The sequence below is a fragment of the Actinokineospora inagensis DSM 44258 genome (assembly GCF_000482865.1).
In the GTDB taxonomy this organism is placed as follows: Bacteria; Actinomycetota; Actinomycetes; order Mycobacteriales; family Pseudonocardiaceae; genus Actinokineospora; species Actinokineospora inagensis.
The window spans coordinates 17,746-73,353 of the sequence record NZ_AXWW01000018.1 but is presented as its reverse complement, the minus strand read 5'-3'; the positions used below and the strand labels follow the sequence as shown (position 1 = coordinate 73,353).

Here is a 55,608-nt window from a genome sequence, read left to right as displayed (position 1 = left end):
CTGGGCCTTGCGGGCCCGCTCGCGTTCCACCAGGCGACCGGCGACGAACACGACGGGCACCGGGACATCGGCCGTGAAGTCGGCGAGCAGGCCGCGGATGGTGTCCTCGGCGATGACGGCGTCCTGGTGGTCGCCGAGGATGTCCTGGAACTCCTTGGTGACCGCGACCAGGGCACGGATCCGTTTGCGGGCAACGGGCTCGGCCATCTCGGCGGCGTAGCGCAGGCGTTTGCCGTGGATGCGCAGGGCGTGCAGGTCGTCGTCCGGCGGGTCCTCGCCCAGGGCCGCCGCGGCGGCCATCAGCTTCCGGTGCGGCTTGCGGATCACGCTGACCAGGGCCGGTGGTTCTTCGTCCGGCTCGACCACGACGGTCGACTCGGCGGCGGCGCCGAGCGCGTCCAGCAGCCGGTTGTACCGGCGGCCGCGTAAAGCCTTCCGCATCGTCCGCCGGGCCGCCCACCGGCGGACCACCAGGCCCTGCAGGAGCTGTTCGACGGCTTCCCGCTCCTCCGCGGAGAACCCGACGGCTTGGGCGCGCAGGCTGTCCAACTGCACGTCCAGGTCCCGGACCGCGCCCAGGGAGGCCCCGAGCCACTTCAGTTCCGCGTCCAGGTCGGGCAGCGGCAGCCCGGCCTTCAACGCCGCCCGCGCCCGTCGCACGGCCACCCGCATCTGGTGGACGTGTTCGGGGTCGGTGCCTTCGCGGGCCCCTTCGGTGCGGGCGGTCAACTCCGCCGACTGGGCCCGCAGGCGGGTTCTGATCTGCTCGCCGAGTGCTGTCACACGGGACATGGTATTCGCCCGGTGTTCAGCCCCAGTTCACCGAAGTCAGTCGTTGGCGTGCAACGCCGAGTTCAACTCGATACCGCGACCGTCCCGCGACACGACCTCCACGGCCCCGGTCGTCGAGTTGCGCCGGAACAGCAGACCCGACTCGCCGGACAGTTCGCGCGCCTTCACCAGTGTCCCGTCCGAGAGCCGCACCTTCGTCCCCGCGGTCACGTACAGGCCGGCCTCGACGACGCAGTCGTCACCCAGCGAGATCCCGATGCCCGCGTTCGCGCCCAGCAGGCACCGCTCGCCGATGCCGATGACCTCCTTGCCGCCACCGGACAGCGTCCCCATGATCGACGCGCCGCCGCCGACGTCCGAACCGTCGCCGACCACGACCCCGGCCGAGATGCGACCCTCCACCATGGACGCGCCGAGCGTGCCCGCGTTGAAGTTGACGAAACCCTCGTGCATCACCGTGGTCCCGGTCGCCAGGTGCGCGCCCAGCCGCACCCGGTCCGCCTCGGCGACCCGCACCCCGGCGGGCACCACGTAGTCGACCATCCGCGGGAACTTGTCCACCCCGTAGACGGTCACCTGACCGCGACCGCGCAGCCGCAACCGGGTCGCCTCGAACCCCTCCACCGGGCACGGGCCGAAGTTCGTCCACACCACGTTGGCCAGCAGGCCGAAGATCCCGTCCAGGTTCTGCCCGTGCGGGCGGACCAGCCTGCTCGACAGCAGGTGCAGCCGCAGGTACACATCGTGCGCGTCGGCGGGCGGGCGCTCCAGGTCGTCGACCGCGGTGCGCACCGCGACCACCTCGACGCCGCGCAGCGAGTCCGGTCCGAGCAGCGCTGCGACCCCCGCGCCCAACTCGGCGGTGGCCTCCTCGGTGCTGAGCCGGACGGTGCCCGGCTCGCCGGTCGACCCCAGCCTCGGGCTGGGGAACCAGGTGTCCAGGACCGTGCCGTCACCGGTCACCGTGGCCAGGCCGACGCCGTGGGCGCCCTTGGTCTCAGTCGCTTCCGCACTGCTCACACCGGACACGGTAGCCAATCCCGCGCCGGGTAGCGTGCTGGGCCGTGACCGTTGAGTTGGATCTCACCGCCGACCCCGTCGACCTGACCTTCGCCGTCGTCGAGGCCCCCAGCGTGTCCGGTGACGAGGCCGCGCTCGCCGACGCCGTCGAACGCGCCCTGCGTGCCCAGGCCCTGCACCTGGAGGTCGTCCGCACCGGGAACACCGTGCTGGCCCGCACCAACCTGGGCCGCCCGTCGCGCGTGGTCTTCGCCGGTCATATCGACACGGTGCCGGTGAACAACAATCTGCCGCCCCGTCTGGTCGACGGCGTGCTACACGGCCTGGGCAGCGTCGACATGAAGGGCGGCGTCGCGGTGATGCTGCACCTCGCCGCCGCCGTCACCGACCCCAAGCACGACCTGACCTTCTTGTTCTACGACTGCGAAGAGGTCGAGGCCGAGCGCAACGGGCTCAACCGGGTCGAACGCGAGTACCGCGACTGGATGGACGGCGACCTTGCCGTCGTCTGCGAGCCGTCCAACGGGGGCATCGAGGCGGGCTGCCAGGGCACAATGCGCATCCGCCTGCGCACCAAGGGCACCCGCGCGCACGTCGCCCGCGGCTGGATGGGCGTCAACGCGATCCACGCCATCGGCGCCGCCCTGGCCACCCTCGCCGCGTACGAGACCCGCGTCGTCGAGATCGACGGCTGCACCTACCGCGAAGGGCTGCAGGCCGTCCACATCGAGGGCGGCGTCGCGGGCAACGTCGTCCCGGACGCGGCCGAACTGCGGATCAACCACCGGTTCGCGCCCGACCGCGGCCCCGAACAGGCCGAGGCCCACCTGCGGGAGGTGTTCGCCGGGTACGACATCGACGTCGTCGACTCCGCCCCCGGCGCGCTGCCCGGCCTCACCGCCCCCGCCGCCCGGGAACTCGTCGCCGCCACCGGCGCCACGCCGATCGCCAAGCTCGGCTGGACCGACGTCGCCCGGTTCGCCGCGCTCGGCATCCCCGCCGTCAACTTCGGCCCCGGCGACCCGACGCTCGCGCACACCCAGCAGGAGAACGTCCCGGTCGAACAGATCACCCACTGCGCCCGCGTCCTCCGCCAGTTCGTCAGCCGTTAGCGCCCATCCCCAACGGGCGCAACGAGATCGCCCTAGACTCGCCCGCGTGACCATCGACGGACCCCAGGACCTGGGCAGCGACTCGCGCGGCGACCTGCACCCCCGGGAACGGCAGCGCGGCCCGGTAACCCTGCGCCGCGGCCGCAGCGACGAGCCCACCACCACCGATCAGCGGCTGCTCGACTCGCGCGGCCCCTCGGACTGGGTGCACACCGACCCGTGGCGGGTCCTGCGCATCCAGGCCGAGTTCGTCGAGGGTTTCGGCGCCCTCGCCGAGGTCCCGCGCGCCGTCACCGTCTTCGGCTCCGCCCGCACCAAGCAGGACGACCCCGAGTACCAGCTCGGCCGCGACATCGGCGCCGCCCTGGCCGCGGCGGGTTTCGCCGCCATCACCGGCGGTGGCCCCGGCGCGATGGAAGCCGTCAACCGCGGCGCGTCCGAGGCGGGCGGGTTCTCGATCGGACTCGGCATCGAGCTCCCCTTCGAACAGGGCCTCAACCCGTGGGTCGACCTGGGCGTCAACTTCCGGTACTTCTTCGCCCGCAAGACCATGTTCATCAAGTACTCCCAGGCCTTCATCTGCCTCCCCGGTGGCTTCGGCACCCTCGACGAGCTGTTCGAGGCGCTCACCCTGGTGCAGACCAAGAAGGTCACCAAGTTCCCGGTGGTCCTGTTCGGCAAGTCCTACTGGGGCGGCCTCTACGACTGGCTCCGCGCCGCCGTCCTCGACGGCGGCAAGATCAGCGAGAAGGACATGGCCCTCCTCCACCTCACCGACGACGTCGACGAGGCCGTCGAGGTCGTCGAAAAGGCCTACCAGGCCTGGAGCGACGCGCATTGACCCACGCAGTGGCCGTCTACTGCGGCTCCCACCCCACCGTCCCCCAGTCCTACCTCGACCTCGCCACCGAGGTCGGCACCGGCCTGGCCACCCGCGGCTGGACCCTCGTCTGGGGCGGCTCCACCGCCGCCATGATGGGCGCCGTCGCCGACGCCGCCCGCCAGGCGGGCGCCCCCACCATCGGCGTGATCCCACGCCCCCTCATCAACCTCGAACGAGCCGACCCAACCGCCACCGAGTTGATAGTCGTCGACACCATGCGCGAACGAAAACGCGAAATGGACGAGAGAGCAGACGCCTTCCTGGCCCTACCGGGCGGCTTGGGAACGTGCGAGGAACTGTTCGAAGTATGGACCTCCCGATACCTCGGAATGCACAACAAACCAGTAGTCCTCCTAGACCCGGACGACCACTGGTCCGGCATGCTCACCTGGGTAAAAGACCTCCACACCCGCGGATTCGTCTCCCAAACAGCCCTGGACGCCCTCGTAATAACCCACACCCCCCACGACGCCCTCACCGCCTGCGCCCCGTAACCCCCACCAACTTGAACCCCGCCCCACGACCCCCACCCCATAGCGGCGAAGCGCCACCCTTACACCGCGCGCTTCGAACCCCACGCCCCTTCGACGAAGCGCCACTCCCGCGCCGCGCGCCTCGAAACCCGCCGATCCCAACCGCCCGCTGGGGTGAAGTTGTTTTGTTTGGGGGACGGCAGCCTTAAGCTGACTGGCGGGTAAGGCCACGCTTTCCAGTGGCCCCGCCTTTAGCCTTGCCCCAGGCTGCTGTCAGGGGCCCCAAACAAAACAACTTCACCCCAGCGGGCACTCACGTTTTATCTGGCGCAACCCAGCGGCGTCGCCGAAGGCGACAAGCACACACCTGCAAGCGAGGTTGCCGCCAGGCAACCAGCCACCCACGGCACCGCTACGCCTCTCACACAACGCCGCCCCGCCCGCCTGTTCTGGCACCTCAACCGGCTACCCCAACAAGCCCTCAGCCCCTCCCGACCAAGTACCGCCCCGCACCCCAGTTATCCACAACCCACCCAGCTATCCACAGCCCTTGACCAGCCCCCTTTTCCCTCCCCCACCCCCGGTAGACTGGCATCGAGGGCTGCCCCCGGGAGGGTGGGGGCCGCCCGTGTGTGCTGGGGGGTGGCGGTGTCAAGCGGTTGGGGGAGGGTTCACTCGGGTGGGGGAGGGTCGGGTCAGGCGGCTTCGCTGGGGCGTTTGTGGTAGGAGTCGACGTATTCTTGGCCGCTGAGTTCCAGGATGGCGTACATGATCTCGTCGGTGACCGCGCGGCGGATGGGGAGGGAGTTGGCCATTCCGTCGTAGCGGGAGAAGTCCAGGGGGGTGCCGAACCGGACGGTGATCCGGTGCGGTCGGGGCCACTTCTTGCCCGCTGGTTGCACCTTGTCCGTCCCGATCAGCGCCACCGGTACCACCGGCGCGTTGTGTTCCAGCGCGAGTTGGGCGACTCCCGTGCGTCCGCGGTGGAGGCGGCCGTCGAGTGAGCGGGTGCCTTCGGGGTGGATGGCGAAGGCCTCGCCCGCGTCCAGGACGGCGCCCGCGACTTCCAAGGACGCCAGTGCGGCGCGGCTGTTGTCGCGTTCGACGGGGATGGCGCCGAGGGCGCGGAAGAGGACGCCGACCAGGCGTTCGCGGGGGGTGCCGCCCGCGAAGTACTCGGCTTTCGCCAGGAAGGAGACGCGGCGGGGGACCATCATCGGGACCACGAAGCTGTCGATGACGGCGAGGTGGTTGATGGCCAGGATCACCGGGCCCTTGGCGGGCACCAGGTTGGCGCCCTCGACGACGGGGCGCAGGAACATCCTGGCCAGGAACGAGAGCACGACGCGCAGCGTGCGATAGAACACGGATGGGCCTCCTCGGTCGTTCCCACTGTAGTCGGCCGCCGTGGGGGCTACCGCGCGGTGGAGACGCCGCTCACGCATGGCACCATCGGGAACCATGACCGTGATCCGGTTCGGCGCGCGCGACGTCCCGCAGGACCGCGCCCTGGTGATGGCGATCGTCAACCGGACCAGGGACTCGTTTTACGACCGGGGGGCCACGTTCGCCGAGCCCGCGGCGTTGGCGGCGGTGGACCGGGCGGTGGCGGCGGGCGCGGACATCGTCGACATCGGCGGGGTGCGGGCCGGGTCGCACGGGGAGACGGTCGACGCGGCGGAGGAGGCGCGGCGGGTCGTGCCGTTCGTCGCCGCCGTGCGCGAGCGCCACCCCGGCCTGGTGATCAGCGTCGACACGTGGCGGCACGAGGTCGGGCGGGCGGTGTGCGCGGAGGGCGCCGACCTGATCAACGACACGTGGGCGGGCGCCGATCCCCGGTTGGCCGAGGTGGCCGCCGAGTTCGGCGTCGGCATCGTTTGCTCGCACACCGGTGGCGCCGCGCCGCGCACGGATCCGCACCGCGTGCGCTATCTCGACGTGGTGCACGAAGTCGTCGACGAGCTCGTGGCCCGTGCCGAGCGGATGGTCTCGTTGGGCGTACCGCGTGAGGGTGTGCTCATCGACCCGACGCACGACTTCGGTAAGAACACCTGGCACGGCCTCGAGTTGTTGCGCCGGTTGGACGAACTGGTCGCCACGGGTTGGCCCGTGCTGATGGCCTTGTCCAACAAGGACTTCGTCGGCGAGAGCCTGGACGCCACCTTGGACGAACGGGTCGACGGCACCCTCGCCGCGACGGCCGTATCGGCGTGGGCTGGGGCGAAAGTGTTCCGCGCCCACCAGGTCGCGCAGACGCGGCACGTGGTCGACATGGTCGCCAGCATCGCCGGGACGCGGCCACCCGCGCGCGTGACCAGGGCGCTCGCGTGAGCGGACTCGACCGGACCACCTGGCAAAGTCCGGAGTGGACGGTGTCGCAACTGGTGCGCGCCAAGGGCGACCGCACGGTCAGCGTCGTCCTGCCCGCGTTGGACGAGGAGTCCACGGTCGGCGCCGTCGTCGCGTCGGTCCGGCCGCTGCTCGGGTCCCTGGTCGACGAGTTGCTGGTCGTCGACTCGGGGTCGACCGACCGGACCCGCGCCGTCGCCGAGGCGGCGGGCGCCCGCGTGGCCCACCGCGACGCCATCCTCCCCGACGTCGCCCCCCGCCCAGGGAAGGGCGAGGTCCTGTGGCGCTCACTCGCCGCCACGACCGGCGACCTGGTCGTCTTCCTGGACTCCGACCTCGTCGACCCCGACCCGGCGTTCGTGCCGCACCTGCTCGGACCGCTGCTGACCGCGCACGGTGTGCACCTGGTCAAGGGCTTCTACCGACGTCCGCTGCGGCTCGAAACCGAGGAAGCGGGCACCGGCGGCGGCCGCGTGACAGAACTGCTGGCGCGCCCCCTGCTGTCCGCTCTGCGACCAGACCTGTCCGACATCATCCAGCCCCTGGGGGGCGAGTACGCCGCGACCAGGGAATTCCTCACCGCCGTCCCCTTCGCCGCGGGCTACGGCGTCGAGATCGGCCTCCTCCTTGACGCGCACAGCCGGTACGGCCTCAGCGGACTCGCCCAGGTCAACCTCGGCGTCCGCAAGCACCGCAACCGCTCCCTGCTGCAACTCGGCGTCATGGCCCGCCAAATCCTCGGCACCGCCCTCACCCGCTGCGGCATCCCCGCCGCCGCCAGCCCGTTCACCCAGTTCGTCCAGGTCAGCGGCGAATGGCTACCCGACCGCACCGACGTCCTGGTCGCCGACCGCCCACCCATGGCCGCGATCCTCGACTGAGTGTCACCCACCTCCGCTACCTTGGGTGCTCGGGCGGGCACGGGTCGTCAAGGGGTCGGAATGGGCTGCGTACGCCAAGGCGCAGGCGGTGGGAGGCGCAGCAGTTCCAGCACGCGCTGGACGGAGGCGGAGATCCGCCAGAAAGGGGCGAGGCCGCCGTGCGGACCGCTGCCGTGGCCGCCCGGATGTCTGAACTCGGCGGCATACCGCGCACCACCCTCGACCGCGACGTGCGACCGAGCCTCGACAGCCCGGGGACATCCGCAGGCTGCTCGGTGCACGGCCGGACGAGAAGATCGCGGCCGCGCATGCCGAACCTGTTCGAGTGCCTCGGTCTCGACACCGAGCTTGTGCGGGGCGACCATGGGAATCCTGGTCACCACCAGCGGTTTTGGCCCCGGCACCTACGAGTTCGCCAACGGCAAACCCATCCAGCTCTACGACGGCACCCAACTGCTCGGCCTCTGCAGGCAGAACGGCATCGACGCGCGGATCGTGATGCCGCCGAGGAAGCCTAGAGCGGGCGGGACAGGTGGTACTCGGTGATCGACGGGTCGTTGGGCCACGGCATCTCCTTGCCGGTCAAGGTGAAGCCGAGACGGGCGTAGAAGCGGCGGGCGCGTGGGTTGTCGCCGACGACCCAGGCGGTGACGGCGGTGGCGGAGCGCGACCCGGCCCAGGTCACCAGGGTCTCGACGAGGTCGGTGGCCAGGCCGGTGCCGCGGAACCCGGGGTCCGTCCACACCGAGATCATGTCGACCTCGTCGCCGGGGATGCCGACGGTGATCCCGACCGGGCGATCACCGGACCAGGCCAGGAACACGGCGTGCTCGGCGGGCCACGCGCGCCAGCGCGACTCGGGGTGCGGCTGCTCCGCGGCGAGGTTGGACGCGAACGCGTACGGGGCGTCGGCCAGGGCCGTCAGGCGGATCGAGCGGATGGCGGACCAGTCGTCCGGGGTGGCTCGGCGGATCGCGTACTCGACCATGCTCACGCAGTGTTTACACCCCGCCTGCGGTGAGCAAGTGAATTCCTCCGCGCGCTGTGCTGACCGGCCGCGGCGTGACACCATCTGCCGGGTGACCACCGTGCTCATCTACCTCGTCGTCATGGCGCTCGTCGCGGCCGTGGTGTTCCTGCTCGCGTCCGTGGTCTTCGGCCGGGGCGAGGAGCTGCCGCCGCTGCCGCCGGGCGCGTCGCCGACCCGGTTGCCCACCGCCGACGTCACCGGCGACGACGTGCGGTCGGTCCGCTTCCAGTTGGTCTTCCGCGGCTACCGGATGGCCGAGGTCGACTGGGTGCTCAAGCGGCTCGGCGACGAGGTCGACGAGCTGCGCGGCCGGGTCGCCGAACTGGAGAACCCCAAGGTCGATGATCGAACTGGCTGAGCGGGTCGACATCGCCGCGCCCGCCGAACGCACCTGGGCCGCGGTGACCGACTGGGCCGCGCAGGGCGACTGGATGCTCGGCACCCGCGTCCGGGTCACCGGCGGCGACGGGCGCTCGGTGGGGTCGACGCTGGCCGCGTTCAGCGGTGTCGGTGGCATCGGGTTCACTGACCACATGGAGATCACCGAATGGCGGCCGCCGACCGTGTGCGCGGTCCGGCACACCGGTCGCGTCGTGCGCGGCACCGGCGTCTTCGAGGTCGTCGACCGCGGCGCCGAATCCACCTTCGTGTGGCACGAGCGGCTGCACCTGCCTGCCCTCCTGTGGGTCGTCGTCGGCCCCGCTTTCCGCGCTGGCCTGCGCCACTCCCTCCGCCGCCTCGCCGCCACGGTCGCCGCATGACGGACCCGACCCTGACCCGCTGCGCCTGGGGCGACTCCACCCCCGACTACGCCGACTACCACGACAACGAGTGGGGCGTCCCGCTCCGCGGCGCCAACGCCATGTACGAACGGGTCAGCCTGGAAGCCTTCCAGAGCGGGCTGTCCTGGATCACGATCCTCCGCAAACGCGAAGCCTTCCGCTCGGCCTTCCTCGGTTTCATCCCCGAGAAGGTCGCCGCCTTCGACCAGTCGGACGTCGAACGCCTCATGGGCGACGCGGGCATCGTCCGCAACCGAGCCAAGATCGAAGCCACCATCCGCAACGCCCGCGCCATCGCCGACCTCGACCAACCCCTCGACGACCTCCTCTGGTCGTTCGCCCCCGACGCCCCTCGCGTCCGCCCCGCCACCATGGCCGACGTCCCCGCCGTCACCCCGGAGTCCAAGGCCATGGCCAAAACCCTCAAACGCCTCGGCTTCGCCTTCGTCGGCCCCACCACCTGCTACGCCCTCATGCAGGCCACCGGCATGGTCGACGACCACGTCCAATCCTGCTGGCGCGCCACCACCCCACCCCCGGCCCGCTAGCCCTTCCCACGTCGCCACCCCGGCGCCCCCTGCCGAGCCCGCCAACCGCAGGCCCCCGCACCAGCAGCTCAGGACAACGCCCACCCCTTGGCGATCACCCAATTCCCCTTGGCGATCACACAGTTTCGCCCAGACACTTTTCGCCCGGCTCCGTCCTTTCACCCGGTCCAGCCCTTCGGCCTGTCCGCCCTTTCACCCGGTCCAGCCCTTCGGCCAGCCCGCCTTTCACCCGGTCCAGCCCTTGACTTGATCTCCGCCAGGCCCCAAGCCGGACCCCACCCACCCGGGGGCCGGGGGCCCATTCCTGACGGTAGCGCGAACGGCGACCTGTCAAGGGGGGAGACCGTTGACCTGTGGAGAACTCGGTGCGTTGTGGACAACTGGCTAGCGGTAAGTGAAGGCACCAGCGGTGCCGTTCCACGAGATCCCGGCGGGGTCAGGCTGGTGGGCGTGCGTCAGCGGCCCGCGGGTGATACCGACAGCATCCGGCCGGAGAGCCCGCGCGCGCGGATCGACAGCTTGGTGGCGATGTCCGTGAGGACCTTGGCCGCCGTCGACTCCGGGTTGCCGAGGACGACCGGGCGGCCGGCGTCCCCGCCTTCGCGGACGGTGGGGTCGAGGGGGACCTGACCGAGCAGCGGCACGGCGGAACCGACGGCGCGGGACAGCGAGTCGGCGACGGACTGGCCGCCGCCGGTGCCGAACAGGTCGGTGCGGGAGCCGTCGGGAAGCTCGTACCAGGACATGTTCTCGATGACGCCCGCGACGCGCTGCCGGGTCTGCAGGGCGATCGCCCCCGCGCGTTCGGCGACCTCGGCCGCCGCCTGCTGGGGCGTGGTGACGACCAGGATCTCCGCGTTGGGGATGAGTTGGGCCACGGAGATGGCGATGTCGCCGGTGCCGGGCGGCAGGTCGAGCAGCAGCACGTCCAGGTCGCCCCAGAACACGTCGGCGAGGAACTGCTGGAGGGCCCGGTGCAGCATCGGTCCGCGCCACACGACGGGGGTGTTGCCGGGGGTGAACATGCCGATGGAGATGACCTTCACCCCGTTGGCCTGCGGGGGCAGGATCATCTTCTCGACCTTGGTCGGCTTGTCCGTCGCGCCGACCATGCGGGGGATCGAGTGGCCGTAGATGTCGGCGTCGACGATGCCGACCTTCACGCCGCGCGCCGCCATCGCGACGGCCAGGTTGACCGTGACGCTGGATTTGCCGACACCGCCCTTGCCCGACGCGACGCAGTACACGCGGGTCAGCGAACCGGGTTCGGCGAAGGGGATGCGGGGTTCCTCTGTGTCGCCGCGCAGGGACTTGCGGAGGGCGGTGCGCTGCTCGTCGTTCATCACGTCGAGTTCGACGGTGACCCGTTCGACCCCTGGCAGTGCGGATACGGCTGCTGTCACGTCACGGGTGATCTTGTCGCGGAGGGGGCAGCCTGCGACGGTCAGGTACACGGCGACGTGGACGCGACCGTCCGGGTGGACGACGACGTCCTTGACCATGCCGAGGTCGGTGATCGGTCGGTGGATCTCCGGGTCCTGCACCCCGGCCAACGCCTTGCGGACGGCCTCGACGTCGGGAACCTCTGCGCTGGTGCTCACCACTCCATGCTACGGGCGGGTAGACCCGGTCCCGGGAACCGGACCCGAGACCACCGAGCGCGCGACCCGGCGGGGTTCCGTACCATTGCCACCCTGTTTCGCCGCGAGGAGGAATCTTGACCGTGCCGGAGGCATCCGCCCGGCCCAGCCGAGAAGAGTTGTACGCGTGGCGGGCCTTCCTGCGTGCCCACGCGCACATCACCCGGGTGCTCGAAGCCGAGCTGGTCGCCGAGCAACGGCTCTCCCTCGGCGGTTACGACGTCCTCGTCCAACTCGCCGAGGCCCCCGAACGCCGCCTCCGGATGGCCGAACTCGCCGACGCCGTCCTGCTGTCCCGCTCCGGCGTGACCCGCCTGGTCGACCGGCTCGAACGCGCCGGGATGGTCGCCAGGGAACGCGTCGCAGGCGACGGCCGCGGGGTGGTCGCCACCCTCACCGACCGGGGCCTGGACGTCCTGCGCACCGCCGCCCGCACCCACCTGGCGGGCGTGTCCCGGCACTTCGTCGCCCTGCTCACCCCCGAACAACTCCGCCACTTCGGCGAACTCTGCGAAAAACTCATCGACTGACCCCAACGCCACACCTGTCCCACCAACCACGGGACAGCAGCGACTAACTTGCGCCGACCCCAGCCGCAACGAAGCCGCCGACTTCCACCAGACCGCGACAGCGACTCCGGCCAGTCTGGTGCCACTGGGCCGAAATCACGCCACACCCAGTATCAATTTCCCCACCACGAACCCCAAAACCAGCCGCCGCCCGCAGCCCGGCCCCCACCCTTCCCGGGGGGCGTCCCCGATGCCAGTCTACCGGTCGGGGAAGATCGACAGGGGGCGGCGTTGTGGGCTGTGGGTAGCCGGGGGGAGTGTGGATAACTCGACGGTCGGTGGGCGGGGGGCTGGAACGCACTGCGGCGCCCCACTCATCGTCGAACGCACCGCGTGCGTCCCGCCCACTGTGGAACGCGCGGTGGTCCCACCCCCCGTGGAAGGCACCGCGGCCGTCCCGCCGCCGAAGGCACCGCGGCCGTCCCGCCGCCGAACGCACCGCGGCCGTCCCGCCGCCGAACGCACCGCGGCCGTCCCGCCCACCGTGGAACTCGCCGCAGCCGTCCTGCCCACTATCGAACACACTGCTGCCAGTCTCGCCCACCGTGGAACACGCCGCGCCGTCCCGTCGCCGCCGAACGCACTGCGGCCATCCCGCCCACTATCGAACTCGCCGCGGCCGTCTCGTCCACTATCGAACACATCGCGGCCGGCTACCCACGTGAAACGCACCGCGGCCGTCCCACGGTGGGTGGGACGGCCGCGGTGACAACGTCAGGATCAGGTCGCGTCCGGGTCGATCGGGGGGCGCTCGCCGGGGTTGAGCTTGGGCGGGTCGGGTTTCGGCGCGGGGGCCGGGGGGATGGCGGGTTGGGTGGCGGCGAAACCGTTGGGTTTGGTGCTGCCGTTCGTGTCGTCACCGCCGAACAGTTGCTTGGCGACGATCTGGCGCGGGTCGAAGTTGCGCAGTTGCTGCAGGTCCTGCAGCGGTTTGCGCAGCTCGTCGAAGTCCGTGCCGAGTTCGCCCTTGAGCTGCTCGCGGGCCCCCGTGGCGAACTCCCGCACCTTGCGGATGCTGCGCCCCAACCAGGCCGCGGCGGCGGGCAGCCGCTCCGGGCCCAGGATGAACAGACCGGCGACGCCGAGCACGAGGATCTCGGACCAGCCGACGCTTTCGAACACCCTCGATACCTCCGAACTACGCCTCTGTCACCAGAGTAGCCGCTCAATCCGACTGCAGGGTCACCTGAATCGTCAGCTCACGTCCCTGCCTGGCCAGCACCACCGGGACCGACTGCCCCGGCTGGTACTGGCGCACCGCCACCGTCAGCTCCGCGGCGTTGCGGACCTGCCGGTCCCCGACCTTGCGGATGACGTCGCCCTCGACGATGCCCGCCTTCTTCGCCGCGCCGCCGTCGGTCACGTTCACGACCTGGGCGCCCTCGGCGGTGTCCGCGGACACGGACTTGACGTTCGCGCCCAGGTCGGCGTGCTTGACCGACCCGTTCTTGATGATCGTCTCGGCGATCCGCTTGGCGTCGTTGGACGGGATGGCGAACCCGAGGCCGACGCTGCCGGTGTTGCCCGCGCTGCTGCGGATCGCGGAGTTGATGCCGACCAGCGCGCCCGTCGAGTCGACCAGCGGTCCACCCGAGTTGCCCTGGTTGACCGCCGCGTCGGTCTGGATCGCGTCGTAGGTGATCGGCGACTCGCCGTTGTCGCCACCGGCCACCACCGGCCGGTGCAGCGCGCTGACGATGCCCTCGGTGACCGTGTCGGCCAGGCCCAGCGGCGACCCCACGGCCAGCACGGTGTCGCCGACCTGCAAGTTGTCCGAATTGCCGAACTGCATGACGGTCGGGTGGTCCACCTGCACCTTGATCACCGCCAGGTCCGTTTTCGGGTCGGTCCCGACCAGCTTCGCCTCGACCCGCGCCCCGTTGGTGAACACCGCCGTGATCTTCGCCGACTGGTCCGCGCGCCCCTCCAGGGTCACCACGTGCCAGTTCGTCACGATGTAGCCGCCGCCGTCGATCACCACGCCGGACCCGGTGCCGCCACCCTGGTCGATCTTCACCTCGATCGACACGACGGCGGGCCGCACCCGCTTCGCGATGTCCGCCACCGACCCAGCCGGGCGCTCCTTGCCCGGGTCGACCTGGGCAAGGCTGACGTCGGTCGTCAACGCGTCACCCCCGCGCGCGATCACCCACCCCACAACCCCGCCGACAGCACCGACGAGCAGCGCGACCACACCCAGGACCGCGAGCGCCAACGGCTTGACCCGACGCCCGAACAGGACATCGGTGAGACTCAACATCGGCCCGGACCGCGTGGGGGCTTCGTCGTCGGCAGGCGCATCCCGCTCGACCGCGGGAGGACCGATCACCGCGCCCGCCGCCGGATCACGCCACGGGTCGCCGTCCGCCGACCAGAGCGGGTCGTCCCCCTCGTCGACCCGCTGCTGCCCCGGCGGCCGCTGCAGCAACGCCGTCTCACCCCGCGGTCGCCCGAACGCGCTGGTCAACGCCTCCGGCGTCGGCGGAGCCACCGCGGACACCAACGCGGGCCGCGCCGCGCCCACCGGCTCGAAGGCCCCATCGACCCCCGCTGGACGCTTGAACACAGCCGCCGCCGCGGCATCCACCGGCGGGCGCTCCAACGGCCGCGGGCGCAGCCGGTGCTCCTCAGAGTTCTGGTTCATCACCGTTCACAGTGCCAAACCACCGGTGAAGTGGGCGTGCGGGGTGTCTCGCCGGTCACCCGAACGGTTCGCGTTCCTCCGCGCCCGTTCCCTGGTCTTGCTCGATGGCGACCTCTGGGTTGTGCTCAATGCCTGGAGTTGTCCACAGGCGGTCGGACTTTTTCTTCGGTCACCCGTTGAGGCGGTAGACTGGTGCCGGGGTCGCCCCCCGGGAGGGTGGGGGCTGCCCGGATTTTGTGGGCGGGTGTGGCTGGTGTCAATCGCTGGATTGGGTGGTTCTGGGCGGCAGTCCGGATGTCGGTGCTGGGAGCGATGTCCGACCTGATCCCGCACATCTTTCCCGCTGACGTGTGTACTTCTTTCTGGCGGCTTGCCCGAGCCGTCGGCGACCTGGGGTTCTGTCTTCTGTCGCCGTCCACACTCGGCTGAGTTGTCCACAGGTGGCCGCGCTGTCCGTTGCGGCGGCCGGGTAGCCGGTAGACTGGCATCGGGGACGCCCCCCGGGAAGGGTGGGGGCCGCCCGGGAGGGTGTGGGGTGGGTGCGGTCGGGGGCAATCGCTGGATTGGGTGGCTGTGGGGAGAGAGCGGGGAGGGGAGTCTGGGGAAGCAGTGGGGGAAAGCATGAAGGCCACCGCCGCGGGGGCAAGTGGCCTTCACGTGTGGGGGTGGTCTGGGTTAGCGGGCGGCGACCATGCCGAAGTTGGGGGACAGGGTCGCGGGGGTGAGGTGCAGGTCCACGGGGTGGACTTCGCCGCGGGGTGGGGTGGTGGGGTGGTCGTCGGCGGTTGTGGTGGGGGCCGTGGTGTTGACCAGGGCCAGGGCGCCGAGGACGAGGCCGGAGACGACGACGCCTGCGCCTTGGGCGGCGCGGCGGTTGCGTTTGCCGAGGACTACGCGGCCTTCGCCGAGTTTGGGGCCCGCGCCGAGGGGGGTTCCGGCGCCGAAGCGGTCGGGGCGTTGGACGGCTACCAGTTGGCCGTCGGCGGTGACCGCGAGGCCGTCGGGGGCGGCGGGGAGCTCGGTTTCCTGGGGGATGGCGAGCAGGCCCGCCAGCAGGCCCGCGGACATGCTGGGGGTGGTGGCGGCGCGGACGGCGGCGCTGGCCTGGCGCTGGGCGGTGATCTCGGCGGCGCAGCAGTGGCAGGCGGCGAGGTGCGCGGTGACCCGGTCGTGCGCGGAGCTGCTCAGCTCACCGTCGACGAAGGCGACCACGGCGTCGGGCAGCAGGTGCTGCGCGGGCAGCCCGAGGGCACGTTCGAGCGTCATGAGTCGACCTCCGTCATGCCTTCGCCTCCGCCCGTCGGCGTTCCAGGGCGGCGCGCAGGGCCTGGCGGCCCCGGTGGATCCTGCTGCGCACAGTACCCAGCTTCACCCCGAGGGTGGCGCCGATCTCCTCGTACGACAGGCCTTCCACATCGCACAGGACGACGGCGGCGCGGAACTCGGGTGGGAGCTCGTCGAGGGCGGCCTGCAGGTCCGGGTCGAGGTGGGTCTCGTCGTAGACCTCTTCCGGGCTGGGCTCGTCGCCCTCGATGCGGTCGGTGTCCTCGGGCAGGCCCTCCATCCGCAGCCGGGACCGGCGGCGGACCATGTCCAGGAACAGGTTGGTGGTGATGCGGTGCAGCCAGCCCTCGAAGGTGCCCGGCTTGTAGGACGCCAGCGACCGGAAGACCCGGATGAAGGTCTCCTGCGTCAGGTCCTCGGCGTCGTGCGCGTTGCCCGCCAGCCGGTAGGCGAGCCGGTACACCCGGTCGCCGTGCTCGCGGACGACCTCGTCCCAGCTCGGGACCGTCCACTCAGCGGCGGTGATCTCCACCGGCTTGACCTCGGCCGTGTCCTGCATCGTGGGGATGCGCACCTCCTGAAGGCTGTCCTGCCCACTCTCCCGCTCAACGCGCGTCTGGCCCACTGTGTTCCCCGTTTCCAGCGACTCCCCTGTTGAGTACCACCTTGGCGGCCGCCCTTATGGCGACCGTGAGAAGCGCCTGAGACGAGCCTGAGAAAACGTCGCCGGGTGACCTTCCGGTCAGGTTCACCCGTTTTGGCCACCACCGCCGCTAATCTGCGTTCCCGTGGCACCGGAACCGCCCAGCTCGGTCAGCGAGTACGTCGAGGGGTACCTCGCCGAGGACGACACGCTCGTCTCGGCGCGGGCACTCGGCGACCAGCTCGGCTGCCCGCCGGTGGGGCTCGCCGAGGGCGCCGCGCTGCGGTTCCTGGCGGCGGCGCTGCGGGCGAAGGCGGTCGTGGAGATCGGCACCGGGGTCGGCGTGAGCGGCCTGCACCTGCTCCGCGGGATGGCCGCGGACGGGGTGCTGACCTCGATCGACGTCGAGCCGGAGGTGCAGGCGGTCGCGAAGCGGGTGTTCCGGCAGGCGGGGGTGGCGCCCGGCCGCACCCGGCTGATCATGGGGCGGGCGCTGGACGTGCTGCCCCGGCTCAGCGACGGCGGGTACGACCTGCTGTACGTGGACGCCGCGAAGACCGAGTACCCGGAGTACCACGAGCACGGCGTGCGGCTGCTGCGCCCAGGCGGTGTGCTGGCCCTCGACCACGTCCTGTTCCAGGGCAACATCGCGAACCCGGCCCGGCGGGACGCGGAGACGCTGGCGCTGCGCGAGGTCGTCCGCAAGGTTCGCGAGGACGACCGTCTGGTGCCGCTGCTGCTGCCGATCGGCGACGGCCTGCTGCTCGCCGCGAAAATCACCTAGCGGGCCTCTTACTCGGCGCGGGTGCCCTTACCGAGTACGACCACGCCCCCGGCACTAACCGTGTACTGCTCCCGGTCGGCCTCGAGTTCCACGCCCAGTCGCACTCCGTCGGACACCACGACGTTCTTGTCCAGGATCGCCCGACGCACAACGGCGCCCTTACCGACACGGGCACCCGGGAGCAGGACGCTGCCCTCCACTATGGCCCCGTCCTCAATGACCACATCGGCGCTGATGACCGAGTCGGTGACGGTGGCGCCGGAGATGATGGATCCCGGCCCGACGATCGACTCGGTGGCCGTACCGGAGTTGACGAACTTGGCGGGCGCCAGCGGTGGGGTGGCCGTACGGATCGGCCACTTCTGGTTGTAGAGGTTGAAGACGGGGTGCACGGACACGAGGTCCATGTGCGCGTCGTAGTAAGCGTCGAGGGTTCCTACGTCGCGCCAATAGCCTCGGTCGCGTTCGGTCTCACCCGGGACGATGTTGTCGGCGAAGTCGTAGACGTGGGCGTTGCCGAGGTCCACCTGCGTGGGGATGATGTCGCCGCCCATGTCGTGCATGGAGTCGCGGTCGGCGGCGTCCGCGCGCAGCGCCTCGACGAGGGTGTCGGTCGAGAACAGGTAGTTGCCCATGGACGCGAACGTGACGTCCGGGTCGTCCGGCACCGACGGCGGGTTGTCCGGCTTCTCCAGGAACCGGGTGATCCGCCCGGTCGGGTCGGAGTCGATGCAGCCGAAGGCGCGCGCCTCCACCCGGGGCACCCGGATTCCGGCGACGGTCACCCCCGCGCCGGAGTCGATGTGCTGCTCCAGCATCTGGCCCGGGTCCATCCGGTAGACGTGGTCGGCGCCGAACACCGCGATGTAGTCCGGCTGCTCGTCGTAGACCAGGTTCAGCGACTGGTAGATGGCGTCGGCGCTGCCGGTGTACCAGCGCGGGCCGAGCCGCTGCTGCGCGGGCACCGGGGTGACGTACTGGCCGAGCACGTTCGACAGCCGCCACGTCGTGGAGATGTGCCGGTCCAACGAGTGCGACTTGTACTGGGTCAGCACGCACAACTGGTGGAAGCCCGCGTTGACGAGGTTCGACAGCACGAAGTCGACCAGCCGGTAGTTGCCCGCGAACGGGACGGCGGGCTTGGCCCGGTCGGCGGTGAGGGGCCAGAGGCGCTTGCCCTCGCCACCAGCCAACACGATCCCGAGTACGCGCGGCTTGCCCTTCACACGATGAATCTAACCGTCCGCGTGGTGGGTCTGCCATACGTGCTACTCCGTGTGGGCGCTCGTTGCTCTCGGCTTGGCCCCACGTTCACCCGCCCGCCGCATCCCGGTCCGACCGGGGCGCAGCGACTACGGTGTGGGGGTGCGCATCGGATTGCTGACCAGGGAGTACCCACCGGAGGTCTACGGCGGGGCGGGGGTGCACGTCGGGTACCTGGTGCCGCGGTTGCGCGAGCTGGTGGACGTGGACGTGCACTGCTTCGGTGGTCCGCGCGAGGACGCGACCGCGCACAACCCCGCGGCGGGTCTGGAGCAGGCGAACCCAGCGCTGCGAACGCTGTCGGCCGATCTGTCGATGACGGCGGCTCTTACCGGTGTCGACATCGCGCATTCGCACACCTGGTACGCGAACCACGCCGGGCAGCTCGCACAGGTCTTGCACGGTATCCCGCACGTGATCACGGCGCACTCGTTGGAGCCGCGCAGGCCGTGGAAGGCCGAGCAGTTGGGCGGCGGGTACCGGTTGTCCAGTTGGGTGGAGCGCACCGCGTACCTGGCGGCGGACGCGATCATCGCGGTCAGCGAGGGCATGCGCGCGGACGTGCTGGACTGCTACCCCGAGTTGGCCCCCGACCGGGTGCACGTGGTGCGCAACGGCATTGACGCGACCTCGTACCACCCGGTGTCCGAGGTGGACACCCTCGTCGAGCACGGCATCGACCCGGCGAAGCCGACGGTCGTGTTCGTCGGCCGGATCACCCGGCAAAAGGGCGTCGGGCACCTCGTCGCGGCCGCGCACCGGATAGACCCCACTGCGCAGGTAGTGCTGTGCGCGGGAGCGCCGGACACACCTGAGATCGCCGAGGAGACCCGCGCGGCCGTGGCCGAACTGGCCGAGCGGCGCGGCGGTGTGTTCTGGATCCAGCGGATGCTGCGGCAGACCGAGGTGCGGCAACTGCTCAGCCACGCCACAGTGTTCGTGTGCCCGTCGGTCTACGAGCCGTTGGGTATCGTCAACCTGGAGGCCATGGCGTGCGGTACCGCCGTCGTGGCCTCGGACGTCGGCGGGATCCCCGAGGTGGTCGCCGACGGGGAAACCGGACTGCTGGTGCCCTACGACGCCGACGACGAGCCCGCCTTCCGCGCTGGTCTCGCCGACGCGGTCAACACCCTGCTGTCCGATCCGGACCGCGCGGCGGCGATGGGCGCCGCCGGGCGCGCTAGAGCGGAACGGGAGTTCTCGTGGGCGTCGGTGGCGGAGCAGACCGTGCGGGTCTACCGGACGGCACTGGCGGGCTGAGCGGACCGTGTCTCGTACGGTGAACAGGGTGCGGGCCGTGCGGGTCAGGTTCACCCGCTACTCGGTGGCCTCGCTGATCGCCACCGGCATCAGCCAGCTCGTCCTGTTCGGCCTCTACGGTTGGGGCTGGCTGGGCGCGTTCTGGGCCAGCGCGGTCGCGTTCGCCGTGGGCGCGGTGCCGCACTTCGTGATGATCCGCTGGTGGGCGTGGGGGCAGCGCGGGGTGCCCCGGCTGACCCGGCAGGTCGTGGGTTACCTCGTGGTGACCGTGCTGGGCGGTCTCGTGTCGGTGCTGCTCACCACGGCCGCCGAGTGGCTGGTGACGCCGTTGGTGACCGACCGGGCCGCGCGGACGCTGGTGCTGAACGTGACCTACGTGCTGAGCGGCCTGCCGGTGTTCGTCGCCAAGTACGCCTTCCTGGACCGCGTGTTCGCTCAGGACACGTACGAGGCGACGAACTCGACCAAGGTGCGGGCCGCGAAACCGGTGGCGCCGGGCACGACGTCGTCGTAGACGCGGTCCGCGCGCGCGGGGCCCGCGATGTCCAGGTGGGCCCAGGGGAGTCCACCGGTGAACTCGCGGAGGAAGAGGGCGGCGGTGATGGAGCCGGGGCCGGGCGGGCATTGCCGGACGTCCGCGATGTCGCTGGGGACCTCGGCGGCGGAGTGGGCCAGCAGCGGCATCCGCCAGAGCGGTTCACCCGCCTGGGCGCCGGCGGCGGTGAGGCGGATGGCGAGGGCGTCGTCGTTGCTGAAGAGGCCGCCGACGCGGGTGCCGAGGGCGATCTTCATGGCACCGGTCAAGGTGGCCGTGTCGACAAGAACGTCTACACCGAGGTCTTGGTGGGCGTATGTCAGCGCGTCGGCCAGGACGATGCGGCCCTCGGCGTCGGTATTGGTGATCTCGGTGGTTTTACCGCCGTAGTGGCGCACCACGTCACCGGGGCGGTAAGAGGAGCCGGACACGTGGTTCTCCGCGCACGGCACAAGACCGGTAACCCGCACGGGTAGTCCAAGCCGCGCGATCGCGACGACGGCGGCGATCACGGCCGCGCCGCCCGCCATGTCCGTGCGCATGAGGTGCATGCCGTCGGCGGGTTTAATGGAGATGCCGCCGGTGTCGAAGGTGATGCCCTTGCCGACCAGGCCGATGTGCGGGCCGGTCGCGGCCGCGGGCTCATAGCTCAGGTGCACCAGGCGGGGCGGCCGGGAGGAGCCGCCGCCAACCGCGATGATGCCGCCGAAACCCTGCGCGGCCAGCCACTTCTCGTCGTGGACCTGCGCGGACAGGTCCTTGATCCGGGCGGCGGCCTTCGTCGCGGCGCGTGCCAGCCAGGCCGGGTCCTTGACGTTGGACGGGGTGTTGGCCAGGTCGCGGGTGAGCGCGGTCGCCGAGGAGAGCACGGCGGCCCGGCGCAGCGCCCCGGCGGTCCGCTCGCGACGGTCGCGTTCGGACACCACCAGCCGCACGGACCGCAGCCGGGGGGCCTGCTCGGCGGCGGTGACGGTGTACCGGTAGCCGCCGAGGCGCAGGCCGGTGGCGAACCAGCCGAGCGCGTCGGCGTCGACGTCGGCCGGGACCTCGACCTGCAGCGCGTCGCCTGCGGCCGGGTCGTTCTCCAGGTGGGAGTTGGCGGCGCGGGCCAGGGCCGCGCCCGCGCCGCGCCAGTTCCCCGGTTCGCCCGCGCCGACCCCGAGCGCCCAGCGCACGGTCGAGCCCACCGGGCCGCGGTGGGTCTCGCCTGCCTTGCCGGTCAGCCCGACGGCGGCCGCCCACTCGGGGGCCAGGTCGGCCCCGCCTGGGCCGATCTGGGCGGTCCCGTCGGCGGATGTCCTGGTGAGCACGACGACCGGCACCGCGGCGGCGGGCCCGGCCGACACCTCCACGTCGGGCAGCCTGGTCGGGGTCGGCGGGGTCGGCGCGGTCAAACGATCCTCCGGGGCGGGGTGGTGGGGCGGGGCTGGTCAGCCCGCGGCGGACTTGAGCGCGTCGCCGAGGTTGCTGGCCTCCTCCGGGGTCATCTCGACCACCAGACGTCCGCCGCCCTCGAGCGGGACGCGCATCACGATGCCCCGGCCCTCCTTGGTCACTTCGAGGGGACCGTCCCCGGTCCGGGGCTTCATGGCCGCCATAGCGTGCTCCCTCCGTCATAGCCTGCCCACCCGGCGCGGCGAGGCCGACCGGGTCTGCGCCATTCTCCCCCATCCGGCTCGCGGCGGTGAAATCGGAACCGATCATCGCGTGTCGGGTGACCGGCCACGATAGGTGGCGCGGACGGTCGCCGCCCTGCCAGACTCGACGGTCGTGCGCGCCCGTTCCGCCCTCTTCGACGTCTTCGGCGGCCACCTGCGCCAGCGGGACGGCTCGGCCACCATCGCGGCCCTGGTCAGACTGCTGGAGCCGGTGGGGTTCGGCGCGCCCGCGATCCGCACGGCGGTGTCCAGGATGGTCCGGCAGGGCTGGCTGACCCCGGTCCGGCTGCCCGACGGCCCCGGGTACGCGCTGACCGGCCGCGCCGAGCGGCGGCTGGACGAGGCGGGCGCCCGGATCTACCGCACCGGTCCCTCCACATGGGACGGGCGGTGGCACGTGGTGGTGCTGCCGGACCCGCGGGCCAGGGTGGCCAGGGAGCGGTTGTCGTCGTCGCTGCGGCTGCTCGGTTACGGTCCGTTGGGGGCGTCCACCTGGGTGTCACCGCGGCCGTCCGCCGAACTGGACGAGGTGCTGGCCGCCGAGGGCGTGTCGGCGCAGGTCTTCCACGGTCCGCACGCCGGGTCGGACGCCGACCTGGCGGCGCGGGCCTGGGACCTCACCGGACTGGGCGCGCGGTACCGCGGGTTCGTCGCCGAGTGGTCCCCGGTGATGTCCGCTGTGGACGGCGCGGACCCGGCGGCGGCGTTCGCGGCCAACCAGCGGCTGCTCTCGGCGTGGCGGAAGTTCCTGTTCCAGGACCCGGGCCTGCCCCGTGAGCTGCTGCCGGTCGACTGGCCGGGCGCGGTGGCCGCCGACTTCTTCGACACCCAGACCGCCCGGTTGGCGGCCGCGGTGACCGAGTTCCTGGACGGCTGCCTGGCCGGTGGTGGTAAGCAGAGGACTACCGCGTGACCAGGAGAGGTGGCCCGCAGTGACCGAGGTTCTGACGATCGAAGACCACGACGGCGTGCGAACGCTGACGATGAACCGCCCGGAGTCCTTCAACTCGTTGACGGTGGAGTTGAAGGAAGCCCTGATCACGGCGTTGGACTCCGCCGCGTCGGACGCGTCGGTGCGGTCGGTGGTTCTTACCGGTGCGGGTAAGGCTTTCTGCGCGGGCCAAGACCTCAAGGAACACGTGGAGTTGCTGCGGGGCGGTGATCCCGAGCCGCTGGCGACGGTCGACAAGCACTACAACCGGATCGTGACGGCGATCACCACCCTGCCCAAGCCGATCATCGCCGCGGTGAACGGCATGGCCGCCGGGGCCGGGGCGTCTTTCGCCTACGCGTGTGACCTGCGGATCGTGGCCACGACGACCCGGTTCCTGATGGCGTTCGCGGGCGTCGGCCTGTCCGCGGACTCCGGGGCGTCCTGGACGCTGCCGCGGCTGATCGGGTACGGCCGCGCGATGGAGATGCTGCTGCTCGCCAAGCCGGTCGACGCGGAGGAGGCGCTGCGGATCGGGCTGGTGAACCTGGTGCTGCCCGCCGAGAACGTGCTGCCCGCGGCCCAGGGGCTGGCGTCGACCATGGCGGCCGGTCCGACCACGGCCTACGCGAAGATCAAAGAGGCGCTGCTGGCGTCGGCCGGGTCCTCGCTCGCCGACGGGCTGGCGGTGGAGGGCCGGACGCAGCGGGAAGCGGGCGGGTCGGCCGACCACCGGGAAGGCGTGGAGGCGTTCGTGGCGAAGCGGCAGCCGGAGTTCGTCGGCCGGTAGGCGCTCACCGCTTGGCGTCCTCCCAGCGCGGGTCGTCCCTGATCACCTCGGGGTCGGTCCGCTTCGCGCGCTTGCCCTTCAGGTCGCCGCGCAGCTTGTCCAACTCGCCGCGCAGGTAGTCCCGGGTGGCCACCTCGCCGATGGCCAACCGCAGCGCCGCGAGCTCCCTGGCCAGGAACTCCGTGTCCGCCTTGGTCTGCGCGGCGCGGGCCCGGTCCTCCTCGAGGGACACGCGGTCCCGGTCGTCCTGCCGGTTCTGCGCGAGCAGGATCAACGGGGCCGCGTAGGCCGCCTGGGTGGAGAACGCCAGGTTGAGCAGGATGAACGGGTACGGGTCCCACCGCAGGGTCACCGCGACCAGGTTCAGCACGATCCACACGACGACGATCAGCGTCTGCCAGAACAGGAACTTCCCGGTGCCCAGGAAGCGGGCCAGCCGCTCCGAGAACCGGCCGAACGCGTCCGGGTCGATCGCGAACCGGAACCCACGGGGCCGCCGCGGCTGGTCGAGGCGGCGGCGGGTGATCGGCTCAGGCACGGTCGCCCCCGTTGCGCACGGACTCGCGCTCCCGCCAGCCGTCGGGCAGGAGGTGGTCGAGGACGTCGTCCACGGTGACCGCGCCCAGCAGGTGTTCCTCGTCGTCCACGACCGGGGCGCACACCAGGTTGTAGGTGGCGAAGTACCGGGTCACCTCGATGAGGGAGTCGGTCGGGCGCAGCCGGGCCAGTTCCTTGTCGACCGCCCCGGCCACCAGTTCGAACGGTGCCTCGCGCAGCAACCGCTGGATGTGCACGCACCCCAGGTAGCGGCCGGTCGGGGTGGCGGTCGGCGGTCGGCAGACGAAGACCATGCTCGCCAACGCCGGTGTCAGGTCGGGGTTGCGGACCCTGGCGAGCGCCTCGGCGACCGGCGCGTCCGGGGTCAGCACGATCGGCTCCGGGGTCATCAGGCCGCCCGCCGTGTCGAAGGAGTACTCCAGCAGCCGCTTGACCGGCGCCGACTCCTCCGGCTCCATCAGCTCCAGCAGCCGGTTCTTGTCCAATTCGGACAGTTCGGCGAGCAGGTCGGCGGCGTCGTCCGGGTCCATCGCCTCCAGGACGTCGGCGGCGCGCTCCTCGTCCAGGTGCGCCAGCAGCTCCTTCTGGTCGTCCTCAGGGAGCTCCTCGATGACGTCGGCGAGCCGCTCGTCGTCGAGCGCGTCGGCGACCTCGTACCGGCGTTTGAGCGGCAGGTCCTGCAACGCGGTCGCCACGTCCGCGGCGCGCATGGTGTCGAACACGGCCAGCAACTGGTCGGCCGCCTGCGGGGCGCCGGTGAGCTCGGTGATGCCGGGGGCGCGGATGTCCGACCAGGCCAGCACCGTGATCGGGCCGCGCCTGCCCAGCCGCCCGGTGCGCTCGCGGATGGCGAGCCTGCCGAGCACCCAGTCCCGCGTCCTGGTCGGCTCCATGGCCGTGTCGACCACCACGGCCCGCGCGCCGGACTCCGCGATCGTCACCCTGGCGTCGAGCAGTTGCCCGACCACCAGGACCTCGTTCGGGCGCTGGTGGAAGTGCCGCAGGTTCACCGACCCGGTGGACAGCGTCACCGCGTTCACGTCGATCGTGGCCACCCGCAGCATCGGCACGAAGATCCGCCGCCGGGTCGCGAGCTCGATCACCACCCCGAGCACCCGCGGCGGCGACCCGTCCGAGCGCAGCCCGGCCACCAGGTCGCGGATCCGCCCGATCGACTCGCCGTCCGGGCCGAAGACCGGCAGACCGAGCAGTTGCGCGACGAAGATCTTGCTCATGCCTGCCACCCGGCCAGGCTAGTCCGACCGGGCGTGAGCCACCCGTCAGCGCGGCGGGTGGTTGTGCCGGTGACCACATGGCGGTGCGCGGACGGGCGTGGTCGACTACAACTCCCGCTGGTTGTTACTCGCCGGTTAACCCCGATCGGAGGGCCCATGCGTTCCGCGAAGGACTTCTTCCGCCCGCTCGCCGTCGGTGCGCCGCGACCGCTGCGGGAGATCCCGTTCCGACCGTCCCGCATGATCCACTTCTTCGACCCGGGCAACGAGAAGATGGCGGCGAAGGTCCCGGACCTGGTCGCGCAGGCCGACGTCGTGCTGGGCAACCTCGAGGACGCCATCCGCGCGGACCGCAAGGAGGAGGCGCGGGCGGGGCTGGTGCGGATCGCGAAGACGACCGACTTCGGCGACACGCAGTTGTGGACCAGGGTCAACAGCCTGGACTCGCCGTGGGTGCTCGACGACCTGATCACGCTGGTCACCGAGATCGGCGACAAGCTCGACGTGGTCATGGTGCCGAAGGTGGAGAGCGCGGCCGACATCCACTACGTCGACCGGCTGCTGGCCCAGTTGGAGGCCCGCGCGGGACTGCGGCGACCGGTGCTCGTGCACGCGTTGCTGGAAACGGCGAGCGGCGTGGCGAACGTCGAGGAGATCGCGCTGGCGAGCCCGCGTATGCAAGGGATCTCGTTGGGGCCCGCGGACTTGGCGGCGAGTCGCCGCATGAAGACCACACGCGTGGGGGGAGGGCATCCCGGGTACATCGTGCGCACCGACCCCACCGGCGACGATTACGTCAACGGGCGCACCACATACCAACAAGACCTATGGCACTACACCGTCGCGCGCATGGTCGACGCTTGCGCCGCTGCGGGAATCCTGCCGTACTACGGGCCTTTCGGTGACATCGCCGATGTTGTCGCGTGCGAGGACCAGTTCCGTAACGCCTTCCTGCTCGGTTGCGTCGGCGCGTGGAGCCTGCACCCCAAGCAGATCGCCATCGCGCGGAAGGTGTTCTCCCCAGACCCGGCGGAGGTGGCCTGGGCGCGCCGGGTGATCGCCGCGATGGGGGATGGCACCGGCGCCGTGATGTTGGACGGCAAGATGCAGGACGACGCGACGGTCAAGCAGTGCCGGGTGATGGTCGACCTGGCCGACGCACTCGCCGCCCGCGACCCGGAACTCGCCCGCGCCTATGAGGAGACCGACCGTGCCTGACCACCGCCCCCGCCGGTCCGTCCTCTACATGCCCGGCGCCAACGAACGCGCCCTGGAGAAGGCCAAAACCCTCTCCGCCGACGCGCTCATCCTCGACCTGGAGGACTCGGTTTCCCCGGACGCCAAGGAAATCGGCCGCACCCGCGTCTGCGCGGCCGTTGGCGAATACGGGTCGCGCGAGGTGGCCATCCGGGTCAACGGCCTGGACACCGAGTGGTTCGCCGACGACATGGCCGCCGCCTGCGCGGTCGGCCCGGACGCCATCGTGGTCCCCAAGGTCAACTCGGCGGCCGACGTCCACCGCGTCGCCGCCGCGATGACCGCCGCCCCGGACCGGACCGAGATCTGGGCCATGGTCGAAACCCCCGCCGCGATGCTGTCCGCGTACGACATCGCCGCCGCCTCCCCCCGGCTGACCGTCCTCGTCCTGGGCACCAACGACCTCGCGAAGGAGTTGCACGCCGAACACGTCCCCGGCCGCGCGCCCCTGCTGACCAGCCTCTCCCTGGCCCTGCTCGGCGCGCGAGCCGCAGCCAAATCCATCCTCGACGGCGTCTACAACGACGTGCAGGACTCGGACGGGTTCGCCGCTGAATGCACCCAGGCCCGCCAGTTCGGTTTTGACGGCAAGACCCTCATCCACCCGAGCCAGTTGGCCCCCTGCAACGACATCTTCGCCCCATCCGCCGCCGAGATCGCCCACGCGGAGAAGGTCATCGCCGCCTTCGAAGCCGCCAAGGCCGAGGGCAGGGGCGTGGCCACGGTCGACGGCAAAATGATCGAAAACCTGCACGTCGCCAACGCCCACCGCATCCTCACCGTCGCCGCCGCCATCGCGGACCGGGACTAACGACCCCACCAACCGAACCACGCCGTGGTCGAGCACGCGTTGAACCAGATCGAGGTGGCCGGATTCACCTCGATCTCGCAGGCAACGGTCACTCTTGGCCCGATCAACGTGTTCGTCGGTGCCAACGGCGCGGGTAAGAGCAACCTCATCCGCGCCTTCGAACTCCTCGGGCCGCATCGTGGACGGCGAACTCGGCCTCTATGTTGGCCTCAACGCGGTCGGACGCGGGCAACCTGGCCGCCGTGCTCTTGGCGATGCGGGGTAGCGACGCCCCGGTGGTCGGGGCCGCGTACCGGCGCATCGTCGCCGTTGTGCGCCAGGTGGCCCCCTTCTTCCGCGATTTCGTTCTTGAGCCGGAGAACGACCGGGTTCGTCTCCGCTGGCGCCAGGTCGAGGAAGCGGTGGTCAACGACCTCCTGCTGCCGCACTTCCAGCAGGTCGGCTGGGCGGTGTCGATGTCGATCATCACCACCCGCCGGACCCGCCAAGCGGTTGCTGCGCCACTGCCCGACTACATGAAGACCATCGAAGGTCCGCTCGCGGTGGCCGCGCTCGGAGTGGCCGGGTTGCGCGCGAAGTGCCCGCACGGTGATGAGTGGCTGCGGAGCCTGAGCGCCTGACGCTTTGGTGAACTTGGCTCGGGGTGTCGGGGGCGCGTGTCAGGGTGCGGTTGTGGATGTTTCGGAGTGGTGGGTGCTGGTCGAGCGCATTGGGGAGCCGTGCAAGGTTCTTGAGACGCACGGGGTGGGGGCGCGGGAGGCGGCGGATGAGGTGGCGGCTCGGGTGGCGCGGGAGTTCAAGCCCCGGGTGATGCGGGTGGTGCGGCAGCGGTTGGTTTATCGGCGGCCGGAGGGTGGGTACTTGGTGCGGGTCGAGGGGATGACCGGGGAGGACTACTTCCGGGTGTCGGTGGTGGAGTTGGTGGCGCGGCTGGACGGTAAAGGCAATGCGGTGACCTCCGCGTGATGTTCACCGAGCGTGTTCGGGCCAGGTCAAGGACGTGACCACGTGGCCGGGGTTGCGGTGACATAACGCACAGATCACGTCCGAGACTTGCTCGTGACCATGGCGGTGCGGTGCCCTAGACGGCATGGGTAGACACAGCCTTCCTCCCGAGCGCGGGGTGCTGAGCATCTTCAAGCGACGGGAGCGGGACGACCTGTTCGACCGCAGTTTCCGGCCCTGTGCCGGGTGTGGTGCCGATGTGTACGTGCTGGCCGAGGACTGCAAGGACTGCGGCTCGGCCCTGGAGCTGCGGGCGGGCTGACCGCCGGAGTGGTGTGCGGCACTTCGAAGGCGCGAACGGGCGTTAACCGCGACATACTGGCCGGTAACAAATACCGGGACTAGGAGGTCGCATGGCCCGCCTCGCGCAGACCGCCGGACTGACCGACATCCAGCGGGAGATCCTGGCCACCGTCAAGGACTTCGTCGACAAGGAAGTCATCCCGCACGCGCAGGCCCTGGAGCACGCCGATGAATACCCGGCGGACATCGTGGCGGGTATGCGGGAGATGGGCCTGTTCGGGCTGACCATCCCGGAGGAGTACGGCGGCCTCGGCGAGTCGCTGCTGACCTACGCGCTGGTCGTGGAGCAGATCGCCCGGGGCTGGATGAGCGTGTCGGGGGTCATCAACACGCACTTCATCGTCGCCCACATGATCAAGCAGCACGGGACCGACGCGCAGAAGCGGCACTACCTGCCCCGGATGGCGACCGGTGAGGTGCGCGGCGCGTTCTCCATGTCCGAGCCCGACCTCGGCTCCGACGTGGCCGCCATCAAAACCCGGGCCAAGCGCGACGGTGACGAGTACGTGATCGACGGCGCGAAGATGTGGCTGACCAACGGCGGCAGTTCGACCCTCATCGCGCTGCTCGCCCGCACCGACGAGGGTGCCGAGAAGCCGCACCGGAACCTGACCGCGTTCCTGGTCGACAAGCCGGCGGGGTTCGGCGAGGTGGTGCCCGGCCTGACCATCCCCGGCAAGATCGAGAAGATGGGCTACAAGGGCGTCGACACGACCGAGGCCGTGTTCGACGGGTACCGGATCGGCGCCGACAAGGTCCTCGGGGAGGCCCCCGGCCAGGGTTTCGGCTTCATGATGGACGGCGTCGAGGTCGGTCGGGTCAACGTCGCCGCCCGCGCCTGCGGTATCGCGATCCGCGCGTTCGAACTCGCCGTCGACTACGCCCAGCAGCGCAGGACCTTCGGCAAACCCATCGCCGAGCACCAGGCCATCGCGTTCAAGCTCGCCGAGATGGCCACCAAGGTCGAGGCCGCGCACCTGATGACGGTCAACGCCGCCCGGCTCAAGGACTCCGGGCAGCGCAACGACGTAGCGGCGGGCATGGCCAAGCTGCTGGCCAGCGAGTACTGCGCCGAGGTCACCCAGGAGGCGTTCCGCATCCACGGCGGCTACGGCTACTCGAAGGAGTACGAGATCGAGCGGCTGATGCGCGAGGCCCCGTTCCTGCTCATCGGCGAGGGCACCAGCGAGATCCAGAAGACGATCATCTCGCGCGGCCTGCTCCGGGAGTACCGCGCCCGCTGACCAGGTGTCGGGTTCGCACGGTTCGGCCGGGGTTGGCAGGATGGACGGCATGACCGGTGCGTTCTCCGGCCCTGGACGAGCGAACCAGGGTCTCCCCAAGGTACCCACCCCGCCCACCGGGTGGCCGATCGGCTCGTACGACACGTACCAGGAGGCCCACCGCGCGGTGGAGCACCTGGCGGGCAACGAGTTCCCCGTCGAGGAGGTGACCATCGTCGGGGTGGACCTCATGCTCGTCGAGCGGGTCATCGGGCGGTTGAGCTGGCCGAAGGTGTTGGGCACCGGGGCGCTCTCCGGCGCCTGGTTCGGCCTGTTCGTCGGGCTGCTGCTCGGGCTGTTCAACCAGCAGCAGGCCTCGTTCGGCCCGATCCTGGTCGGCCTGGCGATCGGCGTCGTCTTCGGTGTGGTGTTCGCGGCGGCGGGCTACGCCAGCACGCGTGGCCGCGGCCGCGAGATCGCCTCGGCGACGCAGTTGGTGGCGGGCCGCTACGACGTCCTCGCCCAACCCCGCAACGCCGAACGCGGCCGCGACCTGCTGGCCAAGCTGTCCCTACGACCGAATCGGGGTACCGAGTAGCGGCCTCGGACAGTACCGACTGGGTCGTCCGCGTGCGCCGAATTGCGGGCCGTGATCACCGGACTTGGTTTCAGGTGACGTCCACGCGGGTAGTGAGGTACCCGCGTGGCGGCGCACGTCGAGGTGCTCTGGGTCGATCTCCCCGGCGTGGCCGTCGGAAGGAGGTCGGACGATGGGGCGTGCTCATCGGGTACCCGGCCGTCGAGGACGACGCCTGCGAGCGGCGCTGTGCGCCGCGGTCATCGCTAGCCCGTTGGTGGCGGCATGTGGTTCGGAAAGCGGCGGGATCACCGTCAACGTGTACTACTCCACCGAGGAGAACTTCGACCAGGTCGTGGCCAAGTGCAACGACGCGGCGGCCGGTCGGTACAAGATCGCGTTGAACGTGCTGCCGCGCGGTGCGGACGACCAGCGTGAGCAGATGGTGCGCAGGTTGGCGGCGGGCGACAGCGACATGGACGTCCTCGGCCTGGACGTCACCTGGGTCGCCGAGTTCGCCGAGGCGGGCTGGATCGCCGAGTGGACCGGTCAGGACAAGGCCGACGTGGAGAACGGCACGCTGGCCGGGCCGCTGGCGACGGCGCGGTGGAAGGACAAGCTCTACGCCGCGCCGAAGAACACGAACGTGCAGCTCCTCTGGTACCGGGGCGACCTCGTGCCGACGCCACCGCAGTCCTGGTCGGAGATGCTGGACGCGGCCAAGCAGCTCAAGTCGCAGGGCAAGCCCGGTAACATCTTGATGACGGGCGCGCAGTACGAGGGCCTGGTGGTCCAGTTCGCCAACCTCACCGCAGGCGCGGGCGGCAAGATCCTCTCCGACGACAGCACGAAGGCCGTTGTCGACGACGGCGCGGTCAAGGCCTTGCACGCGCTGCACGACCTGGCGACCTCGCCCGCGGCCAGCGCGTCGCTGTCGAACGCCAAAGAGGACAACATCCGGCAGGAGTTCGAGACCGGGAAATCGGCCGCTTTCGAAATCAACTGGCCGTTCGTGTACGCGTCGATGGCCAAGTCGAACCCGGACCTGGCCAAGGTGTTCAAGTGGGCGCCGTTGCCCGCGATCGACGGGTCGAAGACCGGAACGGCGATCCTCGGCGGGTTCGACCTGGCGATCAGCACGTATTCGCGGCACAAGCCGGAGGCGTTCGAGGCGGCCACATGCCTGCGCAGCGCGGAGAACCAGAAGTTCTCCGCCATCAACTCCGGGGTGCCGCCGACCATCGAGTCGGTCTACCACGACCCGGAGATGGCCGAGCCGTACCCGATGCGCGACACGATTCTCGCCGAGCTGAAGAACCCGGCGACGCGGCCGGTCACGCCCGCGTACCAGAACGTGTCGACGTTGATCTCCACGATCCTGTCCCCGCCGTCCGACATCGATCCGGTCAAGACGGCCGACCGGCTGCGCTCGGAGCTGCAGGACGCCCTCGACTCGAAGGGAGTCCTGCCGTGAGCGAGTCCACTGTGGAAAGCCCGGCGCGCGGGAAACGCGTGCTGAGCGAGGGCAAGAAGGCGGAGCGGCGGCTGGGGTTGTGGCTGTGCGCCCCGGCGGCCATCGTCATGATCGCGGTGACCGGGTACCCGGTCATCTATTCCATCTGGCTGTCGTTGCAGCGCTACGACTTGCGGTTCCCCGGCCAGCGCGAGTTCGTCGGGCTGACCAACTACATCACCGTGCTGTCCAACTCCTACTGGTGGACGGCGTTCGGGGTGACGGCGCTGATCACCGTGATCTCGGTGGCCGTCGAACTGGTGCTGGGCATGGCGTTGGCGCTGGTCATGCACCGGACGCTGGTCGCGCGCGGGCTGATCAGAACGGTCGCGCTGATCCCGTACGGCATCGTGACCGTGGTGGCCGCGTATTCCTGGCGCTACGCCTGGGACGACAACACCGGTTACCTGGCCCAGTTGTTCGCGCCGGGGGAAGCGCCGCTGACCCACCGGGCGTCGGCGCTGTCGATCATCATCCTGGCCGAGGTCTGGAAAACGGTGCCGTTCATGGCGTTGCTGCTGATGGCCGGGCTCGCCCTGGTTCCGGAAGACCTGCTGAAAGCCGCCTCGATGGACGGCGCGTCCGGGTGGCAGCGGTTCACCAAGGTGATCCTGCCGGTGATGAAACCCGCCATTCTCGTCGCCCTGCTGTTCCGCACCCTCGACGCGTTCCGCATCTTCGACAACATCTTCGTGTTGACCAGCGGCGCGCAGGAAACCGGCTCGGTGTCGATGCAGACGTACAACAACCTCATCCGCGGTCTCAACCTCGGTGTCGGCTCGACCATGTCGGTGCTCATCTTCATCGCCGTCGCGATCATCGCGTTCGTCTTCGTGAAGGTCTTCGGCGCGGCCGCGCCCGGCAACGACGGGGGGAAGCGCTGATGGCCGTCATCTCAAGCACCCGGGGCGGGAAGAAGGCCCGCTGGGCGGTGATCGACGTCATCGTCCTGGTCTACGCGCTGGTGCCGGTGCTGTGGATCGTGTCGCTGTCGTTGAAGACGAAGGACACCTTCACCGACAAGCATTTCATCCCGCGTTCCTGGACGTTGCAGAACTACGTCGACATCTTCAGCACCAACCAGTTCCTGCGGGCGCTGCTCAACTCCGTCGGCATCGCCGTGATCGCCACCCTGATCGCGGTCGTGCTCGGGACGATGGCGGCCTACGCGATCGCCCGGCTGGATTTCCCCGGGAAACGGGCGCTGGTCGGGGTTTCGCTGCTGATCGCGATGTTCCCGCAGGTGTCCTTGGTGACCCCGCTGTTCCAGATGGAGCGGTCGCTGTCGCTGTTCGACACGTGGCCGGGGCTGATCCTGCCGTACATCACGTTCGCGCTGCCGCTGGCGATCTACACCCTGTCCGCGTTCTTCCGGGAAATCCCGTGGGAACTGGAGAAGGCGGCGAAGATGGACGGGGCGACCCCGGCCCAGGCGTTCCGCCGGGTCATCGCGCCGCTCGCCGCGCCGGGGGTCTTCACCACGGCGATCCTGGTGTTCATCTTCTGCTGGAACGACTTCCTGTTCGCGATCTCGCTCACCTCGACCACGGCCTCGCGGACCGTGCCTGCGGCGTTGTCGTTCTTCCAGGGGTCCTCGCAGTTCGAGGACCCGACCGGGACCATCTCGGCCGCCGCGGTGGTCATCACGGTCCCGATCATCCTGTTCGTGTTGTTCTTCCAGCGCCGCATCGTCGCGGGGCTGACGTCGGGCGCGGTGAAGGGTTAGCCGATGGCAGAGATCGTTCTGGACAAGGTGACCAAGCGGTACCCGGACGGCGCCCTCGCTGTGTCCGATATGGACATCACAATCGCCGACGGGGAGTTCATCATCCTGGTGGGGCCGTCCGGCTGCGGGAAGTCCACCACGCTCAACATGATCGCGGGACTGGAGGACATCACCGAGGGCGAGCTCCGCATCGATGGCCAACGGGTCAACGAGCGGGCGCCGAAAGACCGCGACATCGCGATGGTTTTCCAGTCGTACGCGCTGTACCCGCACATGAGCGTTCGCGAGAACATGGCGTTCCCCTTGCGGTTGGCCCACGTCGACAAGGCGACGGTCACCCGGAAAGTCGAGGAAGCCGCGCGTGTCCTCGATTTGACCCAGCACCTCGACCGCAAACCGGGAAACCTGTCCGGCGGTCAGCGGCAGCGGGTGGCGATGGGGCGGGCCATTGTCCGGGACCCCAAGGCGTTCCTGATGGATGAACCGCTGTCCAACCTGGACGCCAAACTGCGGGTGCAAATGCGCACCTCGGTGGCGAAACTGCAGCGGCGCCTCGGTACCACCACGGTTTACGTCACCCACGACCAAACCGAGGCGATGACCCTCGGCGACCGCGTCGTCGTCATGCGGGGTGGCCTGGTGCAGCAGATCGGCTCACCGCAGTCGCTCTACGACCAGCCCGCCAACCTGTTCGTCGCGGGCTTCATCGGCTCACCGTCGATGAACTTCCTGCCCGCCACCCTGGCCGACGGCAGCCTGCGGACATCGCTCGGGACGTTCCCGCTCACCGACCGGGTCCGCACGCTGGCGGAAGCCGCGTCGGCCCCGCGTGACGTCATCGTCGGCCTGCGTCCCGAACACTTCGAGGACGCCGCCCTGCTCGACCAGACCGAACGCGCCCGCGGCGGGGTCTTCACCGCGCCCGTGGAGGTCCTGGAGTCCATGGGATCCGACAAGTACGCGTACTTCACCGTGGAAGGGGCGTCGGCCGCCGAACTCGACGAGCTCGCCGCCGAGACCGGCGCCGCGGACCTGGCCGACGCCGGATCCCAACTGGTCACCCGGTTGTCCGCCGCCTCCGAGGCCCGCCTTGGCCAGGACCTGGAGATCTGGTTCGACCCCGACAAGCTCCACCTCTTCGACCCGCACAACGGCCGCACCCTGACCTACGTCAAGTAAGTCACCCGTTCAGGGCTGTGGACAACTTTTCACGCCGATTTCGGAAATCTGCCATCTTGGTCCCCGTCGCCCCGCCTCACCAGGAGGCGGGCACGGGGATCGAGGTGCTTTCCCATGGCTTTCCGCATTGTCATCGCCGTCCTGCTCGCCTGCTTCGGCCTGGCCCTGCCCGCCTCCGCCGCGCAAGTCCCGTGTGAACGCGGGGAACTGTGCCTGTGGGCCGGGAGCTCGTTCCGGGGGGAGGTGGGCAAGTTCGGCCTGGGTACGGTCACCGAGGGCGAATGCGTCCCAGTAGGACGCGATACCCGGTCGTTCGTCAACTGGCTCCGCCGGGACGTGACCGTGTACGAGTCGCCGGACTGCGCCACGGAAGCGGATTTCACCACCTACCCGGGGCTGGGGACCTATGTCCCCGAGTCCCCGTTCGTAGTCCGCGCGATCCAGGTGTGGTCACCATGACCTGACGGCCGATCGGGTCGAGCCGCTAGCGGTCGCGGAGGGTGGTGAACACCTCGGTGGTCCAGTGGTGCGAGCGGAGGAGTCGGTAGCGTTCGCCGATGACCCACAGGTAGGACTCGGCGTCGGTGCGGGTGGTGCTGATGCCCGCCTGGTGGACCATGTCCACCACCGGGACGAACTCCTCGTCGAACCAGCGGTGGGCCACCGTCGCGCGGTCCAGGAAGGTCCGGGAGTCCTGCATGAGCCGGTAGCCCCACGCCTCCACGGCCTCGCTGAGCTCGGCGTAGGCCCACGGGTCGGACAGGGTGACCCGGGCGCGGCGGGCGGGATCGAGCGGGACGCGGTCCAGGAAGATCCGGTGGAAGTCCTTCGTGATCAGGTCGCCCCGGTAGCAGATGCCGTCGGCGGGGAGGCGGGTGACGATCTCGGTGACCACCGCGTCGATCGAGTCGAGGCCGAGGGCGTGCGCCACCGACACCCGGTGGTGGCCGTCGACCACGAAGTGCAGTTCGCCGACGCGGTAGACCTCGATCGGCGGGGTCGACTCGCCGCGCCGGGAAGCACGGGCGAGGCGCTCCCACCGGTGCCGGGACCGCGCCGACGTCGGGCGGAACCGGCGGTCGAACTCGCGGGACCGGTCGACGCTGCCGACGATCGAGTCCAGCGCCACCACCCGCGACCCGAGCCGACGTTCACCCGCACGGCCCAACACCGCGACCACCTCGTCGAAGGGCAGCATGATGTTCACGTCGTCCGGCTCGCGGCGCAGCCACGCGCCCAACCTGGCCAACACCTGGCGGCGGCGCGCTCGCAGGAAGTCGTTCTCCGCGTCCGCCGCCGGGAAACCCGTGTCCCGAACCATGACCAACCCCCGATCGCCGCCGACCACCGCCAGTTTCCCGCGCGACCCGGCCCCCGCGCACGACTGCGCCACCCGGGTGACCCCTACGCCACCCACCGCGACCACGTGAACGATCGGTAACCAACCGTTCGCCCGCGCGCCACCACCGCGGCTGTGGGCGGTGCCGGGCCCGTCGGGATTGCCTGGTACGAAGATGGCGGAAACGGCAACCCACGGTGGCAGCGATGTGCTCGTGGGAACGAGGAGTGATGAGCGCGGAACGGTTGGTGTCCGCCGTGCGTCCAAACCGATAGCGTGATCGTCGGAAGCGATCGTCAGCGTCGGCGGTTTGGGCGTGGGGCCAACGGCGGTGGCCCGGGTAGCCGCCGAGGGGAGCGAGCGATGGTTACTGGGCAGCAGGGCGGCGACCGGTACGTCACCGGCGGCGTGGACTGGGACAAGTACTCCCTGGCCGACCTGGTCAAGATGGTCGACGACCAGGCGAGCGCGCCCCAACTCGAACAACTCGCCGACGACTGGCGGGCCGCGGGCAGCGAGGTCGTCGACGCCGCCGCCGTGCTCAGCCAGGCCCTCGACGAGCTGATGAACTACTGGTCCGGCAGCGCCGCCGAACAGGCCCGGCACGACGTGGCCCTCAACGCCCAGTGGGTGTCCGACCTCGGCGAGACCGCACACGAGATCGGTACGCCCATCCAGGAAGCCGCCGGCGCCCTCAAGGCCGCCCAAGTGGCGATGGCCGCGTTGCCGGTCGTGCCCGCCACGCCACCCGCGCTCGCCGTCGACAGCGCCGACAAGGGGCTGGCGTCCGGCGGGCCGGTCGCCGCCGCCGTCAACGGCGCCGCCACCGGGTCGCAGAGCGCGTTCACCGCCGAACAGGAACAGGCCAAGCTGAAAGCCCAGGCCGTCGACGTGATGAAGCGGTTCGAAGGCGCCGCGATCGGCATCGACCAGGCCACCCCGCGGTTCGCCCAGCGCGACCCGCAACTGCACGAGCAGCCGGGCGACCCGACCACCACGCCGCCGCAGACCTCGGTCGGCACCCCGGTCTCGTACAACACCGACATCCAACTGCGGTGGGCCACCCTCACCGCGGGCACCGGCGACCCCACCACCGCCGCCCAAGGCTTCGACGACGGCCACCGCGCCGCGGCCGGTTCGACGGCGGGCGGGTCCGCCGGTGGCTACAGTGGCGGCTACGGCGGTGGCTCCTCCGGCGCGTCCACCCCGGACGCCTCGCGCGGCCCGCTGCAGTCCGGCGGATCGGTCGGGGCGACCGAGGCGCTCACCGGGGGCACCGCTCGCACCGCCGTCCCGAGCACCCCGGCCGCCGCGGCGGCCGGGTCCGGCGCGGGCGGCGGCACGGGCATGGGCGGCATGCCGATGGGCGGCGGTATGGGCGCGGGCCAGAGCGGCGGCGGTGAGCACCGCAGGCGCTACCCGTTCGAGGGCGAGGACCCGTTCGCCCTCGACCAGAAGGCCTCGCCCCCGGTGATCGGGCTCTGAGCCAGGGAGACCACGACGATGCGCCAGTACGACCAGCAGCCCGCCCCCGACGCGACCCACGCCTTCGCCGTGGACCAGCCGTCGGTGACCGACGTCTTCGCCGTCCCGCACGTGGCCGACCTGGTGTCCGGGTCGATCTCCGGCTCCATCACCGGCGGCACCACCGAGCCCAGCCCGGATCCCATCCCGGTGCCGCCCGACCCGAGCCCCATCCCGGTGCCCCCGAGCCCCACCCCGACCCCGCTGCCCCCGCACCCGGTCCCGACCCCGCCGCCCACCCCACCCAGCGGCGTCGTCCCGATCGGGACCCAGAACCCCACCCCGAGCCCGTTCTTACCCGGCTCGACAGCCCCCTCGGCCGCGATCCCCGGCGGCGCCCAGATCCCGCCGCCCACTGGTGCGCCCGGTCCGTTCGGCGTCCCGGTCTCGCCGCAGGCAGGTGCCGCACCCACTCCGTTGCCCGCGCAAGTCGCGGTACCCGGCGGCAGTCAGTTCCCGGTGTCCACTGGCGCGTCCGGTCCGATTGGCGCCCCGGTGTCGCCGCCGGCGGGTGCCGTGCCCGCGCCGTTGCCCACCTCATTGCCCGCGCACGTCGCGATGCCTGGTGGCAGTCAGTTCCCGGTGTCCGCTGATGCGCCTGGTTCGTTTGGTGTTCCGGTTTCGCCGTTTGCAGGTGCCGCGCCCGCTCCGTTGCCTGGGCCGGTCGTGGTGCCTGGTGGCGGTCAGGTCCCGGTGTCCACTGGTGTGCCAGGCCCGGTTGTCCCGGTGGCGGGGGGCGTGCCTGCCTCGTTGCCCGCGCAAGTCGCGGTGCCTGGGCCGATTGTGGCTGGTCCGTCTCCGTTGAGTGCCGTGCCGAGTTCGGTTCCGGTTGGCACCGCGGTGCCGGGGCCGTTATCGGCGCCTTCGGCCGGGGTGCTTCCGGGCGGTGCTCCGCTCACGCCTGATCCGACTGGCGCGTTGTCCGCTGTGCAGCCGTTGCCCGCCGTGCACGCGGGAGTCGTGCAGCCGGCGGCCGCCCCGGTCCAGTCGGTGCCTGCCCCAGGCCCGACCGCGGGTACGCCCGCGGCGCCGAGTCCGATGCCGGGGCAGGTGCCGGGGACGGTTCAGCCGGGTCCTGGCGCGTCGGGGGCCGTGCCCCCGCAGGCCCAGCAGGGAGCGACCGTTCAGCTTCCCGCGCCTGATTTGGGGATGGGGCGTGCGCACGCGCACTCGGTGCCCGACACCCTGCCGCCGGGTGCGTCGGTTCCGGGGCAGCGTGATCATGAGCAGCGGTACGGGCATGGTTGGCCGAAGACCGGTGCCGGGCAAGGTGGCGGTGACCCTTACCCGAAGCCCGCGCCGACCGGGACGACGGGTGATCCAGGGAAGGCGGGTCAGCCCCAGCCGCAGCAGTCGACTCCGGACTCGGGGAACTCGGGAAAGCAGTACGACCCGCACGATCCGAGCACGTCGACCGGCCAGACCGGTGACGGGACCCGGCCCGCTGACTCGTCCGGTCAGCCGCCGGTGGCCACTGGGCAGACGACCGCGCAGCCCGCCAAGAACGCGAGCGGGTTTTGGGACATCGACCCGGAGAAGCTGCACGGGTTCGCCATGGCGGTGACCTCCGCCCGGTTCGGGTTGGCGGCGGTGCAGTCCCGGGTGGAGCGGATGCAGGGGGACGGGTACACGCCGAAGTTGGGGACCAGTCCGGTCGGGCAGCAGTTGGCGAAGAAGTTCGACGACCGGCTCAACGGGGCCAACGGGCTGCGCGGGCTGCTGTCCGAGGCGATGCGGCGGATGGACCAGTTCATCGAGAGCGCCGAGAAGGCGCGCGACAGCTACCGCGACGTCGACGACTCGGCGCGGGGGGACATCCAGCGGCACGACCGGGGCGGCCAGTGGTGACCGAGCTGCCCACCGGCTTGGAGCCCGACTCGGGGAACCGGGGCGGGGCTCAGGCGCTGCTGCACCCGGCCGAGGTGGAGCTGCTGTGCACCTTCGCCGAGGTGGCGCCGCCGTTCCCGTTGCGGATCAACGCGTTGGGGGACCGGCGGGCGGCGTTCGGGGTGGCGCGGGCCGAGTTGGCGGCGCGCGGGCTGGCGGACGGGCGTGGGCCGCGCGGGGTGGCCGGTGACTTCGTGCACCTGCTGCGCGACGGCGCGGGCGCGCTGGACCTGATGGTGGCGCGGCGCGGGCAGGTAAGGGGCGCGTTGGTGCTCGCGCAGCGGGACGAGGCGCTTTTGGTGCGCCAGGAGATCGGCGCGCCGGGCGCGCGGGTGCACCTGCTGGCGTTGTCGCTGCACGACGCGGTGGACCACTTGGTGGGCGCGGTGCCCGAGTTGGACGCGGCGATGGCGGCCCCGTTCAGCCTGCCCCGGCGCGCGTTGGACCAAGTGCACCGGGAGATCCAGGTGGCGACCGAGCGGGACCGCAGGCTCGGGGGCGACGAGGTCGACGCGCTGCTGCGCCGGCACGGCATCGACGACGCGACCGCCCGGCGGATGACCACGCACCTGCAGCCGGTCCTGGGCAACGGCCAGGCCGGGGTCGCGGTGCGCCGCGGGTACGCCGACGAGTGGGTCCGGGGCAGCGCCGAGGTGCGCTGGCTGGACACGGCCCGCGGCCGGTTCCGGCTGGCCGACGGCGACGACGAGTGGATGAGCGTCAACCCGCTCGGCCGGGAGGAGCTGCGGTCCGAGCTGCGGACGTTGGCAGCCGACCTCTGGCATTAGCAGTTGGCAAGAAGTTGGCGGAATTGTCGGTCCCATCGGTTACGGTTGCGGCGCTGACAGGCACGAGAAGGAGGTGGCCGCGGGTGCTGGAACCCAACAGCCCCGACAGTGTCGACAATTTCGATGCTGTCGCGCGCAGGCTGGCCGAGCGGGCCAAGCAGGCGGCCGCCGCCAAGCAGTCCGCCGACCAGGAGCGCAAGCGGCGCCGCGCCGAGGACGACACGTACGTCACCGGCGGCGTCAACTGGGACGGTTACTCCCTCAGCGCCCTGCAGCGGATGGTCGGTGACCACGCCAACGTGTCGCAGTTGGACATGCTCGCGGCCGAGTGGACCCGGCACGGCCAGAAGGTCGCGACGGCGGCGAGCGACCTGTCGCACTCGTTGTCGAAGCTGATGCCGTTCTGGTCGGGTTCCGCCTCCGAGGACGCGTCCCGCCGGGTCGTCGCCAACGCCGCGTGGATCTCGCTGCTCGGCGGCACCGCGCAGCAGATGTCCACCCCGATCCAGGACGCGGGCGGCGCGTTGCGGTCGGCGCAGAGCACCATGCCGGGTGGCTCACCGAGCAGTCCGTTCCTGGCGACCGCCGGTGGCGGCGCGGTGGCCGGGTTCGCCATCGGCGGCCCGGTGGGGGCCGCGTTCGGCGCGGCGATCGGCGGTATCGCGAGCGCGTTCGGCTTCGGCAGCAACAAGAAGAAGATGAAGCGCAAGGCCGTGCAGACCATGCAGCGCTTCGAGACCGCCGTGCTCGGCATCGACGGGCGCACCCCGCGATTCAGCCCACCCGCCACCGGGGTCGACCCGGGTGGGGACCAGCACTCCCCGCCGCCGCCCCGGACAGGTGTCCCCGGCCCCGGCGTGCACGTCCCTGGTGGGCCGGGCAGGCCGCCGTCGACCCCGCCCGGCACGGCTCCGGTGTTCAGCGGCACGCCCGGTATGGGGCAGACGACACCGGCGTTCACGCCCGGGTTCGACAGCGGCTGGGAGAACCACTGGCGCGGCCTCACCGGCATGGGTCCCGGTGGCTCCCTGCCCGGCGGGAACACCGGCGGCCCCAACACCATCGGCATCGGCTCGGGCGGTTACCTGCCCGGCGGGCTCGACGTCGCGGGCCGGGGCTTCGGCTCGGGCGCGGGCGGCGCGGGTCTGGGTTCCGAGTACGGGCCGGGTGCGCGCGGCGCGAACGGTGCCGGTGGCCGCGGCCGCGCTGGACGGGGCGGCACCGGCCTCGGCGCCGAGGAAGTCGGGTCCGGTCGCGGTGGCCGCGGTGGGTTGCGTGGCGGCAGCCGGTTCGGTAGGGCCAGCGGGTTCACCGACCCGGAAGGCCGGTCCCGCAACGGTTACGGCATGCCCGCCAACGCTCGCGACGGCGAGGAGGACGGCGAGCACCGCAGGCGCGTGCCGATCGAGGAAGACCCGTTCACCACGGCGGACCTGACCGCCGCGCCGCCGGTCATCGGCGCCTGACCCGCAGGGAGACCACAGATGTACGTCGACGAGCCCGACGCGGGCGGCAGCGACCGGGTGCCCGCGGGCGCGGGCTGGCACGTGCGGCCGGAGCAGGTGCGCGAGTTCGCCGCCGCCGTCGCCGAGGTCCGCGCCGACCTGGACGCGATCTTCGCCGACGTCGCCGAGCTGACCCAGCCCGCGTACCAGCCGATGCTGGGCACCAGCCCGGTCGGCCAGGAGCTCGCGGACAAGTTCACCGGGCGGCTCGCCGGTGACTCCGGCCTCAAGGACCAGTTGGACGAGGCGTTGCGGCGCATGGCGGAGTTCGTCGCCAGTGCCGAGAAGACCGCCGCCGCGTACCAGGACAGCGATGGCGACTCCGCGCAGCGCTTCACCAACCCCTGACCGGGTGGCCGTAACGCGAGGGCCGGGGGTCGGTCTGCACCCGGTCGAGCTGGACCTGTTGTGCGCCTTCGCCGAGGTGCGGCCGCCGTTCCCGATCGACGTGCCGTCGGCGGGGCTCTCCGACGTGGAGCGGGGTGTGCTGTTCCGCGCCGCCGCCGAGGAGCTCGCCGCGCGCGGTCTCGCCGACGACTCCGGTCCGCTCGACGTGGCCGAGGAGTTCGTCTACCTGCTGCGGTCGTGCAGCGGCGTGCTCGACGTGGTGGTCAACGGGCCGCACGGCACGGTCGGCGTCGCGGTCCTCGCCGCCCGCGACGAAGCCCTTGTGGTGACGCAGAACCAGGCCGACCCGACCGGCGCGGTCACCCTGTGGGCGGCGACGTTGGACGAGGCGCTGGGCCGGGTGACCCGGATGATCCCGCGCGCCGAGGCCCCGTTGACCGCCCCGTTCAGCCTGCCGCTGCGGCCGCTGGAGGAGGCGTTCGCGGTGATGCTCGCCCGGATGCCCGAACCCGGTCAGCCCGGTGCGCCGAAACCCTTGTCGCAGGCGGAGATCGACGACCTGCTGCGCGCGCACGGCATCGACGACCGGGTGGCCCGGCGGATGGTGTCGCACCTGCAACCCGTGCTGGGCAACGGCCAGGCCGGTGTCGCCGGTCGCGACGACACCGAGGACCAGTGGCGCCGGATCGGCCACGAGGTGCGCTGGTTGGACACCGAACGCGGCCGGTTCCGGCTGGCCACCGCCGACGGTGACGGCGGCGCGTGGCTGAGCGTCAACCCACTGGGCATGGACGAACTGCTCGGCTTGTTGCGCGGCTTGGCCTACTCGGCGCGCGGTTGACCTCACCGCCACCGGTTAAATCGGTGGCGGCGACATCGTCGGTCGGGCAGGATTGGTTGTGGGGTGGGGAAAGCGGGCGGCTACCGGCTCGGCGACTCGGCGATGATCACGGTGACCACCGCGATCCAGGTGACGATCACCGCGAGCAGCCAGAACTTCACATTGGTCAACAACCGGGTCACGGGGGAACCTCCCTCAAGGGGCGGGACTGGGGGGACAGGACAGCGGCCGGGCTAGAGCCACTGGTTCTTGCGGAAGATCCGGTACAGCACCAGGCAGGCCAGGAAGATCACGACCATCACCAGCGGGTACCCGAAGCGCCAGCGCAGCTCCGGCATGTTGTCGAAGTTCATGCCGTAGACGCCGACCACCATGGTGGGCACGGCCAGGATGGCCGCCCACGAGGTGATCTTGCGCATGTCGGTGTTCTGCTGCAGCGAGATCTTGGCCAGGGTGGCGTCCACCAGCGTGGTCAGCAGCTCGTCGAAGCTGGTGACCCGCTCGGACACCGTGGTCAGGTGGTCGTCGACGTCGCGGAAGTAGGACCGGACGGTGTCCGGCACCAGCGGCGAGCCGCCCTCGGCCAGCCGCCGCAGCGGGTTGGCCAGCGGCATCACCGACCGGCGCAGCTCCAGGATCTCCCGCTTCATCAGGTACATCTGCTCGGCGCTGACCGGGCTGCGCGGCGCGAACACCGCCTTCTCGATCTCGTCGATGTCGTTCTCGAACGCGTCGGTGACCGCGAGGTAGCTGTCCACCACGTGGTCGGCGATGGCGTGCAGCACCGCCGCCGGGCCCGCCTTGAGCCGGTCCGGGCTCCGCTCCAGCTCGTTGCGCAGCTCGTGCAGCGCCGAGTGCTTGCCGTGCCGGACGGTGACCACGTAGTCGACGCCGAGGAAGGCCATGATCTCGCCGGTCTCGACGATCTCGTTGGCCGTGGTCGGCGACTCGTGCTCGACGTAGCGCACCGTCTTGAGCACCATGAACAGGTTGTCGTCGTAGCGCTCCAGCTTGGGCCGCTGGTGCGCGGTGACGGCGTCCTCCACCGCCAGTTCGTGCAGGCCGAACGTCTCGGCGACGCCCTGGATCTGCTCCGCGTCCGGCTCGTGCAGGCCGATCCAGACGAAGCCCTCACCGCGGCGGCGCACCTCGGCCACCGCGTCGATGTGCGTCCACCGGCCGGGCAGCCGGATGCCGTCGACGTACACGCCGCAGTCCACGACGTAGGCCGACAGCGGCACCGGGATCGGCGGGATGGGCGCGGCCCGGTTCCCGGCGCGGTTGCCGCGGCCGCGTAGACCGCCGAGCGAGGGGATGGCAGGCATCACAGACCTCCAGCGACGCGTGTCGGTGTGCGACACGGCGGACCGGACGGCCGAACGGCCGACCGGTGGCGGAGCGCCCCGGCCGGTACCTCGACGCGCTGCGACTAGCGGCGCACGCCTCCGGAGGGGACGCGGGGACTACTGGACCCGGTCGCGGTTTCATGACCTGTCGGATCGCCCATGGCGTCTCACCTCCTTGAGTCGACGGCGGACCGCGCCGGATTTCGGGCGCGCGGACCTGCCGGTAGGACAGCGTACTCCTGCACTCCCGGCATCTGTGCGTCAGGCTGGGAAACCAGAGTGGAATTCACCTGCGGTGCGCTGGCTCACACCGGGTTGCACCCCACCGGGGACGGCCGTACACAGTTGTCCTACTCGTCGGTCACTTGTGGGTGGAGGCGCCTTGCAATTCGGTAGGTACTACGAGGAGTTCGAGGTGGGGGCCGTGTACAAGCACTGGCCGGGCAAGACGGTGACCGAGTACGACGACCACCTGTTCTGCCTGCTCACCATGAACCACCACCCGCTGCACCTGGACGCGCACTACGCGGGGACGACCGACTTCGGCAAGAACGTCGTGGTGGGCAACTACGTCTACTCGCTGCTGCTGGGGATGTCGGTGCCGGACGTGTCCGGGAAGGCCATCGCGAACCTGGAGGTCGAGTCGCTGCGTCACATCAAACCGACCTTCCACGGCGACACCATCTACGGTGAGACCGAGGTCCTCGACAAGACACCGTCCAAGTCGAAAGACGACAGGGGGGTTGTGCACGTCGAGACACGGGGCTACAAGCAGGACGGGACAGTTGTCTGCATCTTCCGCCGGAAGGTGATGGTGCCCAAGCGCTCTTATGGTGAGGCGCGCGGGGGCGAGCAGCCCGGACGGCCGGAGCCCACCGCGTAAGGTCCGGGCTCGACAGCCCGGCCGGACGGAAGGAGCACCGTGACCGTGTCGATCGAGGAGATCAAGCGGCGGTTGCGGCGGTTCGCCGAGGTCGAGGCGGCCGGGGTGTCACCGCTCTACGAGCACCTGGCCACCCGGGCCAGCGAGGACGACGAGGTGGCCGGGTTGCTGGCCGCCGCACCGGCGGACTGCGCGGTGCCGACCCTGCTGCTGGCCGCCGCGCACCGCGCCGTGCAGGCCGAGCCGTTCCACGAGCTGGTGAACTACTACCCCTCGATGGGCGGCAGCTACGGGGTGGACGCGGGCACTTGGCCGCTGTTCCGCCAGTTCGTCGTGGACCGCGCCGAGAAGATCCGCGCGTTGATCGCCACGCACACCACGCAGACCAACGAGGTGCGCCGGGCCGCGCTGCTCTACCCCGCCGTGGCGCTGGCCGCCAAGCAGGCCGGGGCGGCGGTGGGGCTGCTTGAGGTCGGGTGCAGCGCCGGGCTGCTGTTGAACCTCGACCGGTACGGCTACCGGTACCAGACGGAGCAGTCGGGTCAGATCGTCGTCGGTCCCACGAAGACACCGCTCGGGTTGCACTGCGCGCTGGAGTTGGGGCCGGAGGCGGCGTTGCCGTCCATCCCGAAGAAGCTGGCCGTCGCCGAGCGGGTCGGTCTGGACCAGACCCCGGTCGACCTGGCCGACGAGGACGCCGCCGCCTGGCTGGAGGCGTGCATCTGGGCCGATCAGCCCGAGCGGCAGCGGCTGTTCAGCACCGCAGCCGCCCTGCAGCGCAAGAGCCAGCCCCAGTTCGTCCGCGGTGACGCCGTCGGCGACCTCGCCGCGGCTGCCGCGCTCATCCCGACCGGCACGCCGCTGGTCGTGATCACCAGCCACGTGCTGTCGTACCTGTCCGACGCGCGGCGCGCCGAGTTCGTCGCCGCGCTGGCCGACCTGGCGGGCACCCGGCCGCTCTGGTGGGTCAGCGACGACGACTACGGCAGCGCCCAGCGGTACGTCCTGCCGGACCGGGACGACCTCGCACCGGCAGTTGGCCAGTCGACCCCCGGCACCCTCGGGCTCACCAGGTGGGACAACGGGGTCCCCACCTCGGCCGCGCTCGCCCGCACCGCGGCCCATGGCGAGCGGATGGTCTGGCTCGTCTGATTCCCGTCATCGCGGCAGCTCACCCCACTCGCGCAGCGCCGCGAAAAGTCCCTCGACCAGGGCATTACGGTCATTCAATGTGGTGAACGTCGCAAGATCCACCCAACTGGCCGCATCGGCGTCGTCGCCCGGCGAAAGATCACCCCCGGTGACAACGCACCGGTAGTCGTGGATCTCGAACACCCCGTCCGGCGCTGGCCGCTCGACCGAGCCGACGTGGTCACCGACCGCCACCACCAAGCCGGTCTCCTCGCGCAGCTCCCTGGCCAGCGCGACCGGGTCCGACTCGCCGGGCTCCACCTTCCCGCCCGGGACGGACCACAGCCCGGCGCCGGGTTCCCGGCCGCGCCGGACCACCAGCAGCCGCCCCGCCGCGTCACGGACGACGGCGCCGACACACCTGATCTTCCGAATTCCCGCCCCGCTCATGACGACGCAGAGTAGCGATTGGCCGGGGGCGGGCGCCCGCGTTGCCCCAAGCGCGCGACTACCCTCCCTAACCGCCGCCCAGTGCGGTACAACGGTTTTCAACAGGCGCCGGCAACGGGTGCGTACGGAACGGGGTAGATCGCAGTGGACATCAAGAAGATCTTGATCATCACTGGGGCCGCTTTGCTCGTCTTCTTCCTGGTGACGCAGCCGGTCCAGTCCGCGGGGATCGTGAACTCCATCCTCACCAGCCTCCGCGAGGGGGCCGAAGCGGTGATCACCTTCGTGCGCACTGTCTTCCAGAGCTGAGACGGCGTAGCGTCGGATCATGTTCGCGCCCAGGGACCCGGACGAGTACCTGCTTGACTCCGAGCGCCGGGTGATCCGCGTCCGCAGGCACTGGGCCAGTCTGGCCTGGCAGGTCTTCGAGGCGGTCGCCCTGCTCACGGTGTGCGTGATGATCTCCTACCTGCTGCCCCCGCAGGCCTGGCTGATCCAGAACATCCTCTGGTACGTCGCGCTCGCGGTGGTGCTCCGGTTCACCTTCCAGGTGATCGAGTGGTGGGTGGAGCGGATCGTCGTCACCGACAAGCGGTTCATGATGACCACCGGTGTGTTCACCACCAAGGTGCTCATGATGCCGATCAGCAAGGTCACCGACCTCACCTACAAGCGCTCGGCGACCGGGCGCGTGTTCGGCTACGGCACGATGGTGGTCGAGTCCGCCGGTCAGATCCAGGCGCTGAACAACATCGAGTACCTGCCCCGACCGGAACAGGTCTACGACGCCATCTCCGAACTGGTCTTCGGCGACAAGAAGGCGCAGGCCGAGCGGTTCTCGATGATCAAGGCACAGCGGCTGGCCCGCGGCGTCCGCAAGGCCCGCAAGCCGGTCGGCTGATCGACCGCCCCACCCGCCCAGGCGGCCGGTGACCTGCGTCATCGGGAAGACTGGGCGGGTGCGGATCGACCTCCACTGCCACTCCACCGCCTCCGACGGCACCGACAGCCCGGCCGACCTGGTCGCCGCGGCGGCCGCTGCCGGGCTGGGCGCGCTGGCGATCACCGACCACGACACGACCGCGGGCTGGGCCGAGGCCGCCGCCGCGCTGCCGCCCGGGTTGCGGCTGGTGCGCGGCGCGGAACTCACCTGCGTCGCCGAGGACGGGCGGGGTGGTACCTGCACGATCCACTTGCTGGCCTACCTGTTCGACCCGCAGGCTCAGGCCGTGGTCGACGAGTACGCGCGCACCAGGGCCGAGCGGCGCACCCGGCTGCGCACCATGGCGGGCCGGATGGCCGCCGACGGCTACCCGGTCGACCCGGACGCCCTGCTGGCCGACCTGCCGCCGGACGCCTCCGCCGGTCGACCGCACCTGGCCCAGGCCCTCGTCCGCGCCGGTGTCGTCGAGTCGGTGACCGAGGCGTTCACCAAGCTCCTGCACGGCCGCAACGGCTACTACGTGCCCAGCCGCAAGACCCCGGTCCGGGACGCGATCGCCATGGTCCGCGCCGCGGGCGGGGTCACCGTGCTGGCGCACGGCTTCGCGCACCGGCGTGGCCCGGTGATCACCGCCGAGGTCTTGGTGGACCTGGTCGGCGGCGGCCTGGACGGCGTGGAGATCGACCACCCGGACCACGACCCCGACGCCCGCGCCCGGCTCCGCGCGATCGCCGCCGAGCACGACCTGATCGTCACCGGATCGAGTGATTACCACGGCACCAACAAGACGGTGCGGCTCGGCGCGGAGACCACCGACCCCGGCATGCTCGCCGCCATCGTCGACCGGGCCACCGGCGCGGACCTGCTCGTGGGCGCCTGATGGCGGTCTTCGACGCGGGCCTGTTCGCCGAGGCCACCATCACCCTCGTGGTGATCATGGACCCGCCGGGCACCGTCCCGGTGTTCCTCAGCCTCACCGGCCGCAAGACCCGCGCCACCCGCAACCGGGCCGCCCGGCAGGCGGTGCTCGTGTCGCTGATGGTCATCAGCCTCTTCGCCGTCAGCGGGGAGGCGATCCTGCGGTACCTCGGCATCGGCATCCCGGCCCTGCAGGGCGCGGGCGGCCTGCTGCTCCTGCTGATCGCGCTCGACCTGCTGACCGGCAAGAACAGCACGGAACCGGAGGCGGTGGAGGACGTCAACGTCGCCCTCGTCCCGCTGGGCACACCGCTGCTGGCCGGTCCGGGCGCCATCGCCGCGACCATCGTGTTCGTCCGCGGCGCGGGCGGCCACTTCGAGTCCTACCTGGCGCTGGGACTGGCCATCCTCAGCGTGCACCTGATCCTCTACCTGTGCCTGCGCTTCTCCGGCGCGGTGATCAGGCTGATCAAGGACAGCGGCATCGTGTTGCTCGCCAAGATCGCGGGCCTGCTGCTCGCCGCCATCGCCGTGCAGTTGGTGGCGAACTCGGTGCGCGGCTTCATTTCCGGGGCCAACTGAGCACCTCCGGGCCAACCAGAGCAGTTCCGGCCAAGAGATCCAAGCCTTGCGGTCCTTGGTTTCCCCGCAGGCCGACTCCCCGGCCACCGGCTCGGTCAACCGCGTGCTGGTCCGATTGTGCCCGGCCTCGGTTTGTGTCGGTGTGGGTGCGTACCGTGTATCCCGTGCAGGATCAGCTCGGGTTCGACGCCATGCCGCGCAAACTGGTGAAGGTGACGCCGTCGCGGTTGGGGGTGTGGAACGACTGCAGGCGGCGGTTCCGGATGACCTACGTCGACCGGCCGACGCCCCAGCGGGGTGGGCCGTGGGCGCACAGCACGTTGGGGGCGGTGGTGCACAACGCGTTGAAGGGGTTGTTCGACCTGCCCGCGCAGCGGCGGACGCCGGAGGTGGCGGCGGGGTTGGTCGGCACGCACTGGAAGGACGACGGGTTCGAGAGCCCCAAGCAGGCGGGGGAGTTCCGGGACCGCGCGGCGGGCTGGGTGCACGACTACGTCAAGGACACCGACGTCTCGGACGAGCCGGTCGGGCTGGAGCGGTGGGTGTCCGCGCCGGTCGGGACGATCGTGGCGGAGGGGCGGGTCGACCGGATCGACCAGCGCGGTGGGGAACTGGTGATCGTCGACTACAAGACCGGGCGGCACGCGCTCACCACGGACGACGCGCGCGGATCGCAGGCGTTGGCGCTGTACGTGCTGGCCGCGCGCCGGACGCTGCGCCGACCCTGCACCAAGGTGGAGCTGCACCACCTGCCGACCGGGACGGTCGCGGCCTGGGAGCACACTGACGAGTCCCTGGCGCGGCACCTCGCGCGTGCCGAGGAGGCGGCCGACGAGTTCCAGTTGGCCATCGACACGCACAAGGCGGGCGGTGACCCGGAGGTGCTGTTCCCGCCGAACCCGGGCAGGCAGTGCTCGTGGTGCGATTTCCGGCGCAACTGCGCCGAGGGGCAAGCGGCTGGACCGGCCATTGACCCATGGGCGATGCTGTCCCCGTGACCGACCCGGCTCCCCCCACCGAACCCATCCACGGCACCCGCGACCACGACCCGGCCAACGACGTCACCGCCGAGATCCCCCGGACTCCGCCCGCCGGGGACGCCGAACCCGCACGGCGGTCGGGTTTCTGGCGCGAGCTGTCCGGTTCGCTCGCGCTCGGGTTGTGCGCGCTCGCCGTCGTCGTGCTCGGGTTGCAGATCGTCGGCTGGGTCCGCGGGCTGCCCGGACCCGGCGTCGGCGTGCTGCTCGGTCACCTCGGCGCGGCCGTGGTCGCGGTGCTCGCGCAGCGTTTCGCCGATCGCGGCCGCGGACCGCAGACGGCGTTGGCCGGTCTGGTCGTCGCCATCGCCGTCGGCGTGGTCATCTGGTTCTTCTGGTGGGCCTGACCCGGTGAAACCGGGAAGCCGTCGTCCACAGTGGACGACGGCTTCCCGGGAGTACTGGACGGCTCAGTACTGGACGGCTCAGGGCGCGAAGCCGACCTTGTGCGCGTCGCTGGTGCCGATCTCCACGTAGGCCACCCGCGCGGCGGGGACGATGTAGCGGCGGCCCTTCTCGTCGGTGAGCACCAGTTGGCCCTGCGGGTTCTTCAGGGCGTCGGCGACCAGGGCCTCGACCTCGTCAGGAGTCTGCTTGCTGGTGAGCACCAGCTCGCGCACGGTGTCCGCGACTCCGACCTTGACCTCCACGCCGACCTCCGGGCTCGATTCGGGAAAGACACCGCAAGGCTAGTCCCCAACCGCCCCCGGGTCCCGTCGGGGCGCGTTCACCGAACGCGAACCCGGCTCGTCAGCCCAGGCCCAGCCTGCCCATTCGCCTCCCGTGCTGCTGCTGCAGCCTGCGGAACAGCGCGGCGATGCCCGCGAGGTCACCCGTTCCGGCGACGATCAGCTCGGAGAGCCCGTCCCGTTCGGCCACCACGTACTGCGCCTGGGTGAGCGCCTCGCCGAGCAGCCGCCTGCCCCACAGCGCCAGCCGGTCGCGCACGGTGCGGTCCCGCTCGATCGCGGCGGTGACCTCCCGCTCGGCGAACGCCGAGTGCCCCGTGTCGGCCAGCACCTCCAGCACCAGCAGCCGGGTGTCCTCGTCCAGCCAGGTCGCGATCTCCCGGTACAGGTCGGCCGCCAGCCCGTCGCCGACGTACGCCTTGACCAGCGACTCCAGCCACGACCGGGGCGCGGTGGACACGTGCCACGTGTCGATGTGCGCGATGAACGGGGTGATCGCGTCCTCGATCAGCAGCCCGTGCGCCGCCAGGTACTTCTCGATCTTCGCGTAGTGCGCCATCTCGGCGGCCGCCATCTCCGAGAGCGCGGCGCGCCCGGACACCGTCGGCGCCGTGCGGGCGTCCTCGGCCAGCCGGTCGAACGCCGACAGCTCCCCGTAGGCCAGCACGCCGAGCAGGTCCACCACCCCCGCCGACAGGCCGCTCCCGGACACTCCCGACCGCGCGTTCTCCATGGTTGGAGCGTATCCGGCGGCTGTCGCGGGTAGACTCCCCAGGACGCCTGGCCAGCCACCGCCCCCCGGCGGGTGGCGCCCGGCAGCACGAAGACCTCGGGGAACGCCGCGGGCAGCACCGCCCACGGGACCGAGTGAACGGGTGCGCGCCTACCTCAAGGCCCTCCCGCGCCCCACCCGGGTAGCGACCGGGCGGCGGGCGCGGTGGCAGGGCCCACCAGGGCTAGCGCGCGCTGGTACGAGAGAGGCTGATCACCCTGACGCAAGACAACAGCACGACCGGCGCGACCGGCGCCGGTACCGATGAGTTGGACCCGGTCACGCTGGAGCACAGCGAGGCGGGCCTGCCCGACGCGGACACCTCGCACCCGTTGACCGCGGGTGCGCAGGTCAGCCCGGGTGCGCCGACCTTCGCCGAGCTCGGCGTGCGCGAGGAGATCGTCCGCGCGCTGGCCCAGGCGGGCATCGAGCGGACGTTCGCCATCCAGGAGTTGACCCTGCCGCTGGCCCTTGCCGGTGAGGACCTGATCGGGCAGGCGCGCACCGGCACCGGCAAGACGCTCGGGTTCGGCGTGCCGCTGCTGCAGCGGCTGACCATCCCCGGTGACGGGACCCCGCAGGCGCTCGTGGTCGTGCCGACCCGCGAGCTGTGCCTGCAGGTCACCGCCGACCTGCGGGACGCGGGCAAGCACATGGGCGTGCGAGTGCTCGCCATCTACGGTGGCCGCCCGTACGAGCCGCAGGTGGCCGCGCTGCGCAAGGGCGTGGACATCGTGGTCGGCACCCCGGGTCGCCTGCTGGACCTGGCCGAGCAGAAGCACCTGGTGCTGGGCAAGGTCCGCAGCCTGGTGCTCGACGAGGCCGACGAGATGCTCGACCTCGGCTTCCTGCCGGACATCGAGCGGATCCTGCGGATGGTGCCCGACCAGCGGCAGACCATGCTGTTCTCGGCCACCATGCCCGGCCCGATCATCACCCTGGCCCGTACCTTCCTCACCCGCCCGACGCACATCCGGGCCGAGGAGAACGACGCCAGCGCGGTGCACGAGCGCACCGAGCAGTACGTCTACCGGGCGCACTCGCTGGACAAGATCGAGGTGGTCGCCCGGTCGCTGCAGGCGGAGGGCCGCGGCCTGACGATGATCTTCACCCGGACCAAGCGGACCGCGCAGAAGGTGGCCGACGAGCTCACCGAGCGCGGGTTCGCCGCGGGCGCGGTGCACGGCGACCTCGGCCAGGGCGCCCGGGAGCAGGCGCTGCGCGCGTTCCGCTCCGGCAAGGTCGACGTGCTGGTCTGCACCGACGTCGCCGCGCGCGGCATCGATGTGACCGATGTCACGCACGTGATCAACTACCAGTGCCCGGAGGACGAGAAGACCTACGTGCACCGGATCGGCCGCACCGGCCGCGCGGGCAAGACCGGCGTGGCGATCACCCTGGTCGACTGGGACGAGGAGCCGCGCTGGAAGGCGATCAGCGACGCGCTCGGCCTGGACAAGCCCGCGCCCGTGGAGACCTACTCGACCTCCGCGCACCTGTTCGCCGACCTGGGCATCCCGGAGGGCTCGACCGGCAGGCTGCCGATGGCCAAGCGCACCAGGGCGGGCCTGGACGCCGAGCCGGAGGAGGACTTCGGCGGCAAGCGCCGGTCCGGGTCCGGGGCGGGCGCGGGGGCGAGCCGGACCCGTCGGGTCCGCGCTTCCGGGGCGAGCCGGGCCAAGGCCGAGGCGGCCGCCCGGCCCGCGACCGACGAGGCCGGGTCGGATGAGAGCAGGCCGCGTAGGCGTCGGCGCCGCCGCGGTGGTCAGGAAGTCGCCGACGGCGCGACCCCGGTGAGCGCCGAGGTCACCGCCGAGCCCGCGGTCGAGCAGGCGGCCCCGGCGCAGTCCGACAAGCCCGCCCGGACCCGGCGCAGGCGTCGCCGCGCGGGTGGCGACGGCGCGGGCGAGCCGGGGGGCAACGCGGGCGACACACCCGGCGGGGCAGACTAGCGCCCGTGACGCTCGGCGAGACCAGGGACGACGGGGCCGACCAGGACCCCGCAGGCGGGTCGACCAACGGCCAGGTGGCCGTGGCCGACGAGGACGTGCTGGCCGGGCCGGTCCCCGTGGGGCCGGTTCGCGGTCCCCGGCGCGGGTTCAACCGGCGGCGGGACTGGCTGGTCCTGGCGGTGATCGCGGTCATCGCCCTGGTCGCGCCGTTCGTGGTGTGGCGGACCAGCGAGTTCGCCGCGACCGGGTGGCACCCGACCACCCAGGCGTTCCAGGTCCTCGCCGCGCCGGAGGTGTTCCCGCCGTCGCTGGGCGAGGCGTGGCGGGTGTCCAGCGACAAGACCGTGTGGCAGCCGCAGGTCCTCAACCCGGCGCCGGGCGACACCGACGGGTCGGCGTCCACGGTCGTCACCGGCGACGGCGGCGACGTGGTCGGCCGCGACCCGCAGACCGGCGACGTCCGGTGGAGCTACCACCGCGACCTCGACCTGTGCGGGGTCACTGTGGCCTGGAAGCGGGCGGTCGCCGTCTACCGCACCGGTGGTGGCGCCCTCCCGGCGTCCGATCCGATGTCGGGGGGCGGCTGCAGTGAGGTCACCTCGCTGCTGGCAGGCAACGGCTCGCGCGAGTACATCCGGGACAACATGCGGAACTGGGACGCCGAGGTCGGCGCCCGCTTCCTCTACGACGACGCCGACTACCTGACCGCGACCGGCTCGAAGCTGTTGCTCACCGTGCGGTCGGACCTGGTGAAGACCAACGAGTTCGGCGCGGTGCCCGCGATCGTCAACCCGGGCAAGCAGCCCAGGGTCGGCTGCACGTACCACTCGACCACGGTCACCGCGAGCAAGATCGCCGTGATCGAGCGCTGCCCGGACGAGACGACCGACCGGCTGACCGTGCTGCGCTCCTCGCCGACCGACTCGGACAAGCCCGAGGAGGTCACCACCCAGTTGCTCGACGGCACGGGCGCCCAGGTGGTCGCCATGGGCAACGGTCTGGTCGCGGTCGCGTTGCGCGACCCGGACCGGCTCATCGTGTTCAACGAGCAGGGCCAGCGCACGGGCAACTTCAACATCGACCTCGGCCAGGACGACCTGCGGGCCGACCCGCCGGGCGGCGCCCCGCTGACCGCGAACGGCCCGAACGAGTTCTACTGGTACACCGGTTCGCGGACGATCGGCCTTGACGCGACCGACCTGCACCCGATCTGGACGATCCCGGACACGATGGGCCCGGGGGTGGCGTTCGCGGGTCGGGTGCTGGTGCCGAACAAGGACGGCCTGCTGGTGCTCGACCAGGCCACCGGCGCCAAGGTCGGCAACATCCCGGTCTTCCGGCAGGGCTTCAACGGCACGATCACCATGGCCACCGTCGGCCCGGTCGTGCTCGAACAGCGCGGGACCACCCTGGTC

62 protein-coding genes and 1 pseudogene (1 of these 63 only partly in view) are annotated in these 55,608 nt (G+C 71.1%); 44 read left to right on the top strand and 19 right to left on the bottom strand.

The window, feature by feature from the left end:
• A protein-coding gene (locus tag H504_RS33905) for a CHAD domain-containing protein (RefSeq protein WP_169735354.1) crosses the window boundary here: on the bottom strand, window positions 1-783 show its 5' portion. 66 nt of this gene lie to the left of the window's left edge; 783 of the gene's 849 nt are visible here — the first part of the coding sequence; the start codon lies at window positions 781-783; the stop codon falls past the left edge of the window.
• A 45-nt stretch (window positions 784-828) separates the two neighbouring features.
• On the bottom strand, window positions 829-1,812 hold the full coding sequence (gene dapD, locus H504_RS0108050) for a 2,3,4,5-tetrahydropyridine-2,6-dicarboxylate N-succinyltransferase (RefSeq protein ID WP_026422362.1): 984 nt from the start codon (window positions 1,810-1,812) through the stop codon (window positions 829-831).
• 44 nt (window positions 1,813-1,856) lie between these two features.
• On the opposite strand from dapD, the gene dapE reads away from it, so the two are divergent.
• From dapE to H504_RS0108035, 3 genes are read left to right on the top strand one after another with little or no spacing between them, the layout of a single operon-like run.
• Window positions 1,857-2,924: a succinyl-diaminopimelate desuccinylase gene (gene dapE, locus H504_RS0108045; RefSeq protein ID WP_026422361.1), complete on the top strand. Its 1,068-nt coding sequence runs from the start codon at window positions 1,857-1,859 to the stop codon at window positions 2,922-2,924.
• A gap of 46 nt (window positions 2,925-2,970) precedes the next feature.
• Window positions 2,971-3,765 carry an LOG family protein gene (locus H504_RS0108040; protein WP_084467474.1) on the top strand — a complete coding sequence of 265 codons (795 nt, stop codon included), beginning with the start codon at window positions 2,971-2,973 and terminating at the stop codon, window positions 3,763-3,765.
• Complete coding sequence (locus H504_RS0108035) at window positions 3,762-4,301, top strand: LOG family protein (RefSeq protein ID WP_035303615.1); 540 nt, start codon at window positions 3,762-3,764, stop codon at window positions 4,299-4,301. The genes H504_RS0108040 and H504_RS0108035 overlap by 4 nt, the downstream gene beginning before the upstream one ends.
• Before the next feature lie 674 nt (window positions 4,302-4,975).
• Here H504_RS0108035 and H504_RS0108030 read toward each other — a convergent pair.
• Window positions 4,976-5,647, bottom strand: coding sequence for a lysophospholipid acyltransferase family protein (locus H504_RS0108030; RefSeq protein ID WP_026422359.1), 672 nt, complete (start codon window positions 5,645-5,647; stop codon window positions 4,976-4,978).
• Window positions 5,648-5,741: 94 nt separating this feature from the next.
• On the opposite strand from H504_RS0108030, the gene folP reads away from it, so the two are divergent.
• The 3 genes from folP to H504_RS42915 all read left to right on the top strand — a co-directional run bounded on the left by folP (window position 5,742) and on the right by H504_RS42915 (window position 8,056).
• Window positions 5,742-6,611, top strand: coding sequence for a dihydropteroate synthase (folP, locus tag H504_RS0108025; RefSeq protein WP_026422358.1), 870 nt, complete (start codon window positions 5,742-5,744; stop codon window positions 6,609-6,611).
• Entirely contained in the window at window positions 6,608-7,510 is a 903-nt protein-coding gene (locus H504_RS0108020; RefSeq protein WP_026422357.1) for a glucosyl-3-phosphoglycerate synthase, read from the top strand. The genes folP and H504_RS0108020 overlap by 4 nt, the downstream gene beginning before the upstream one ends.
• A gap of 363 nt (window positions 7,511-7,873) precedes the next feature.
• Complete coding sequence (locus H504_RS42915) at window positions 7,874-8,056, top strand: restriction endonuclease (protein WP_026422356.1); 183 nt, start codon at window positions 7,874-7,876, stop codon at window positions 8,054-8,056.
• Here H504_RS42915 and H504_RS33900 read toward each other — a convergent pair.
• Entirely contained in the window at window positions 8,025-8,498 is a 474-nt protein-coding gene (locus tag H504_RS33900) for a GNAT family N-acetyltransferase (protein ID WP_245614122.1), read from the bottom strand. The two genes, H504_RS42915 and H504_RS33900, sit on opposite strands and share 32 nt — an antisense overlap.
• Window positions 8,499-8,589: 91 nt before the next feature.
• On the opposite strand from H504_RS33900, the gene H504_RS0108005 reads away from it, so the two are divergent.
• Genes H504_RS0108005 through H504_RS0107995 form a run of 3 tightly spaced genes read left to right on the top strand, consistent with a single transcriptional unit; the run spans window position 8,590 to window position 9,870 of the window.
• Window positions 8,590-8,898 carry a DivIVA domain-containing protein gene (locus H504_RS0108005; protein WP_026422355.1) on the top strand — a complete coding sequence of 103 codons (309 nt, stop codon included), beginning with the start codon at window positions 8,590-8,592 and terminating at the stop codon, window positions 8,896-8,898.
• On the top strand, window positions 8,882-9,301 hold the full coding sequence (locus H504_RS0108000; RefSeq protein ID WP_026422354.1) for an SRPBCC family protein: 420 nt from the start codon (window positions 8,882-8,884) through the stop codon (window positions 9,299-9,301). The genes H504_RS0108005 and H504_RS0108000 overlap by 17 nt, the downstream gene beginning before the upstream one ends.
• Window positions 9,298-9,870 (top strand): DNA-3-methyladenine glycosylase I, encoded by a 573-nt coding sequence (locus H504_RS0107995; RefSeq protein WP_026422353.1) that lies wholly within the window; start codon window positions 9,298-9,300, stop codon window positions 9,868-9,870. Before H504_RS0108000 ends, H504_RS0107995 begins: the two co-directional genes overlap by 4 nt.
• Before the next feature lie 455 nt (window positions 9,871-10,325).
• Here H504_RS0107995 and H504_RS0107990 read toward each other — a convergent pair whose 3' ends face one another.
• A complete protein-coding gene (locus H504_RS0107990; RefSeq protein ID WP_026422352.1) occupies window positions 10,326-11,471 on the bottom strand; it encodes an Mrp/NBP35 family ATP-binding protein in 1,146 nt (381 codons plus the stop codon).
• A 116-nt stretch (window positions 11,472-11,587) separates the two neighbouring features.
• Between H504_RS0107990 and H504_RS0107985 the strand changes: the two genes are divergently transcribed.
• Window positions 11,588-12,040, top strand: coding sequence for a MarR family winged helix-turn-helix transcriptional regulator (locus tag H504_RS0107985; RefSeq protein WP_026422351.1), 453 nt, complete (start codon window positions 11,588-11,590; stop codon window positions 12,038-12,040).
• 759 nt (window positions 12,041-12,799) lie between these two features.
• Here the strand turns inward: H504_RS0107985 and tatB are convergent.
• The 4 genes from tatB to sigE all read right to left on the bottom strand — a co-directional run bounded on the left by tatB (window position 12,800) and on the right by sigE (window position 16,566).
• A complete protein-coding gene (tatB, locus tag H504_RS0107980) occupies window positions 12,800-13,201 on the bottom strand; it encodes a Sec-independent protein translocase protein TatB (protein WP_026422350.1) in 402 nt (133 codons plus the stop codon).
• A 43-nt stretch (window positions 13,202-13,244) separates the two neighbouring features.
• Window positions 13,245-14,723 carry a S1C family serine protease gene (locus H504_RS0107975; protein WP_026422349.1) on the bottom strand — a complete coding sequence of 493 codons (1,479 nt, stop codon included), beginning with the start codon at window positions 14,721-14,723 and terminating at the stop codon, window positions 13,245-13,247.
• 675 nt (window positions 14,724-15,398) lie between these two features.
• On the bottom strand, window positions 15,399-15,989 hold the full coding sequence (locus H504_RS0107970; protein ID WP_026422348.1) for an anti-sigma factor family protein: 591 nt from the start codon (window positions 15,987-15,989) through the stop codon (window positions 15,399-15,401).
• Between the two features lie 13 nt (window positions 15,990-16,002).
• Window positions 16,003-16,566 (bottom strand): RNA polymerase sigma factor SigE, encoded by a 564-nt coding sequence (gene sigE / locus H504_RS0107965; protein WP_035303660.1) that lies wholly within the window; start codon window positions 16,564-16,566, stop codon window positions 16,003-16,005.
• 229 nt (window positions 16,567-16,795) lie between these two features.
• On the opposite strand from sigE, the gene H504_RS0107960 reads away from it, so the two are divergent.
• The gene (locus H504_RS0107960) at window positions 16,796-17,434 is read left to right on the top strand and encodes an O-methyltransferase (protein WP_026422346.1); all 639 of its coding nucleotides are present in this window, start codon (window positions 16,796-16,798) and stop codon (window positions 17,432-17,434) included.
• 8 nt (window positions 17,435-17,442) lie between these two features.
• On the opposite strand, the gene glgC is transcribed toward H504_RS0107960, so the two are convergent.
• On the bottom strand, window positions 17,443-18,660 hold the full coding sequence (glgC, locus tag H504_RS0107955) for a glucose-1-phosphate adenylyltransferase (protein ID WP_026422345.1): 1,218 nt from the start codon (window positions 18,658-18,660) through the stop codon (window positions 17,443-17,445).
• Window positions 18,661-18,799: 139 nt separating this feature from the next.
• On the opposite strand from glgC, the gene glgA reads away from it, so the two are divergent.
• Window positions 18,800-19,957: a glycogen synthase gene (gene glgA, locus H504_RS0107950; RefSeq protein WP_026422344.1), complete on the top strand. Its 1,158-nt coding sequence runs from the start codon at window positions 18,800-18,802 to the stop codon at window positions 19,955-19,957.
• A 28-nt stretch (window positions 19,958-19,985) separates the two neighbouring features.
• The gene (locus H504_RS41875; RefSeq protein WP_051385615.1) at window positions 19,986-20,471 is read left to right on the top strand and encodes a GtrA family protein; all 486 of its coding nucleotides are present in this window, start codon (window positions 19,986-19,988) and stop codon (window positions 20,469-20,471) included.
• Here H504_RS41875 and H504_RS0107940 read toward each other — a convergent pair.
• Both H504_RS0107940 and H504_RS39580 read right to left on the bottom strand, forming a co-directional pair.
• Window positions 20,393-21,886, bottom strand: a complete 1,494-nt coding sequence (locus H504_RS0107940; RefSeq protein ID WP_026422343.1) for a leucyl aminopeptidase — start codon at window positions 21,884-21,886, stop codon at window positions 20,393-20,395. The two genes, H504_RS41875 and H504_RS0107940, sit on opposite strands and share 79 nt — an antisense overlap.
• A gap of 36 nt (window positions 21,887-21,922) precedes the next feature.
• Window positions 21,923-22,090: a DUF3117 domain-containing protein gene (locus H504_RS39580; protein ID WP_018684035.1), complete on the bottom strand. Its 168-nt coding sequence runs from the start codon at window positions 22,088-22,090 to the stop codon at window positions 21,923-21,925.
• 172 nt (window positions 22,091-22,262) lie between these two features.
• On the opposite strand from H504_RS39580, the gene H504_RS0107930 reads away from it, so the two are divergent.
• Together H504_RS0107930 and H504_RS0107925 are read left to right on the top strand one after the other, a co-directional pair.
• Window positions 22,263-23,063 carry a PaaX family transcriptional regulator gene (locus H504_RS0107930; RefSeq protein ID WP_035303656.1) on the top strand — a complete coding sequence of 267 codons (801 nt, stop codon included), beginning with the start codon at window positions 22,263-22,265 and terminating at the stop codon, window positions 23,061-23,063.
• Between the two features lie 19 nt (window positions 23,064-23,082).
• A complete protein-coding gene (locus H504_RS0107925) occupies window positions 23,083-23,871 on the top strand; it encodes an enoyl-CoA hydratase/isomerase family protein (RefSeq protein WP_026422341.1) in 789 nt (262 codons plus the stop codon).
• Window positions 23,872-23,875: 4 nt separating this feature from the next.
• On the opposite strand, the gene H504_RS0107920 is transcribed toward H504_RS0107925, so the two are convergent.
• Window positions 23,876-24,409 (bottom strand): DUF1003 domain-containing protein, encoded by a 534-nt coding sequence (locus H504_RS0107920; RefSeq protein ID WP_026422340.1) that lies wholly within the window; start codon window positions 24,407-24,409, stop codon window positions 23,876-23,878.
• Entirely contained in the window at window positions 24,402-25,664 is a 1,263-nt protein-coding gene (locus H504_RS0107915) for a magnesium transporter MgtE N-terminal domain-containing protein (protein WP_157440273.1), read from the bottom strand. The genes H504_RS0107920 and H504_RS0107915 overlap by 8 nt, the downstream gene beginning before the upstream one ends.
• Before the next feature lie 156 nt (window positions 25,665-25,820).
• Here H504_RS0107915 and H504_RS0107910 point away from each other — a divergent pair, with 156 nt between their 5' ends.
• From H504_RS0107910 to H504_RS0107850, 13 genes and pseudogenes are all read left to right on the top strand, one after another.
• Window positions 25,821-26,882 carry an HpcH/HpaI aldolase/citrate lyase family protein gene (locus H504_RS0107910; protein WP_026422338.1) on the top strand — a complete coding sequence of 354 codons (1,062 nt, stop codon included), beginning with the start codon at window positions 25,821-25,823 and terminating at the stop codon, window positions 26,880-26,882.
• Window positions 26,875-27,732 (top strand): HpcH/HpaI aldolase/citrate lyase family protein, encoded by an 858-nt coding sequence (locus tag H504_RS0107905; RefSeq protein ID WP_026422337.1) that lies wholly within the window; start codon window positions 26,875-26,877, stop codon window positions 27,730-27,732. Before H504_RS0107910 ends, H504_RS0107905 begins: the two co-directional genes overlap by 8 nt.
• Before the next feature lie 24 nt (window positions 27,733-27,756).
• A pseudogene (locus H504_RS42910) lies at window positions 27,757-27,870 on the top strand (AAA family ATPase); the annotation flags it as partial.
• Between the two features lie 62 nt (window positions 27,871-27,932).
• Window positions 27,933-28,352: a hypothetical protein gene (locus H504_RS42905; RefSeq protein WP_026422336.1), complete on the top strand. Its 420-nt coding sequence runs from the start codon at window positions 27,933-27,935 to the stop codon at window positions 28,350-28,352.
• Between the two features lie 52 nt (window positions 28,353-28,404).
• Complete coding sequence (locus H504_RS33890) at window positions 28,405-28,698, top strand: hypothetical protein (protein WP_157440272.1); 294 nt, start codon at window positions 28,405-28,407, stop codon at window positions 28,696-28,698.
• A gap of 124 nt (window positions 28,699-28,822) precedes the next feature.
• A complete protein-coding gene (locus tag H504_RS40925; RefSeq protein ID WP_157440271.1) occupies window positions 28,823-28,999 on the top strand; it encodes a hypothetical protein in 177 nt (58 codons plus the stop codon).
• A 91-nt stretch (window positions 29,000-29,090) separates the two neighbouring features.
• Entirely contained in the window at window positions 29,091-30,284 is a 1,194-nt protein-coding gene (locus H504_RS0107880; protein WP_026422335.1) for an acyl-CoA dehydrogenase family protein, read from the top strand.
• 49 nt (window positions 30,285-30,333) lie between these two features.
• A complete protein-coding gene (locus H504_RS0107875; RefSeq protein WP_026422334.1) occupies window positions 30,334-30,861 on the top strand; it encodes a YflT domain-containing protein in 528 nt (175 codons plus the stop codon).
• A gap of 172 nt (window positions 30,862-31,033) precedes the next feature.
• A complete protein-coding gene (locus H504_RS0107870) occupies window positions 31,034-32,314 on the top strand; it encodes an ABC transporter substrate-binding protein (RefSeq protein WP_051385614.1) in 1,281 nt (426 codons plus the stop codon).
• Window positions 32,311-33,237 carry a carbohydrate ABC transporter permease gene (locus H504_RS0107865; protein WP_026422332.1) on the top strand — a complete coding sequence of 309 codons (927 nt, stop codon included), beginning with the start codon at window positions 32,311-32,313 and terminating at the stop codon, window positions 33,235-33,237. The genes H504_RS0107870 and H504_RS0107865 overlap by 4 nt, the downstream gene beginning before the upstream one ends.
• Window positions 33,237-34,079 (top strand): carbohydrate ABC transporter permease, encoded by an 843-nt coding sequence (locus tag H504_RS0107860; protein ID WP_026422331.1) that lies wholly within the window; start codon window positions 33,237-33,239, stop codon window positions 34,077-34,079. The genes H504_RS0107865 and H504_RS0107860 overlap by 1 nt, the downstream gene beginning before the upstream one ends.
• A 3-nt stretch (window positions 34,080-34,082) precedes the next feature.
• Window positions 34,083-35,258, top strand: coding sequence for an ABC transporter ATP-binding protein (locus H504_RS0107855; protein ID WP_026422330.1), 1,176 nt, complete (start codon window positions 34,083-34,085; stop codon window positions 35,256-35,258).
• A gap of 114 nt (window positions 35,259-35,372) precedes the next feature.
• The gene (locus H504_RS0107850; protein WP_026422329.1) at window positions 35,373-35,717 is read left to right on the top strand and encodes a peptidase inhibitor family I36 protein; all 345 of its coding nucleotides are present in this window, start codon (window positions 35,373-35,375) and stop codon (window positions 35,715-35,717) included.
• Between the two features lie 25 nt (window positions 35,718-35,742).
• Here the strand turns inward: H504_RS0107850 and H504_RS0107845 are convergent, their stop codons facing one another.
• Window positions 35,743-36,579, bottom strand: coding sequence for a ParB N-terminal domain-containing protein (locus H504_RS0107845; protein ID WP_026422328.1), 837 nt, complete (start codon window positions 36,577-36,579; stop codon window positions 35,743-35,745).
• Window positions 36,580-36,960: 381 nt separating this feature from the next.
• On the opposite strand from H504_RS0107845, the gene H504_RS38515 reads away from it, so the two are divergent.
• From H504_RS38515 to H504_RS0107810, 6 genes are all read left to right on the top strand, one after another.
• Window positions 36,961-38,082, top strand: a complete 1,122-nt coding sequence (locus H504_RS38515) for a WXG100 family type VII secretion target (RefSeq protein ID WP_026422327.1) — start codon at window positions 36,961-36,963, stop codon at window positions 38,080-38,082.
• Window positions 38,083-38,100: 18 nt separating this feature from the next.
• Window positions 38,101-39,969: a hypothetical protein gene (locus tag H504_RS41870; RefSeq protein ID WP_169735352.1), complete on the top strand. Its 1,869-nt coding sequence runs from the start codon at window positions 38,101-38,103 to the stop codon at window positions 39,967-39,969.
• Window positions 39,966-40,796, top strand: a complete 831-nt coding sequence (locus H504_RS0107825) for an ESX secretion-associated protein EspG (protein WP_169735351.1) — start codon at window positions 39,966-39,968, stop codon at window positions 40,794-40,796. Before H504_RS41870 ends, H504_RS0107825 begins: the two co-directional genes overlap by 4 nt.
• Window positions 40,797-40,879: 83 nt before the next feature.
• Window positions 40,880-42,262: a WXG100 family type VII secretion target gene (locus tag H504_RS0107820; RefSeq protein ID WP_026422324.1), complete on the top strand. Its 1,383-nt coding sequence runs from the start codon at window positions 40,880-40,882 to the stop codon at window positions 42,260-42,262.
• An 18-nt stretch (window positions 42,263-42,280) separates the two neighbouring features.
• On the top strand, window positions 42,281-42,649 hold the full coding sequence (locus H504_RS0107815) for a hypothetical protein (RefSeq protein WP_026422323.1): 369 nt from the start codon (window positions 42,281-42,283) through the stop codon (window positions 42,647-42,649).
• Window positions 42,650-42,653: 4 nt separating this feature from the next.
• Window positions 42,654-43,490 carry an ESX secretion-associated protein EspG gene (locus H504_RS0107810; RefSeq protein WP_026422322.1) on the top strand — a complete coding sequence of 279 codons (837 nt, stop codon included), beginning with the start codon at window positions 42,654-42,656 and terminating at the stop codon, window positions 43,488-43,490.
• A gap of 233 nt (window positions 43,491-43,723) precedes the next feature.
• On the opposite strand, the gene corA is transcribed toward H504_RS0107810, so the two are convergent.
• Window positions 43,724-44,815: a magnesium/cobalt transporter CorA gene (corA, locus tag H504_RS0107800; protein ID WP_026422321.1), complete on the bottom strand. Its 1,092-nt coding sequence runs from the start codon at window positions 44,813-44,815 to the stop codon at window positions 43,724-43,726.
• Window positions 44,816-45,218: 403 nt separating this feature from the next.
• Here corA and H504_RS0107795 point away from each other — a divergent pair, with 403 nt between their 5' ends.
• Both H504_RS0107795 and H504_RS0107790 read left to right on the top strand, forming a co-directional pair.
• Entirely contained in the window at window positions 45,219-45,719 is a 501-nt protein-coding gene (locus H504_RS0107795; protein WP_026422320.1) for a MaoC family dehydratase, read from the top strand.
• A 39-nt stretch (window positions 45,720-45,758) separates the two neighbouring features.
• Window positions 45,759-46,871: a DUF2332 domain-containing protein gene (locus tag H504_RS0107790; protein WP_026422319.1), complete on the top strand. Its 1,113-nt coding sequence runs from the start codon at window positions 45,759-45,761 to the stop codon at window positions 46,869-46,871.
• A 6-nt stretch (window positions 46,872-46,877) separates the two neighbouring features.
• On the opposite strand, the gene H504_RS0107785 is transcribed toward H504_RS0107790, so the two are convergent.
• Window positions 46,878-47,300, bottom strand: coding sequence for an NUDIX hydrolase (locus H504_RS0107785; RefSeq protein ID WP_026422318.1), 423 nt, complete (start codon window positions 47,298-47,300; stop codon window positions 46,878-46,880).
• Window positions 47,301-47,444: 144 nt separating this feature from the next.
• Between H504_RS0107785 and H504_RS41865 the strand changes: the two genes are divergently transcribed.
• The 6 genes from H504_RS41865 to H504_RS0107755 all read left to right on the top strand — a co-directional run bounded on the left by H504_RS41865 (window position 47,445) and on the right by H504_RS0107755 (window position 51,127).
• Complete coding sequence (locus H504_RS41865) at window positions 47,445-47,609, top strand: hypothetical protein (protein ID WP_169735350.1); 165 nt, start codon at window positions 47,445-47,447, stop codon at window positions 47,607-47,609.
• 19 nt (window positions 47,610-47,628) lie between these two features.
• Window positions 47,629-48,201, top strand: coding sequence for a PH domain-containing protein (locus H504_RS0107775; protein WP_026422317.1), 573 nt, complete (start codon window positions 47,629-47,631; stop codon window positions 48,199-48,201).
• Between the two features lie 58 nt (window positions 48,202-48,259).
• The gene (locus H504_RS0107770) at window positions 48,260-49,123 is read left to right on the top strand and encodes a PHP domain-containing protein (protein ID WP_026422316.1); all 864 of its coding nucleotides are present in this window, start codon (window positions 48,260-48,262) and stop codon (window positions 49,121-49,123) included.
• Window positions 49,123-49,743: a MarC family protein gene (locus H504_RS0107765; protein ID WP_026422315.1), complete on the top strand. Its 621-nt coding sequence runs from the start codon at window positions 49,123-49,125 to the stop codon at window positions 49,741-49,743. Before H504_RS0107770 ends, H504_RS0107765 begins: the two co-directional genes overlap by 1 nt.
• A gap of 191 nt (window positions 49,744-49,934) precedes the next feature.
• Window positions 49,935-50,741, top strand: a complete 807-nt coding sequence (locus tag H504_RS0107760; protein WP_157440282.1) for a RecB family exonuclease — start codon at window positions 49,935-49,937, stop codon at window positions 50,739-50,741.
• The gene (locus H504_RS0107755; RefSeq protein WP_245614111.1) at window positions 50,738-51,127 is read left to right on the top strand and encodes a hypothetical protein; all 390 of its coding nucleotides are present in this window, start codon (window positions 50,738-50,740) and stop codon (window positions 51,125-51,127) included. The genes H504_RS0107760 and H504_RS0107755 overlap by 4 nt, the downstream gene beginning before the upstream one ends.
• A gap of 78 nt (window positions 51,128-51,205) precedes the next feature.
• On the opposite strand, the gene H504_RS0107750 is transcribed toward H504_RS0107755, so the two are convergent.
• The gene (locus tag H504_RS0107750) at window positions 51,206-51,430 is read right to left on the bottom strand and encodes a DUF3107 domain-containing protein (RefSeq protein WP_026422312.1); all 225 of its coding nucleotides are present in this window, start codon (window positions 51,428-51,430) and stop codon (window positions 51,206-51,208) included.
• Between the two features lie 100 nt (window positions 51,431-51,530).
• Window positions 51,531-52,202 carry a ferritin-like fold-containing protein gene (locus H504_RS0107745; RefSeq protein ID WP_035303602.1) on the bottom strand — a complete coding sequence of 224 codons (672 nt, stop codon included), beginning with the start codon at window positions 52,200-52,202 and terminating at the stop codon, window positions 51,531-51,533.
• A 308-nt stretch (window positions 52,203-52,510) separates the two neighbouring features.
• Between H504_RS0107745 and H504_RS0107740 the strand changes: the two genes are divergently transcribed.
• Together H504_RS0107740 and H504_RS44000 are read left to right on the top strand one after the other, a co-directional pair.
• Window positions 52,511-54,193, top strand: a complete 1,683-nt coding sequence (locus H504_RS0107740; RefSeq protein WP_026422310.1) for a DEAD/DEAH box helicase — start codon at window positions 52,511-52,513, stop codon at window positions 54,191-54,193.
• A 5-nt stretch (window positions 54,194-54,198) separates the two neighbouring features.
• Window positions 54,199-55,608 (top strand): Rv3212 family protein (locus H504_RS44000; protein WP_211239287.1); only part of this gene is annotated, 1,410 nt, incomplete at its 3' end.

Excerpts from the sequence above, each read along its gene's own strand:
- H504_RS0107745 (WP_035303602.1), bottom strand. The coding sequence starts at position 52,202 with ATGGAGAACGCGCGGTCGGGAGTGTCCGGGAGCGGCCTGTCGGCGGGG.
- H504_RS0107815 (WP_026422323.1), top strand. The coding sequence starts at position 42,281 with ATGTACGTCGACGAGCCCGACGCGGGCGGCAGCGACCGGGTGCCCGCG.
- H504_RS0107855 (WP_026422330.1), top strand. The coding sequence starts at position 34,083 with ATGGCAGAGATCGTTCTGGACAAGGTGACCAAGCGGTACCCGGACGGC.
- H504_RS0108000 (WP_026422354.1), top strand. The coding sequence starts at position 8,882 with ATGATCGAACTGGCTGAGCGGGTCGACATCGCCGCGCCCGCCGAACGC.
- corA (WP_026422321.1), bottom strand. The coding sequence starts at position 44,815 with ATGCCTGCCATCCCCTCGCTCGGCGGTCTACGCGGCCGCGGCAACCGC.
- H504_RS42915 (WP_026422356.1), top strand. The coding sequence starts at position 7,874 with ATGGGAATCCTGGTCACCACCAGCGGTTTTGGCCCCGGCACCTACGAG.
- H504_RS38515 (WP_026422327.1), top strand. The coding sequence starts at position 36,961 with ATGGTTACTGGGCAGCAGGGCGGCGACCGGTACGTCACCGGCGGCGTG.
- H504_RS0107765 (WP_026422315.1), top strand. The coding sequence starts at position 49,123 with ATGGCGGTCTTCGACGCGGGCCTGTTCGCCGAGGCCACCATCACCCTC.
- H504_RS0107845 (WP_026422328.1), bottom strand. The coding sequence starts at position 36,579 with ATGGTTCGGGACACGGGTTTCCCGGCGGCGGACGCGGAGAACGACTTC.
- folP (WP_026422358.1), top strand. The coding sequence starts at position 5,742 with ATGACCGTGATCCGGTTCGGCGCGCGCGACGTCCCGCAGGACCGCGCC.
- H504_RS41870 (WP_169735352.1), top strand. The coding sequence starts at position 38,101 with ATGCGCCAGTACGACCAGCAGCCCGCCCCCGACGCGACCCACGCCTTC.
- sigE (WP_035303660.1), bottom strand. The coding sequence starts at position 16,566 with ATGCAGGACACGGCCGAGGTCAAGCCGGTGGAGATCACCGCCGCTGAG.
- H504_RS0107875 (WP_026422334.1), top strand. The coding sequence starts at position 30,334 with ATGACCGGTGCGTTCTCCGGCCCTGGACGAGCGAACCAGGGTCTCCCC.
- H504_RS0107785 (WP_026422318.1), bottom strand. The coding sequence starts at position 47,300 with ATGAGCGGGGCGGGAATTCGGAAGATCAGGTGTGTCGGCGCCGTCGTC.
- H504_RS39580 (WP_018684035.1), bottom strand. The coding sequence starts at position 22,090 with ATGGCGGCCATGAAGCCCCGGACCGGGGACGGTCCCCTCGAAGTGACC.
- H504_RS0107910 (WP_026422338.1), top strand. The coding sequence starts at position 25,821 with ATGCGTTCCGCGAAGGACTTCTTCCGCCCGCTCGCCGTCGGTGCGCCG.
- H504_RS0107775 (WP_026422317.1), top strand. The coding sequence starts at position 47,629 with ATGTTCGCGCCCAGGGACCCGGACGAGTACCTGCTTGACTCCGAGCGC.
- H504_RS33900 (WP_245614122.1), bottom strand. The coding sequence starts at position 8,498 with ATGGTCGAGTACGCGATCCGCCGAGCCACCCCGGACGACTGGTCCGCC.
- H504_RS0107970 (WP_026422348.1), bottom strand. The coding sequence starts at position 15,989 with ATGACGCTCGAACGTGCCCTCGGGCTGCCCGCGCAGCACCTGCTGCCC.
- H504_RS0107915 (WP_157440273.1), bottom strand. The coding sequence starts at position 25,664 with ATGAGCAAGATCTTCGTCGCGCAACTGCTCGGTCTGCCGGTCTTCGGC.
- H504_RS0107850 (WP_026422329.1), top strand. The coding sequence starts at position 35,373 with ATGGCTTTCCGCATTGTCATCGCCGTCCTGCTCGCCTGCTTCGGCCTG.
- H504_RS0107880 (WP_026422335.1), top strand. The coding sequence starts at position 29,091 with ATGGCCCGCCTCGCGCAGACCGCCGGACTGACCGACATCCAGCGGGAG.
- H504_RS0107975 (WP_026422349.1), bottom strand. The coding sequence starts at position 14,723 with ATGAACCAGAACTCTGAGGAGCACCGGCTGCGCCCGCGGCCGTTGGAG.
- H504_RS42905 (WP_026422336.1), top strand. The coding sequence starts at position 27,933 with ATGTTGGCCTCAACGCGGTCGGACGCGGGCAACCTGGCCGCCGTGCTC.
- H504_RS0107860 (WP_026422331.1), top strand. The coding sequence starts at position 33,237 with ATGGCCGTCATCTCAAGCACCCGGGGCGGGAAGAAGGCCCGCTGGGCG.
- H504_RS40925 (WP_157440271.1), top strand. The coding sequence starts at position 28,823 with ATGGGTAGACACAGCCTTCCTCCCGAGCGCGGGGTGCTGAGCATCTTC.
- H504_RS0107870 (WP_051385614.1), top strand. The coding sequence starts at position 31,034 with ATGGGGCGTGCTCATCGGGTACCCGGCCGTCGAGGACGACGCCTGCGA.
- H504_RS0107995 (WP_026422353.1), top strand. The coding sequence starts at position 9,298 with ATGACGGACCCGACCCTGACCCGCTGCGCCTGGGGCGACTCCACCCCC.
- H504_RS0107760 (WP_157440282.1), top strand. The coding sequence starts at position 49,935 with ATGCCGCGCAAACTGGTGAAGGTGACGCCGTCGCGGTTGGGGGTGTGG.